The sequence below is a fragment of the Terrabacter aerolatus genome (assembly GCF_007991735.1).
Classification (GTDB): domain Bacteria; phylum Actinomycetota; class Actinomycetes; order Actinomycetales; family Dermatophilaceae; genus Terrabacter; species Terrabacter aerolatus.
The window spans coordinates 1-45,829 of record NZ_BJYX01000027.1; the positions used below are offsets into that span (position 1 = coordinate 1).

General features: G+C 72.8%; 31 protein-coding genes. 19 read left to right on the top strand and 12 right to left on the bottom strand.

The window, feature by feature from the left end; genetic code table 11:
- Nucleotides 1-47: 47 nt before the first annotated feature.
- Nucleotides 48-1,070 (bottom strand): glutathione S-transferase family protein, encoded by a 1,023-nt coding sequence (locus tag TAE01_RS17840; protein ID WP_147068165.1) that lies wholly within the window; start codon nt 1,068-1,070, stop codon nt 48-50.
- A 122-nt stretch (nt 1,071-1,192) separates the two neighbouring features.
- Here TAE01_RS17840 and TAE01_RS17845 point away from each other — a divergent pair, with 122 nt between their 5' ends.
- Nucleotides 1,193-1,873: an N-acetyltransferase gene (locus TAE01_RS17845; protein WP_147068166.1), complete on the top strand. Its 681-nt coding sequence runs from the start codon at nt 1,193-1,195 to the stop codon at nt 1,871-1,873.
- A gap of 50 nt (nt 1,874-1,923) precedes the next feature.
- On the opposite strand, the gene TAE01_RS17850 is transcribed toward TAE01_RS17845, so the two are convergent.
- The 8 genes from TAE01_RS17850 to TAE01_RS17885 form a co-directional block, all read right to left on the bottom strand.
- Complete coding sequence (locus TAE01_RS17850) at nt 1,924-3,141, bottom strand: N-acetylmuramoyl-L-alanine amidase (protein ID WP_147068167.1); 1,218 nt, start codon at nt 3,139-3,141, stop codon at nt 1,924-1,926.
- A gap of 153 nt (nt 3,142-3,294) precedes the next feature.
- Entirely contained in the window at nt 3,295-3,618 is a 324-nt protein-coding gene (trxA, locus tag TAE01_RS17855) for a thioredoxin (RefSeq protein ID WP_147068168.1), read from the bottom strand.
- A 75-nt stretch (nt 3,619-3,693) separates the two neighbouring features.
- The gene (gene trxB / locus TAE01_RS17860; RefSeq protein WP_147068169.1) at nt 3,694-4,749 is read right to left on the bottom strand and encodes a thioredoxin-disulfide reductase; all 1,056 of its coding nucleotides are present in this window, start codon (nt 4,747-4,749) and stop codon (nt 3,694-3,696) included.
- 155 nt (nt 4,750-4,904) lie between these two features.
- Nucleotides 4,905-5,801, bottom strand: a complete 897-nt coding sequence (locus TAE01_RS17865; RefSeq protein WP_147068170.1) for an RsmA family anti-sigma factor — start codon at nt 5,799-5,801, stop codon at nt 4,905-4,907.
- 169 nt (nt 5,802-5,970) lie between these two features.
- Nucleotides 5,971-6,543, bottom strand: a complete 573-nt coding sequence (gene sigM, locus TAE01_RS17870; RefSeq protein ID WP_147068171.1) for an RNA polymerase sigma factor SigM — start codon at nt 6,541-6,543, stop codon at nt 5,971-5,973.
- A 2-nt stretch (nt 6,544-6,545) separates the two neighbouring features.
- The gene (locus TAE01_RS17875) at nt 6,546-8,540 is read right to left on the bottom strand and encodes a protein kinase family protein (protein WP_147068172.1); all 1,995 of its coding nucleotides are present in this window, start codon (nt 8,538-8,540) and stop codon (nt 6,546-6,548) included.
- Between the two features lie 45 nt (nt 8,541-8,585).
- Nucleotides 8,586-11,051: a DUF6049 family protein gene (locus TAE01_RS17880; protein WP_371860858.1), complete on the bottom strand. Its 2,466-nt coding sequence runs from the start codon at nt 11,049-11,051 to the stop codon at nt 8,586-8,588.
- Nucleotides 10,955-11,440 (bottom strand): NUDIX hydrolase, encoded by a 486-nt coding sequence (locus TAE01_RS17885; RefSeq protein WP_147068173.1) that lies wholly within the window; start codon nt 11,438-11,440, stop codon nt 10,955-10,957. The genes TAE01_RS17880 and TAE01_RS17885 overlap by 97 nt, the downstream gene beginning before the upstream one ends.
- Before the next feature lie 197 nt (nt 11,441-11,637).
- Here TAE01_RS17885 and TAE01_RS17890 point away from each other — a divergent pair, with 197 nt between their 5' ends.
- The 16 genes from TAE01_RS17890 (at nt 11,638) to TAE01_RS17970 (ending at nt 41,012) form a co-directional block, all read left to right on the top strand.
- On the top strand, nt 11,638-13,134 hold the full coding sequence (locus TAE01_RS17890; RefSeq protein ID WP_147068174.1) for a CCA tRNA nucleotidyltransferase: 1,497 nt from the start codon (nt 11,638-11,640) through the stop codon (nt 13,132-13,134).
- 266 nt (nt 13,135-13,400) lie between these two features.
- Nucleotides 13,401-13,889: a hypothetical protein gene (locus TAE01_RS17900; protein ID WP_147068176.1), complete on the top strand. Its 489-nt coding sequence runs from the start codon at nt 13,401-13,403 to the stop codon at nt 13,887-13,889.
- Nucleotides 13,886-14,698 carry a PP2C family protein-serine/threonine phosphatase gene (locus TAE01_RS17905; RefSeq protein ID WP_147068177.1) on the top strand — a complete coding sequence of 271 codons (813 nt, stop codon included), beginning with the start codon at nt 13,886-13,888 and terminating at the stop codon, nt 14,696-14,698. The genes TAE01_RS17900 and TAE01_RS17905 overlap by 4 nt, the downstream gene beginning before the upstream one ends.
- 2 nt (nt 14,699-14,700) lie before the next feature.
- Nucleotides 14,701-17,430 (top strand): FHA domain-containing protein, encoded by a 2,730-nt coding sequence (locus tag TAE01_RS17910; RefSeq protein WP_147068178.1) that lies wholly within the window; start codon nt 14,701-14,703, stop codon nt 17,428-17,430.
- The gene (locus tag TAE01_RS17915; RefSeq protein WP_147068179.1) at nt 17,427-19,139 is read left to right on the top strand and encodes a serine/threonine-protein kinase; all 1,713 of its coding nucleotides are present in this window, start codon (nt 17,427-17,429) and stop codon (nt 19,137-19,139) included. Before TAE01_RS17910 ends, TAE01_RS17915 begins: the two co-directional genes overlap by 4 nt.
- A 231-nt stretch (nt 19,140-19,370) precedes the next feature.
- A complete protein-coding gene (locus tag TAE01_RS17920; RefSeq protein ID WP_147068180.1) occupies nt 19,371-20,156 on the top strand; it encodes a hypothetical protein in 786 nt (261 codons plus the stop codon).
- Nucleotides 20,153-26,470, top strand: a complete 6,318-nt coding sequence (locus TAE01_RS17925; protein WP_147068181.1) for an Ig-like domain-containing protein — start codon at nt 20,153-20,155, stop codon at nt 26,468-26,470. The genes TAE01_RS17920 and TAE01_RS17925 overlap by 4 nt, the downstream gene beginning before the upstream one ends.
- Before the next feature lie 85 nt (nt 26,471-26,555).
- Complete coding sequence (locus TAE01_RS17930) at nt 26,556-27,548, top strand: AAA family ATPase (RefSeq protein WP_147068182.1); 993 nt, start codon at nt 26,556-26,558, stop codon at nt 27,546-27,548.
- Between the two features lie 34 nt (nt 27,549-27,582).
- Nucleotides 27,583-29,088, top strand: a complete 1,506-nt coding sequence (locus TAE01_RS17935; RefSeq protein ID WP_147068183.1) for a DUF58 domain-containing protein — start codon at nt 27,583-27,585, stop codon at nt 29,086-29,088.
- Nucleotides 29,085-31,730 carry a transglutaminase domain-containing protein gene (locus TAE01_RS17940; RefSeq protein WP_147068184.1) on the top strand — a complete coding sequence of 882 codons (2,646 nt, stop codon included), beginning with the start codon at nt 29,085-29,087 and terminating at the stop codon, nt 31,728-31,730. The genes TAE01_RS17935 and TAE01_RS17940 overlap by 4 nt, the downstream gene beginning before the upstream one ends.
- Complete coding sequence (locus tag TAE01_RS17945; protein WP_147068185.1) at nt 31,727-36,136, top strand: type VII secretion EssC family protein; 4,410 nt, start codon at nt 31,727-31,729, stop codon at nt 36,134-36,136. The genes TAE01_RS17940 and TAE01_RS17945 overlap by 4 nt, the downstream gene beginning before the upstream one ends.
- 284 nt (nt 36,137-36,420) lie before the next feature.
- Nucleotides 36,421-36,696 carry a WXG100 family type VII secretion target gene (locus TAE01_RS17950; protein ID WP_147068186.1) on the top strand — a complete coding sequence of 92 codons (276 nt, stop codon included), beginning with the start codon at nt 36,421-36,423 and terminating at the stop codon, nt 36,694-36,696.
- A gap of 53 nt (nt 36,697-36,749) precedes the next feature.
- Complete coding sequence (locus tag TAE01_RS17955; protein ID WP_147068187.1) at nt 36,750-37,025, top strand: WXG100 family type VII secretion target; 276 nt, start codon at nt 36,750-36,752, stop codon at nt 37,023-37,025.
- Nucleotides 37,026-37,780: 755 nt separating this feature from the next.
- Nucleotides 37,781-39,160: a DUF6421 family protein gene (locus TAE01_RS17960; RefSeq protein ID WP_147068196.1), complete on the top strand. Its 1,380-nt coding sequence runs from the start codon at nt 37,781-37,783 to the stop codon at nt 39,158-39,160.
- A complete protein-coding gene (locus TAE01_RS17965) occupies nt 39,157-39,864 on the top strand; it encodes an SDR family NAD(P)-dependent oxidoreductase (protein ID WP_147068188.1) in 708 nt (235 codons plus the stop codon). Before TAE01_RS17960 ends, TAE01_RS17965 begins: the two co-directional genes overlap by 4 nt.
- An 83-nt stretch (nt 39,865-39,947) precedes the next feature.
- On the top strand, nt 39,948-41,012 hold the full coding sequence (locus tag TAE01_RS17970; protein WP_147068189.1) for a threonine aldolase family protein: 1,065 nt from the start codon (nt 39,948-39,950) through the stop codon (nt 41,010-41,012).
- Nucleotides 41,013-41,207: 195 nt separating this feature from the next.
- Here the strand turns inward: TAE01_RS17970 and TAE01_RS17975 are convergent, their stop codons facing one another.
- Nucleotides 41,208-41,846 carry a peroxiredoxin gene (locus TAE01_RS17975; RefSeq protein ID WP_147068190.1) on the bottom strand — a complete coding sequence of 213 codons (639 nt, stop codon included), beginning with the start codon at nt 41,844-41,846 and terminating at the stop codon, nt 41,208-41,210.
- Nucleotides 41,847-42,017: 171 nt separating this feature from the next.
- On the opposite strand from TAE01_RS17975, the gene TAE01_RS17980 reads away from it, so the two are divergent.
- Both TAE01_RS17980 and TAE01_RS17985 read left to right on the top strand, forming a co-directional pair.
- Nucleotides 42,018-42,722, top strand: a complete 705-nt coding sequence (locus TAE01_RS17980; protein ID WP_147068191.1) for a DedA family protein — start codon at nt 42,018-42,020, stop codon at nt 42,720-42,722.
- A 121-nt stretch (nt 42,723-42,843) separates the two neighbouring features.
- Entirely contained in the window at nt 42,844-43,731 is an 888-nt protein-coding gene (locus TAE01_RS17985) for a DUF4190 domain-containing protein (RefSeq protein ID WP_186815276.1), read from the top strand.
- A 131-nt stretch (nt 43,732-43,862) separates the two neighbouring features.
- Here the strand turns inward: TAE01_RS17985 and TAE01_RS17990 are convergent, their stop codons facing one another.
- Complete coding sequence (locus TAE01_RS17990; RefSeq protein ID WP_147068193.1) at nt 43,863-44,954, bottom strand: inositol-3-phosphate synthase; 1,092 nt, start codon at nt 44,952-44,954, stop codon at nt 43,863-43,865.
- A gap of 3 nt (nt 44,955-44,957) precedes the next feature.
- Complete coding sequence (locus TAE01_RS17995; RefSeq protein WP_147068194.1) at nt 44,958-45,596, bottom strand: PadR family transcriptional regulator; 639 nt, start codon at nt 45,594-45,596, stop codon at nt 44,958-44,960.
- Nucleotides 45,597-45,829 lie beyond the last annotated feature (233 nt).

The following is a 45,829-nucleotide window of genomic DNA, read 5'->3' on the forward strand; positions in this document are numbered from 1 at the left end:
TTGCCTTGTGCGACAAGGCAACCCGACGGCATACGCGAGCAGGAAGGTCAGCGCGCCAGAAGCGCCAGCACGGGGTTGTGCTCGGGCGGGACGACCTCTCGCGGCGGGCCGGGAGGCGTGCCGTCACCGAAGGGCGTGCCCCCGAGCGCCTCGCGTCCGTGCGGCGTCGCCCAGTTCTCGAGGGACGGGCCGAGCGGCACGACGCCGGTTGGGTTCACGTCGGTGTGCACGACGTAGTAGTGCCGCTTGATGTGGGTGAAGTCGACGGTGTCGCCGAAGCCGGGCGTCTGGAAGAGGTCGCGCGCGTAGCCCCAGAGTGCAGGCATCTCGATGAGCTTGCTGCGGTTGCACTTGAAGTGCCCGTGGTAGACGGGGTCGAAGCGCACGAGCGTCGTGAACAGGCGCACGTCGGCCTCGGTGATGTGGTCGCCGACGAGGTAGCGCCGCGTCGACAGGCGCTCCTCGAGCAGGTCGAGGTTCTCCCAGAGCCGACGGTAGGCCTTGTCGTAGGCGTCCTGCGTCCCGGCGAACCCGCACCGGTAGACGCCGTTGTTGACGTAGCGGTAGATCGGTTCGCTGACCGACTCGATCTCGTCGGCGAGGGCGTCGGGGTAGAGGTCGGGGGCGCCCTCGCGGTGGAAGTCGCGCCACTGCGTCTCGAGGTCGACGGTGATCTGCTTGAAGTCGTTGGTCACGACGGCACCCGTCGGCACGTCGACGATCGCGGGAACCGTGATGCCACGGGGGTATTCGGGGTCGCGCTTGAAGTAGGCGTCCTGGATGCGCGGGATCTTGAGGACCGGGTCGAGGCCGCCCGGGTCGAGGTCGAAGGTCCAGCTGCGCTTGTCGTGCGTCGGGCCGCAGATCCCCATCGACAGCGCGTCCTCGAGCCCGAGCAGCCGGCGCACGATGATGGCGCGGTTGGCCCACGGGCAGGCGCGCGCCACGACGAGGCGGTACCGGTCGGCCTCGACCGGGAAGCCGTCGCGGCCGTCGGCGGTGATGCGGGTGGTGATGTAGTTCGTGTCGCGCTTGAAGCTCTTCTCGACGTACGTTCCCGGCTCGCTCATGCGCCCACCCTAATTCGGTATGCCGCGTGGATCCTCGAGCGCCCTGCCGGTCGGTGCCGGGTCATGGTGTTCTGGGTCGGATCCGGGTGAGAATGGGCCCATGAGGCCTGCGAGCAGACGCGATGCGTGAGCTCCGGCCCCTGACACCCGACCGGGTGGGCGACCTCCTCGGCAGCTGCGCGCCGTGCACCTTCTGGCAGACGGTGCCGCGCAACGGCCACAGCGACCCGCGCGAGCCCGTCGAGCAGCTCATCGACTGGGTCGAGGCGGTGACGGCCGACTGGGGGCCCCCGGGACGGGTCGCCTACGTGGACGGGTCGCCGGCAGGGCACGTCATCGTGGCTCCGGCGCGTCACGTCCCGCGCCTGGCCGCGTTCCCGACGACGCCGGGCGACCCCTCGACGCTCATGCTCGTCACGGCGGTGATCGCGGCGGGGCAGCCCGACCGGGGGCTGCGCAAGGCGCTGGTGCAGGCGGCCGCCAAGGACGCCCTCCACCACCGGGTGCGCTCGCTCGAGGCGGTGGCGGCGCGCCCTCTGGCGGTCTCGCGCCACGCCTGCGTGCTCGACGCGGCGTTCCTCGAGAAGGTCGGCTTCCGGCTGGAACGTGACCACCCGGCATACCCGAGGCTCCGGATGGACCTGCGAACGGTGGTGACGTTGCGCGACGAGGCAGCGGCGGCCCTGGGGCGGGCCCTGGCCTGGGTGCCGGGGGCCACGTCGGTCCCGGAGACCCATCCGAACGGGCACAGCCACGCGCACGTCGCCGACCGGACCGAGCACCGGAGTCCCGACCGGTCCTGAGGCCTGGATGGTCCTGGGCCGGGACGGTCGGATGACAGGAGGGGCTCGGGTCAGCTCACCGTGCGGTCGGCGGACACGTGCTGCCCGCGCATCGTCTCGAGGTGGCGACGGAGGTCGTCGAGCCGGAGCACGCCGGTGCGGGAGGTGTCCGCCTCGCCGAGGTAGACGCGCTGGAGCGCCACGACGACGGCCTCGGCGACGTGGTCGAGGATCTGGGCGTTGGCGAGGGAGGCCGCGTCGCCCTCGTGGCTGAGGTAGCCGAAGTCGAGGCGCACCGCCGGCATGCGCGTGCGGCGCAGCAACGGCCACGTGCGGGCGTGGGAGCGGCAGTCCGTCAGGCCCGTGCGCGCCACGACCTCGCGCAGCAGCAGGTCGGCGAAGCTCTCGCCGATGACCGACCAGTCGCTGTGGGCCGCGCTGTCGGGGTGACCGTAGAAGTACGTCGAGGCTCCGTGGGCCGAGCCGGAGGCCGAGTGGTCGGTGTGCAGGGAGAGCACGAGGTCGGCGTCGCACGAGTTCGCGAAGGCCGCGCGCTCCTCGTCGGTGCCGCCGTCGGTGGCCTCGGTGCGGGTGAAGACGACGCTGACGCCGTGCGCCGAGAGCCGCCCCTCGATGCGGCGCGCGAGGTCGAGGGCGAGCCGGGCCTCGACGAGACCTCGGTGACCGTGGGCGCCGGCATCCCCGCCGCCGTGACCGGGGTCGAGGACGATGGTGCGTCCGCTCAGGCTGTAGCCGCCGCGGCGGATGTGCTCGCGCTCGCGCAGGGCGTTGGCCGAGCCACCGCTGACGGAGCGTCGCAGGCCCGCGAAGGCGCGCATCGTCTCGGGGCCGACGGTGCCGTCGGGAACGAGCCCCACGGCGGCCTGGAAGGCGCGGAGCGCCGAGTCGGTGCTGGGGCCGTGCAGACCGTCGACCTTGCCGGGGGTGAAGCCGAGCTCGGCGAGCCGGGACTGCAGGGCCACGACGTCGTCGCCCTCGATGAAGTGCTCGGGCACGTAGCGCAGCACCCGGTCACCGAGGGCCCAGCGGGCCCCGTCGAGGACGGCATACGTGGAGCGTCCGACGACGCCGTCGACGATGAGCCCGCGACGCTGCTGGAAGGACTTGACGGCCTGCTCGACCCGCTCGTCGTAGACGGCCTCGCCGAAGCGGTCGCTGTGGCCGGAGCCGCCGGGCAGGTCACCGGAGAGGGCCAGACGCTCGCACACGGCGGCCACGGCGGGACCGGAGTCACCGCGCCGGAGCACGACGGACTGCTGGGGTGTCATCTCGGCTCCTTTCCTCGGAGAGCTCCGAACGGGTCGCGGTGGGCTGTGCGTTCTGTCGGGAGTGGTCGGGCGCCGTGAGCAGCGTAGTACGCCGAAGGGGTGGCCCCGATACGGCAGGCCACCCCAACGTGCGCTTCGACCGTGCGCTGACGGTCAGCCGAGGAACTCTTCGAGCTCGCGGAGCAGCTTGGGCTTCGGGTGCGCGCCGACGATCGTCTTGACGACCTCGCCCTTGACGTAGACGTTGAGCGTGGGGATCGAGACGACGCCGTAGCGGGCGGCGGTGTCGACGTTGGCGTCGGTGTCGAGCTTGACGACCTCGATCTTGTCGCCGTACTGCTCGTTGATCTCCTCGAGGATCGGGGCGACCTTGCGGCACGGGCCGCACCACGTCGCCCAGAAGTCGACGAGGACGGGCTTGTCGCTCATGAGGACGTCGTCGGCGAAGGTGGCGTCGGTCGTGTTCTTCAGTGCCATGGAGATTCCTTCTCGTGGTTGGCGGGGTGCGGCTGGGGGTGCTGGTGCGGGCGGATCGGGCCGGTCGGCTCGAGGTTAGGCGTCGGCGCCGACGGTCTCGGCGGTGGCGCCCCGCGGGTCAGGGATCTCGCCCGCGTCCGTCTCGTCGATGACGGCGGCCTCGGCAGCGGCCTCGGCCGGGCTCGAGGTGTCCTCGAGCGCGGCGAGGTAGTGCTCGGCGTCGAGGGCGGCGGAGCAGCCGGAGCCGGCGGCGGTGATGGCCTGGCGGTAGGTGTGGTCGACGAGGTCGCCGCAGGCGAAGACGCCGGGCACGTTGGTGCGCGTGGAGCGGCCGTCGACGAGCACGTAGCCGGCGTCGTCGGTGTCGACGACGCCGGTGACCAGCTCGTTGCGCGGGTCGTGGCCGATGGCGACGAACAGGCCGGTGATCGCGAGGTCGCGCTCCTCGCCGGTGACGGTGTCGCGCAGGGTGACGCCCGAGAGCTTGCCCTCGCCGTGGATCTGCGCGACCTCGGAGTTCCAGGCGAAGCGGATCTTGTCGTTGCCGTGGGCGCGGTCGGCCATGATCTTGCTGGCGCGCAGCGCGTCGCGGCGGTGGATGATCGTCACGGTGCGGGCGAACTTCGTCAGGAAGGTCGCCTCCTCGATGGCGGAGTCGCCGCCGCCGACGACGGCGATGTCCTGGTCGCGGAAGAAGAAGCCGTCGCACGTGGCGCACCACGAGACGCCGTGGCCCGAGAGCTCCTTCTCGCGCGGCAGGCCGAGCTCGCGGTAGGCCGAGCCCATCGCGAGGACGACCGCGCGGGCCCGGTGGACGGTGCCCTCGCCGTCGGTGACGGTCTTGATCTCGCCCGTGAGGTCGACGGCGGTGACGTCGTCGGTGACGAGCTCGGCGCCGAAGCGCTCGGCCTGGGCGCGCATGCCGTCCATGAGATCAGGCCCCATGATGCCGTCCTTGAAGCCGGGGAAGTTCTCGACCTCGGTCGTGTTCATCAGCGCGCCACCTGCGGTGACGGCACCCTCGAAGACGAGGGGCGCGAGGTTCGCGCGGGCGGCGTAGACGGCTGCGGTGTAGCCCGCGGGGCCGGAGCCGATGATGATGACGTTGCGGACGGTGTCCGGACGGGACATGGGGGCTGCTCCTCGTGACGCTTCTCGTGTCGTGGCCGCTCGTCCCGCTCGTCGGCCGGCAGGGTGCCGGTGCTGCGGGAGCGGCGAGCCGCATAGGCCACAACCGATCCTAGGTGGTCGTTGTTCCCGCGGGCGGGAGCGGACGGCCGCCGGCCTCAGGGGACGGGGGTGGCTCCCTGGAGCAGGCCGGGGGCGCTGGTCGTGCAGCTGCGCTCGACGGCCCAGGCGGTGCTGGCACCGGCACGGGTCACGACGACGACGACCGCGGGGCGTCCCTCGAACGTCGCCACGTCGGCCGAGACGTGGTCGGGGGCCGGCCTCGTCCCGTCGACGGCGCCGATCTCCTCGAGGCACGCCTCGAGGCCGATGGGCGTGGCGATGGGACCGATTCCCGGTGACTCGGCGGCGAGGCCGCGGATCGGCTGGCCGGGGTGGTCGAGCAGGGTCCGGGCCTGCGCGGCGAACGAACCGCGGGCGTATGCCGTCGTGCTGAGCTGGATGTGGAGCCCCTCCGACGTCGGTGGCGGGCTCGCGGGCGTGGACGCGCCGGCAGCCGAGCTGTAGCGGTCGCCGACGACCGCGGCCCCGTTGGGGCGCTTCGTCAGGTGCAGGGCCGAGGCCCCCACGGCGACGACGGCTGCCGCCGCGGCGACCGCGGCGACGAGGTAGATCGGCCTGGGCCGCTCGGCGCGCGACGGCAGGGTGAGCACCGCTCCGCCGCCGGGGTGGCCGTCCGTCCCGGTGTCGGCGCCCGAGGCGAGCAGCGGACCGGGGTCGACGCGCAGCCGCGCGGCGTCGAGGAGCGCCCGCTCGATGCGCTCGGACACCGCGTCGGGCATCGGGCCGGGTGCCGGCGCGTGGGCGAGCAGGGCGCGGACCTCGGCCTCGATGCTCGGGTCGAGGTGGGGCTCGGGACCGTCGTCCTCGATCTCGTGCCCGAGCGCACCGTCGACGAACCGGCCGGGGTCCTGCGGGAGGGGCAGGACCGGGTGCGCGCGGCGGGGGACGCCGTCGTCCGGGTCGTGCTCAGGGGTGTTCGCGGACTCGTCCACCGGTGTGGTCCTTCGGGCAGAGTGCAGTGGTCGTACACGGGCAGGCAGGGGTATGCCGGTCGCCGAGGATTCGACGGCCCCCTGTGGCCGTCGGGTTCCACCGGATTCAACCATTGTTCGGTGCGGCCGCGATGCGGCCGGGGGTGCGGGTGCCGGGGTCGGACTCCGGTCAGTCGTGCTCGACCGGGCGCACGCCGGGCGTCAGGCCGAGGTGCTGGGCCAAGGCGGCCCGGCCGCGGGCGCAGCGGGACTTGATGGTGCCCTCGGCCACCCCGAGGATGACGGCGGCCTCGGCGACGGGCACCGCGTGCATGTCGACGAGGACGAGGGCCGCGCGCTGGCCCTCCGGCAGCCTCGCCAGGGCTTCGCGGATGTCGAGCCGGACCTCGGTCGAGGCGTGGTGGTCGTGCCGGTCGGCGAGCTCGTACTCCGGCAGCTCGGCCGTCGGCCTACGCCGGCGCAACCGGTCGAGGCAGGCGTTGACGACGATGCGGTGCAGCCACGTGGTGACGGCAGCCTCGCCCCGGAAGGAGTCGGCGCGCCGGAACGCCGCGATGAAGCCGTCCTGGACGCAGTCGGCGGCCAGCTCCGGGTCGCGGACGGTGCGCAGGGCGACCGCCCACATGCGGTCCTTGTGGCGTCGGAAGAGCTCGGCGAAGGCCTGGTCGTCACCGTCGACGTGCAGTGCCAGCAGCTCCCGGTCGCTCAGATCGGCGACCGGAGCGGCATCCCCCGGGCTCACGGTCAGCGCACCGTCACTTCACTGATCTGCGCGCGGTAGTGGTTGGCGGCCTCGGCGGGGGCCGCCTTGGTGACGAGGACGATGATCTTGCTCGCAGGCTTGAGGGTGGCCGGGGCGGTGATGACGACGGTGCCCGACGCGTTCTGCTTCGAGCCGATGGTCTGGGCGCCGGTGAGGGAGTCGGTCGAGGCGGAGTCGGTGGCGTAGACGGTGACGTCCTGGGGTGCGCCGAGGACGAGCTGGACCTGCTTGACCGTGGTGGGGGCGCTGAGGTCGAGGAGCACGCCGACGCCGTCCTTCTTGCCGTTGAAGGTGGGCGTGCCGTACCAGCGCGAGCGCCACTCGGTGCCGGGGTTGCCGTCGTAGGTGAGCTTGACGGTCTGGTCCGACTCGGTGCCGTCCTCGGGGTCGAAGCCGGTGCCGGCGACGACGGACACGGCTGCGGCCGGGGGCGCCTGGGTGGTGCTGGGCGGGGCCGTCGTCGTGGCGCTGGGCGCTCCGCTCGAGGTGGGGGTGCGGGTCTTGGTCACCGTCACCGCGGGCGCGGCCACGCCGTCGTGCTTGCCGATCTTCATGACGTTGCTGATGCCGATGACGAGGGCCACGACGACGAGGGCCCCGACGATGGCGAGGGCGATGCGTGACTGGGTGCCGCTCGGCGCCTCGGGTGCTTCTCGGCCGAACACCGGGACGGGCGGCTCGAGCCGCGTGGCGGGGGCCTCGTCGAGGGCGTCGACGAGGCCGATGCGCTCGCCGGCGAAGTCGTCGTCGTAGTCGTCGTCGCCCTCGCGGAACGCGCGACGCTCGGCGGCCCGTGCGGCTGCCTTGTCGGCCGCGGCGCGGGCGAACGAGCCGACGCGGTCTCCGATGGCACCGGCGACGCCCGCGGCCGCGGTGGCGGCAGCACTGGCCGCCGCGATCCCGCTCTGGAGTCGCTCCGAGGAGGCCGCGGACGATGCCGACGCAGCGGAGGTCGACGAGCCCACCGACCGGTCGGACCGGTCGTCGGGGAGCCGGTCGAAGAAGAGCGTGTCGGTGCCGTCACCGGCCGCACCACCAGCCACACCGGCGGCCCCGGCGGCCCCGGCGGCGGCCGCACCCGCTCCGGCGCCCAGGGAGGGCATGACCCGGGTGGTCTCGGCGGACCCGCGGTCGTCGCGCCCGCGCAGCCGCATGCCCGTGGCGCCGTCGGACGTCGCCATCTCGGAGGGCCACGGTGCGATCTGGAGCGCGAGGTCACCCGGGGAGACCGGGCCCCGGCGCCCGCTGCCGAGCGTCATGCGGCAGATGAGGTCGAGGTCGTTGGGCACGCCCACGGCGATCTCGGAGGGAGCAGCCACCCCACCGACGATGGTGGGGGCGGCCTCGAGGCCGACGGAGGAGCCGGCGGGGATGAGGCCGTTGTCGACGGCCACCATGGGCCAGCGGCCGGTCAGGGCGGCATACGCGATCTTGACGAGGCCGACGGCGTCGGCACGGGAGGCCCGCTCGTCGGAGAGCTGGTCGGCGTCGGTGAGGGCCGCCTCGGTGGCGAGCCCGCGCACCTTGACGGCGCCGTCGGGCATGCGCAGGACGGCGCTCGGGGTCAGCGCGAGGTGGTGCAGGCCCCGGTGGGTGGCCTTGTCGAGGGCCGTGGCGGCCTCGCCGGTGATCCGGCGGACCTCGTCGGGCGACAGGCCACCGCCCTGCAGCAGGTGCGAGAGGGGAGCGGCGCCGGTGAGCGGCTCCTCGACGATGAAGCCGACGCCCTGGTCGGTGCCGACGTCGAGGACCCGCACGAGACGGGGGTCCTCGATGCCGGCGGCGCGGCGCGCTGCGTCGAGGGCTGCGGCGGCGACGGACGCTCCCGCGGGGAAGCAGACGAGCACGACCTCGCGCTCGAGGGTGTGGTCGTTGGCGCGCCACCGCTCGTGGTGTGCGCCCTCGGAGGTACGAAGCGTGACGGCATAGCGGCCGCCCAGGACCGATCCGGGTCCGACTCCCTGCACGTGCGTCACCCTCCCCTCGTCCGGTCGTGCGTGGATGCGTGGCTCGAGCCCATCCTAGGCGGGTCGGCCGTGATCCCCGTCGTCCGCATCGCCGAGAGACTCGTGTGCCGCGGTGACCGCCTCGATGTCGGCGATCTCGTCGACGCGCGAGGTGCCCTTGACGACGGCACGCACCACGCCGGCCAGCAGGACGAGCCCCACGAGGACGCCGCCGACCCAGTAGATGGTGGCGTCGAGCGGGTTCGCGGAGACGGGGATCGAGGCGGGAGAGCCGATGAGGGTGCCGTCGGCCGTGGTCAGGTAGGCGCGGATCTCGGCCCGGCCCGCGGCGACGGCCGCGACCTCGACGGGCACGTTGGTGCGCGACGTCGGGCCGATCGTCACGGGGGCGGGCTGCGCGACGATCCGGATGCGTGGGTTGTCGGGCACGAGACGCAGCCGGATGTCCTGGACGGTGTAGTCGAGGCCGTTCTCGACGGTGATCCGCAGCGTGCCGTTCTCGGCGAGCAGGTTGATGGTGCTCGTGCGGGGCACGACGCGGATCGCGCTCGTCGCGGCCCGGATGTCGCTGGCGACGGAGTTGGACAGGGTGACCCACGAGGCCGGCTGGTAGCGCCACCGGGCGCTGCCGAGCTCGTCGAGGACCTCGCGGTAGGTGCGCTCGAACGCGGCCCCGTCGCGCAGCACCGACGAGACGCTGAGCAGGGTGTCGCGCTGCTCGGCCATCTGGGTCAGGCGGCGAGCGGTGAGGACGGGCGGTGGCGCGGCCGAGTCGACCGTGGTCGTCGGCTTCGTCGGGGGCAGGGCCTTGTCGGTGACGTGGTCGGACAGCAGCGACGCCGCGTCGACCGTCTCGAGCCACGGCGCCGATGCCGTGGCGGACAGGAACGTGGCGAGCGCGGCCGGGTCCGGGTCGTAGTTGCGCGGCGCCGTGACGAGGACCGAGCGTGGCGTCCCGGCCCGCTCACCGAGGAGCACGAGCGTCTCGGCGAGGTAGCGCTGCACCGACAGGACGGGGCTCGGGTCGCTGCGCCGGGGGAGGAGGGCGGAGAGCCGGGGGTCGTAGGCGAGCAGCCGGGTCCCGCCGGCCGCGACCCTGCGCGCACTGGGGGTGTATGCCGTCGGCTTCGTCACCGCGGCGGCGTTGACGACGATCCCGGCCGGCCTCTTGACCGAGGTACCCGCGAGCATCCTCCGCAGGCCCTGCTCCCGGCCGCTCGGCAGCAGTCCGTCGACGGGCCAGACGATGTCGGCGCGGGCGGGCTGTCCGAGGCGGGTCGTCAGGGCGGTGGCCCGGCTGACGAGGTCGCGCACGAGGGAGTTGGCGGGGTCGATGCCGACCGTGGCGGCCAGGTCGGCGTCCGCGTAGGGCAGGGCCCAGACGCTGCGACCGCGGAGCTGGGAGGCGAGGCCGTCCCCGAGCTGGGCGATCGTGGGGGAGGACGTGGGCGACGCGCCCGAAGGGGTCGCCGGGGTCGCCGGGGTCGTGGTCGGTGGGGCGGCCGGCGGCGTGGTGGTCGCGCTCCCCGAGGAGGGGCCGGGGCTGCCGGTGGTGGCGCTCGGGGTGGGGGTCGCCCCGCCCGAGGAGGCGTCGACTCCCGCGTCGGGTCCGAGCACCGCCGGGTCGACGGCGAGGTCGACCTGGCTCGCGCGGGTCCCCTGGACGATCCGCTCCACCCGTGACCCGGGACCGATCGCGCGCTGCCACGCGCTCCGGCGCGCGGCGTCGTCGCGGGAGAAGAGCTCGACGTCCGGGTCCAGCGTCACGGGCAGCACGGTGGCCACCTGGATGGGGACGTACTCCTTGCGGCCGTTCCAGGCGACGAAGGTCCGGGTCCGCCCCGTGGGCTCGGTCGCGCCCTGCTGGACGACCTCGACCGAGATCGGCACGGCCGCGAAGGCGGCCTCGCTGCGCAGCTCGCGCCACGGCACGGTCGCCGTGAAGGGCCGGCTCTGCCCGGCCGCCACGGTCGGCAGCGGTGTCACGTCGACGGTGCGCCCGGGTCCCTGGGTGCGACCGGAGGCCCAGTCGTCCAGGGCGGTGCGCTGGTCCACGCGCACCTCGCCGCGCACGACCCGCAGCTGCGGGCTCGACAGCGGACCCGTGAGCGGCGCCGTGACCGTGCCGGTGATGGTGACGTCCTTGCCGGGGCTGACGACCGCGGGCGTCAGGGTGCCGAGGACGATGACGGCGACGTCCTTGGCCGCCGTGACCGACGGCAGGTGCGTGGGCGAGCCCGCGGAGTCGACGGGGGTGACGGCATACGACGTCGGAAGGGCCGGTGCGGGCGCCGCGGCGGCGGCCAGCGTGCCCCCGACCGAGAGCCCCACGGCTGCGAGCGTCGACGCGGTGGCGGTCAGGCGGCGTCGGAGGCGGGTCGCGCGACGCCCGCTCGAGTCCGGACGCCGCGACCCTCGGAGGATCACGCCGTCCCCGCCAGCCGGTTCCACGCCGCCTGCGCGATGCGGCGTTCGTTGGGGAAGGTCAGCCGGCGGTGCACCTCGTCGAGCCGCATCCACGCGACGTCGATCGCCTCGTGGTCCGGGTCGTTCTCGATGGACAGCTCGCCGCCCGTGGCCTCGAGCAGGTAGTGGTGCACGAACTTGTGGACCCGCTTGTCGGTCGTCGCGAACCAGTAGTCGATGGTGCCGAGCTCGATGAGCACCCGGCCGACGATGCCGGTCTCCTCGGCCACCTCGCGCGCGGCGGTCTCGACCAGCGTCTCGCCGGGCTCGACATGACCCTTGGGCAGGCACCACTCGATGCGCCCCGCCCGGTTGCGCCGGGCGATGACGGCGATGAGCGCCAGGCCCTCTCGGACGTCCACGACGATGCCCCCCGCGGAGCGCTCCTCGACGGCGGGCAGACGCCTCCCCGGCACAGGGCTCGGGACGGGCAGCGCGCTCACATCGCCACCATAACGGGCGGGACCACGGGCCCTCCCGTCGTCACGGGGAGGGGCCCGGCGGGTCGCGGTCGACGCACGGTCCGCGGGCCGCGACGGGCGCCGGCCCGCGCCCGTCCGCTCCCGCTCGCGCGCGTGCTCCGGCCCGACGTGCCGCGCAGGCGGTCAGGACCACGGCGGGTCCTCACTAGGCTGGACCGGTGCCTGACCGACCCGACCCGTCCGCCCCCGACGGCCGACCCGCCGACGCCGGCCTGCCGCTCCTGCGCGCCGCCGTCGCCCGGCTCGCTCCCGTGCTGCCCATGCTCACCGAGCTCGGTGAGCGGTTCGCGGCGGCGGGCCACGAGCTGGCGCTCGTCGGCGGGCCGGTCCGCGACGCCTTCCTCGGCCGCGTCTCGCCCGACCTCGACCTCACGTCCGACGCGCGGCCCGACGACATCCTCGCCACGGTGCGCGGCTGGGCCGACGCCCACTGGGACATCGGCCGGGAGTTCGGCACCATCGGCCTGCGCAAGGGCGAGCACGTCATCGAGATCACGACCTACCGGGCCGACACCTACGACCGCACCTCCCGCAAGCCGGAGGTGATGTTCGGCGACACCCTCGAGGGCGACCTCGTCCGCCGCGACTTCACGGTCAACGCCATGGCCCTGCGCCTGCCCAGCCTCGAGTTCGTCGACGTCCACGGAGGGCTGCCCGACCTGGTGCAGCAGCGACTGGCGACACCGGCCGCCCCCGAGGAGTCCTTCGCCGACGACCCCCTGCGGATGATGCGGGCCGCGCGCTTCGCCTCCCAGCTCGGCTTCGACGTGGCGCCCGAGGTGCGGGCGGCCATGACCGAGCGCGCCGGCACCCTCTCGATCATCTCGGCCGAGCGGGTCCGCGACGAGTTCACCAAGTTGCTCCTGTCACCGCGACCGCGGCACGGGCTGACGCTGCTCGTCGACACGGGGCTCGCCGAGGTCTTCCTGCCCGAGCTGCCGGCGCTCCGCCTCGAGCTCGACGAGCACCATCGCCACAAGGACGTCTACGACCACTCGCTCATCGTGCTCGAGCAGGCCATCGACCTCGAGGGCCCTGCCGGCGGCTCGCCCGAGTCGGTGCCGGGGCCCGACCTCGTGCTGCGCCTCGCCGCGCTGCTCCACGACATCGGCAAGCCCGCGACCCGCCGTTTCGAGGACGGTGGCGGCGTCTCCTTCCACCACCACGAGCTCGTCGGGGCCAAGCTCGCGAGCAAGCGGCTCAAGGCGATGCGCTTCGACAAGGAGACGACCAAGCAGGTCGCCCGCCTCGTCGAGCTGCACCTGCGCTTCCACGGCTACGGCGACGGCCAGTGGACCGACTCCGCCGTGCGCCGCTACGTCAACGACGCCGGTCCGCTGCTCACCCGCCTGCACCGCCTCACCCGCTCGGACTGCACGACCCGCAACGCCCGCAAGGCCCAGCGGCTCTCGCGGGCCTACGACGACCTCGAGCAGCGCATCGAGCGCCTCGCGGCCGAGGAGGAGCTGGCCAGCGTGCGGCCCGAGCTCAACGGCAACGAGATCGCCGAGGCGCTCGCGATCCGTCCGGGACCGGTCCTCGGCGAGGCCTACGACTTCCTCCTGTCGGTCCGGCTCGACGACGGGCCCATCGGCAAGGACGCCGCGCGCGAGCGGCTCCGGGCCTGGTGGGCGGCGCGCGCGTCGACGGACTGAGCGGTGCCCGGCCGGGTCGGTCGGGCCGGTCGGGCCGGTCGGGCCGGTCGGACCGGTCGGGTCGGGTCGGCCGGGTCGGCCGGGTCGGGTGGGGAGTTCTCCCCATCGCGAGGAGGGGCCGGTCGCCGTACCCTCGGCAGCACCTCGTTCCGGCGCCGACACCGCTCCCGGACGGTGCGTCGGCCGATCTGACACGGCACCCCGTGAATGATTGACTGACCGCGCCGTCCCCGACCCCTGCGGGAACGACCGAAAGGAACGAGCCCATGACCACCCTCGCGTATCCGAGCGCCGACTTCCCGGGTCAGCCGTCGGTGGCCCTCGAGGTTCCGGACGGCTGGGAGCCCGCGCACGCGCCGGGGACGACGCTGGCGGCCCGGCTGCCGCGCGACGGTGGTTTCGCGCCCAACGTCGTCGTGACGATCGAGCCGTGCGGACCCGGGTTCCAGGTGTCCGACTCGCTCGATCAGATCGCCTCGCTCGCCACCTCGAACGCCGGCACCGTCTCCGAGCCGTATGCCGCCGACCTCGGGGGAGCGCAGTTCGTCGGGTGCGACGCGACGTGGCCCGACGCGCACGACGACACGGTCCTGCAGGCCAACCTCTTCCACCTCGTGGCCTCCGACACCCCTGGCGCGGGCGCCCACCTCGTCCAGCTGACCGGCGCGGTCGGCGGACCCGACGCCCTGGCCGACTACGAGCTCATCCGGCAGGTCCTCACCACGGTCCGCGTCACGCCCTGGAGCCAGGCATGAGCGCGGGCCTGCCGACCATCACCTCGGGTGTCGCGACCGACGTCGGCCGGGTCCGCCAGCACAACGAGGACGCCGCGCTCGCCGACGGGACCGTCTACGTCGTCGCCGACGGCATGGGCGGCCACGCCGCCGGCGAGGTGGCCAGCCGCATCGCCGCCGAGACGGTCGTCGAGCTCGCCGGGCGGCAGGTCGTCCAGGTGCGCGACATCGTCGCCCAGGTCGAGGAGGCCAACCGGCGCATCCTCGGCTCGGCCGCCCGTCACCCCGAGCAGACCGGGATGGGCACGACCGTCGCCGGCCTGGCGCTCGTCTCCGTCGGCGGCTCGCGCCACTGGGCCGTCTTCAACATCGGTGACTCGCGGGTCTACCGCTGCCTCGACGGCCGGTTGTCGCAGGTCACCGTCGACCACTCCGAGGTGTGGGAGCTCGTCGAGCGCGGGCTCATCACCCCGGAGGAGGCGCAGCGCCACCCGGGTCGCAACGTCGTCACCCGCTCGCTCGGCCGCGACCCCATGGGCGTCGTCGACACATGGGTCTTCCCGCCGTACCCGGGCGAGGTCTTCGTCATCTGCTCCGACGGCCTGTCCAACGAGCTGACCCGCGAGGAGATCGAGACCGTCCTCGCCGAGCAGCCCGACGCCGGGGAGGCCGCCGCCGAGCTCGTCCGTCGTGGTGTCGAAGCCGGTGGCCGCGACAACGTCACTGCTATCGTCGTCGCGGTACAGGGGCAGGACTCCGACTCCGACGTCGACGAGGACACGACCCCGCGTGAGAACGTGAACGGCTCATCAGGGGAGAGCAGGTCGTAGACGTGAGTGGCCCGTCGGTTGTCGTCGAACGGGCCCCCGACGGGTGGACGCACATCGGGGGCCCCGGCATGCACCTGCTCATCGGACTCGACGAGGACGACGAGCGCACCATCGCCGCGAGCGACGCCGCGGACGGCGGCGACATCGACGACGTCGTCGAGGTGCTGACGGCCGGCGGCATGCGCAAGGCCAAGCACTTCGTCGGCGTGCACTGGCAGCCGCAGACCCGGATCGTCGCCTTCGGCCCGGTCTCGGCGCTCGTCACCCTGGCCGACGGGACCGAGCACGACGTCCGCGCGACGAGCACCAGGGTCTGGACCGACCTCGAGCTGCCCGAGCACCCCGAGCGCATCACCCTGCGCGTGCTCGACGAGGCGGAGCGCTCCCAGCCGGCCCCGCCGCAGGAGCTCGCGGACGGTCCCCGGGCCGAGGCGGGAGCCCGGCCCGACGGCGAGGCGGTCGGTCCCGGCTCCGCCGACGGCACTGGTCGCCCCGGCGGTTCCGGTGACGCCGGTGGTTCCGCCGACTCAGCGCTCGACCGCGAGGGGGACGACCCGACCGGGACACGAGAGCCGCTCGACGAGCAGGCCGGGGATCCGGCAGGCACGTCACCGGCTGCGGATCCCAGCACCGCCGCGGAGCCCGGAGCACCGACCGGTGGCCTCCCGACCTTCGGCAGCGCACCCCGGCAGACGAGCCCCGGGGTCGTCCCGGGCCCGGGCGCCGAACCGAACGGTCGCGTGGGTGGTCCGGCCGACCCGAGCCGGTCGACGTGGGACCGCAGCTGGGCCCAGCGGGACGCCCCTGCGCCGGCCGACCCACCCGCCGCTGCCCCGGCGCTGCGCTCGTGGACCTCGGTCACGCCGCCGGCACCGGTCCGGGCGACGCCGCCGGACGCTCCGACCCCGCCGGACGCTCCGACCCCGTCCGTCGCTGCGACCCCGCCCGCGTCGGCGGCCGAGCCGGCCCCGGCGGCCGCGCTGCCCACGACACCACCCACGACACCAGCCACGACAACACCCACGACGCTGACACCCGAGCCGGCATCCGAACGGCTCCCGGAGCCGGTCACCGACGGGGCTGCGACGTCCGCGCCCGGTCAGGTGCCCCAGTCGGTCACGGAGCCGGTGTCGGAGGCCGTGACCGACTCCCTGACCGACTCCCTGACCGACTCCCTGACCGACTCCCTGACCGACACGGTGACCGACACCGTGACGTCGGCGCCCCTCGGTGGGGACCTCGAGGTCCTGCCCTCTCCGTCGTCGGCGCCGACCCCCTCGCCCGTGGCCGACGACCTGCCGGTGGTCGAGTCCCGGGACGTCGACTCGACGTGGGCCGCCCGGCCCGTGCTCGAGCCCGAGCCTGCTCCGGCCCCGACGTCGTCGCCGACGGTCCGGCCCGGCGCGGAGGCTCCCGGGTCGACGACGGTGGCCCGCACCGACTCTGCCGTGATCGGTGAGCCGGTCGAGCCCGACGAGGCGCAGCCGGCGCCGGTGCCGAGCTACGACTACCTCTTCGGTCACACGACCACCGCCGACGAGCACCGCAAGGCACTCGCCCAGCTGACCCAGCCGGACGAGGACGAGACGGGTGCCGACGACGAGCACGTCCCGGCCGTCGCCGACGTGCCCGACGTCCCGGTCACGAACGACCCGCCCGCGCCCGAGGTCCCCGAGCGCCCCCTTCCGTCCGCGCCCCGCCTGCCGGACGTGCCCGACGCGCCGGCCGGTGGCCTCATCTCCTCCGTGCCGTGGGCCAGCCCGGCCCCAGCCGCGCCGTCGGAGGCGGCGTCACCCGCGCCCACGTTCGCCGGCAGGCACACGCCGCCCCCGGCCCCCAGCCTGCTACCCCCGATGAACACCCCGCCGCCCGGCGTGCGCGCTCCGGAGGCCACCCCGCTCATCTCCACCGGGCCTCCGCCGGCCTCTGCCGCGCCGGCCGCGCCGGTTGCACCGGTCGCACCCACCGGGACCGGTGTCTCCGGTGCGCCCTCCACCGGACCCGGCGCCGCACCTGCCGCACCCTCCGTGCCCGGCCCGCACACGGCATACGCCCCCACGACCCCGCCCCCGGCGGAGCCGAGCTTCGACGTCCCCATCACGCTGCCGCCCGCGGTGCCGGCCCCCGTCGCCACCCCGGTGCCGACCGCGGGTCAACCGGCCGCCTTCGACGACGTCGACCTCGACGAGGACGACGAGGCGGCGCTCACCGTCGACCGCAGCGCGCTGCTCGAGGCCCGCAACGCCGCGCAGAACCAGGCCGTCTCGGGGCCCAGCGTCCTCGCCGTCCTCTGCGCGGCCGGACACCCGACGCCGCCGCACAGCGACCGCTGCCGCGTGTGCGGCTCGAGCATCCCGCCGCAGGAGCCCTTCACGATGTCGCGCCCGCCGCTCGGCGTGCTGCGCCTGTCGACCGGCGACGTCGTCACCCTCGACCGCAGCGTGCTGCTCGGTCGAGCGCCGCGGCTCGGCGACGGCCTCGCCGCCCACGACCGGCCGCACGTCGTCAAGGTGCCCAGCCCTGAGCGGGACGTCTCGCGCAACCACGTCGAGGTCATCCTCGAGGGCTGGCACGTCCTCATCCGCGACCTCGGCACGACCAACGGCACGACGGTCACGCTGCCCGGCGAGAGCCCGATCCGCCTGCGCGCCAACGACCAGCAGGTCCTCGAGCCGGGGTCGTTCGTGTCGATGGCCGACGAGGTCTCCTTCACCTTCGAGGCGGCCTCGTGAAGAAGGGCGCACCCCCGAAGATCCCGGGACTCGTCTTCGTCCAGCCGCTCGGCTCCGGCGGGTACGCCGACGTCTTCCTCTACGAGCAGCAGAGCCCGCGCATGCCGGTCGCGGTCAAGGTGCTCAAGTCGGACGGCCTGACCGACGCCCTGCGCCAGCAGTTCGTCGAGGAGGCCGACACCATGGCCGCCCTCGGCGACCACCCCTACATCGTGCAGGTCTTCCGGTCCGGCACCTCCGACGACGGCCGGCCCTACCTCGTCATGAAGTACTACCCGCCGCCCAACCTGGCCATGCGGGCGCGCGCCGAGCGCTTCTCCGTCGAGGACGTCCTGCGCACCGGCATCCAGCTCGCGAGCGCCGTCGAGACGGCCCACCGCGCGCACATCACCCACCGTGACATCAAGCCCGCCAACGTGCTCGTCAGCGCCTACGGCGCTCCGGGCCTCACCGACTTCGGCATCGCCGGTCGCGGTGCGCGCGAGGGTGACGCCCCGCCCGAGGCCACCGACGACGTCGGTGTCTCCGTGCCGTGGGCGCCGCCCGAGGTCCTCTACGGCCAGAGCAACGGTGACGAGCGCTCCGACGTCTACTCCCTCGCCGCCACGCTGTGGCAGCTGCTCGTGGGACGCTCCCCGTTAGAAGTGCCCGGTGGCGACAACTCGGCGTATGCGTTGATGCCGCGGATCCGCAGCACCGCGCCGCCGGCGACGGGCCGCCAGGACGTGCCGCCCGGCCTCGAGCGCCTGCTCGCCCAGGCCATGGCCAAGGACCCCGCGCACCGGCCGTCGTCGGCGCTGGAGTTCGCGCGGGCCCTGCAGGCCGTCGAGCAGCAGCAGCGGCTGGGCCGCACCCCGATCGTCGTGCTCGACGATGAGGGCCACACGACGCTCGTGAGCCAGACGCAGGGTTCGCCGACCGGTCGTGCCGCCGACGACGAGGACCGCACCCGGATCAAGGCGCCGCAGACGGTGGTGGCGCAGCCGCTCGGCCCCTCGCCCACCGCGCCGGACGGGGAGACCCGCCGTCGCCCCGACGGCGGCGCCGGTGCCCCGCGCTGGTCGCCGGCGCCGCTGCCGGGTGGAGCCCTCGCCGCGTCCGGGGCGCCGGTCCGTCCCGCTGCCACGACCGACCCGGTGACGAGCCAGACGGCGCCGCTCGGGTCGGACTCCTCCGACGAGGCGACGGTCCGACGGGCCGCGAGCACCGTTGGCGCACAGGCACTTCCGGCACCGGAACCCGTCCGGACCTCGCCGCTGTCCCGCCCTCCCGTGCTCTGGGGGCTGGCCGCCGGGGTCGTCGTGCTCGTGGGCCTGGTCGTCTTCCTCCTCCTGCGCCCGGCAGGCGACGGGGGTCAGGACGCCGCAGCCCCACCGACCCCGAGCGCGACGGTCTCGATGCCGGGCGACGACAGCGCCATCGGCGACGGTGTCTTCGACAAGCCGAGCGTCACCGCGAGGTCCGGAGCCGGCAGCGTCGGTTTCACGTGGAACTACCCCCAGCCGCAGAAGAAGGACACCTTCCGGCTGTCCTACGGTCCGACGCCCTCCGACGCGGGGAACCCCGACCGGTCGAGGACCGTCTCGGTCACGACCCCGACCTACACGGTCAAGGCGGCCAAGGGCATGAAGGTGTGCGCCACGGTGCGCGTGTCGCGTTCGGGCCAGATCTCACCGGGCTCCGACGTCCAGTGCGAGACGGCCCAGTGAGGCGGGGCGAGCCGACGGGTCGCCTTCTCGACGGTCAGGTCGCGCGGCCCCTCGACGGGCGCGGAGTCGGGCAGGGCCTGAGTATGCCGGCGGGTGGACACCGCGCGACCGGGACGGCAGCCTCGTCCCCGACACCACCAAACCACCACAAGCTTCCGTAACGCCGCACGGCTGGACATCGTTGAGCGTGTCAGCCCGAGGGCGTGTCGACAGGGATTAGGGGACCTGATCGTGATCCACAGCAAGGTGACCGTCGTGTTCTGCGGCGAGGAGTACTCCGTGTCACCCGAGACCGGTCTGACGATCGGGCGCACGGGGGACGTCGAGGTCGACGACAACCCGTACCTGCACCGCACCTTCCTCGTCGTCTCGTTCGAGAACGGCTTCTGGTGGATCAGCAACACCGGCTCGACGCTGACGGCCACGGTCGCCGACGAGCAGGGCCTCTTCCAGGCATGGCTCAACCCGGGCGCGAAGATCCCGCTCGCGATGAAGAAGCTCATCGTCTGGTTCACGGCAGGGCCCACGACCTACGACTTCGAGATCCACGTGGCGAGCCCGGCGTTCAAGTCCGTGACGTCCGAGCCGGCCGCCGACGAGGACGACGACGAGGTGGGGGCCGCCACGGTCGGCCGGGTGTCGTTCACCCCGGACCAGAAGCTGCTCGTCGTCGCGCTCTGCGAGCCGTTCCTGAGGCGCCGGGAAGCGGGTACGAGTCAGATACCCTCCTCGGCCGTCGCCGCAGATCGGCTCGGCTGGACCCTGACACGTTTCAACCGCAAGCTCGACAACGTCTGCCAGAAGCTCGCCGATGCCGGCACCCGCGGGCTGCACGGTGGCGTCGGCAAGCTCGCGACCAACCGGAAGGCGCGGCTCGTCGAGCACGCCCTCTCGACCAAGCTCGTCACCGAGGGTGACCTCGCCCTCCTCGACGAGCCGGTCACCACCGACAGCACGCCCGAGGTAGAGAACAGGGTCGACGCCCGCACGGCCGTCGCCGAACAGGGGAACGCATGAGCACCGCCGTCACCAAGCGACGCATCGGGGTCGTCTCGACCGTCGTCGTCGCCCTCGTCGCCAGCCTGCTCGTCTGGCTCGCGACCCGCAGCGAGGGGGAGGTGGCCCGCAAGGCCGACCTCAACGACGGCGGGGTCTGGGTCACCAACTCGGAGCAGTCCCGTTTCGGTCGCATCAACAAGGCCGCGGGTCAGCTCGACGCCGGGGTCTACGCCGACGTGAGCGCCAGCTCCGGGCTCGACACGTACCAGGACGGCGCCGCCGTCGTCGGCTACACCAAGGCGAGCAACCAGGTCATCCCGATCAACCCCGCCGAGGGCACGCTCCGCTCCGAGCAGGCCGTCCTGCTGCCCAAGGCGAGCACGGCGACGGGCAACCGCGTCTTCACCGCCTCGCCGATCGACCTGCGGGGCGGCAGCATCGCGATGATCGACCCGGCCACCGGAGACCTGCGCGTCCAGCGGGTCGACGACCGGGGTGGGGTCACCGGCCTCGAGTCCCTCCAGCCGCAGGCCAAGCCCGTGGCCAAGGTCGGTGGCAACGCGGCCGTCGCCGTCGGGGTCGACGGCACCGTCTACGCGCTGTCGGCCGAGAAGGGCACGGTCACCGTGCTCCGTCCCCGGGGTGACGCCTTCGACAAGCCCGTCACGACCGACCTCAAGTTCTCCTCGAAGTCGGCACAGGTCACGGCCGTCGGCGGGCACTGGGTGGTGTGGGACTCCGGCACCGACAAGCTCTACTCCGACGCCCTGGCCCAGCCGCAGCAGCTGTCGGTCGGCAACGCCGAGCCCGGCAACCCCGCCTTCGCCGCGCTGCAGCAGCCCGGGCCCGACGCCTCGACGGTCCTCATCCAGGACGAGACGCAGCTCTCGCAGGTGTCCCTGACGGGTGACAGCCCGACCACCGGTGGGGTCAAGCTGAGCCAGGGGGCCCCGGGCCAGCAGCTCCTCCTCTCCGCCCCCGTCCGCCTCGCGAGCTGCATCCACGCGGCGTGGGCCGGGCCCTCCAACGTCTACTACGGCCGCAACTGCGGCTCGCCCAACGACGCCGACACGGTCGACCTCGGCGCGATGAAGAAGGGCGTGCGCGCCGACGGCGTCAAGCTGCGCGTCAACCGAGGGCTCATCGTCCTCAACGACCTCGACTCCGGCGACGTCTGGGACATCGACCGCGACAAGGTCAAGATCGACAACTGGAACTCGGTCATCCCGCCGCCGCAGAACGACAACAAGAACACGAAGAAGGACCAGAACCTCCTCGACGACCAGCAGACGCGGACGCCGCCCAAGGCGCAGCCCGACACGATGCAGGTGCGTCCCGGTCGCACGTCGACGTTGCACGTCCTCGACAACGACTCCGACAGCCAGGGCTCGATCCTGGCCATCGCGCCGGGCGACGTGACCGCCCCCGACGTCGCCGGGATCGCGGCGACCCCGTCGGTCGACGGGCAGACCGTCCAGGTGACGGTGCCCCAGGAGCCGTCCGCGTCGACGTTCTCGTTCAGCTACACCGTCAACAACGGCACGTCTGCGGCGAACGGCCGCGCCACGGCCAAGGTGACGGTGCGCATCGTCGGCCCCGACGTCAACACCCCGCCGCGCCTGCGCGCGGGTCAGTCACGGCTCGCCTCCAGCGCCTATCCCGTCGTCGCGGGCGGCACGGCCAAGATCGGCGTCATCGCCGACTGGCGTGACGCGGAGAACGACCCCCTCCAGGTCACCGCGGGCGACCCCACCGTCGGGGTCGACGGTGCCGGGGCGCTGACCGTCCACGCGCAGGACCGGTCCGGTCAGCAGGTCGTCAGCTACCAGATCGACGACGGGCGCGGCGGCACGACGCCCTCGACGGTCGCCCTGCGCGTGCTCGGGGACAACGACCGCGCCGTGGCGCCGCGCACCCAGCCGGACGTCCTGCGGGCCGTGGTGGGCAAGCCGGTCCAGCTGCAGCCGCTCGGCAACGACATCCCCGGCGCCGATCCCAGCGACCCCGAGGCGCAGATGCACCTCGCGCAGCAGGTCCGGGGCCCCGGGCAGCTGACCATCGACACGAACCTCGACACCAACGTGCTCACGGTGACCGGGCAGACGCCCGGCACCTCGACGATCACGTATGCCGCGCAGGTCGGCGCCGCGGTCAGCGTCGGTCGCGTGCGCGTCGACATCCTGCCCGACCCGTCCAAGGACCTGCCGCCGGTGGCCTCGCCCGACGCGGCCGTCGTCCGGGGCCAGGCGCCGGTCATCGCCGACGTCCTGTCCAACGACTACAGCCCGCGCAGCGACGTGCTCGTCGTGCAGCGCGTCGTGTCGGACGGCCAGTGGCTTCGCGCCTCGATCGTCCAGGGGCGCTGGGTCCGCGTCCAGGCCACCGGGCCGCTGACCGACGGCCAGCCGCGCCGCGGCATCGTCAGCTACACCATCTCCGACGGCACGAGGACGGCCGTCGGCCAGCTCTCCGTCGTGCAGAAGCCGGAGCTCAAGGCGCAGGTGCTGCCGACCGTCGTCAACGACACCGCGGTGGTGCGCGTCGGTGACGCGGTCACCGTGCCGGTGCTCGACAACGACTCGATGACCGAGGGGATCCCGCTCGTGCTCGACCCCGGTGGCGTGCGGGTCCTCTCCGGCGGGGGCCAGGCCTTCGCGTCCGGTTCGGTCGTGCGCTACGTCCCCGACACGGCGCCCATCACCGGCCCACGCACCGCGATCCTGGAGTACACCGCCTACCCCGAGGGGCTGCGGCCGCGCTCGGCGACCGGGCGCGTCACGGTGACGGTCATGCCCCTGCCCGACGCGACGAAGAACCCCGACCAGCCCCCGACGGCACGCTCCTTCTCGGCGAGCGTCACGGCCGGCGACACGCTCTCGATCACCGTCCCGACGAGCGGCGTCGACCCCGACGGCGACCTGACCTTCGTCAGCGGCATCGTCGGTGAGGACGGCGGACCGGTCAACCTCAAGCTCGGGCGCGTCGACGGTTTCGGCGCCGCGACGATCCGGTACGAGGCCTACCCGCGCAGCTCGGGCACCGAGGTCATCCGCTACCAGCTGCGCGACCGCTTCGGCCTCTCGAGCGAGGGGCTGATCCGGGTCGGCGTCGTGCAACCCGGCGACCCCCAGCCGCCGATCGCGGTCGAGGACGACATCGTCGCCGCCCCGGGGCGCACCGTGCACGCCGACGTGCTGTCCAACGACCTCATCGGTGCGGGTGACTCGGTGCAGTTCGAGGACCTCACCAAGCTCAACGACGCCGACGTGCTCAAGGACTTCAAGCGCCAGAAGGACAACACCTTCGACGTCGTGACCCCGGAGGAGGGCCCCGCCAAGGTGCTCGCCTACGGCATCACGGACGGCCTCTTCGACCCTTCGCGCTCGACGCTGACCGTGCGCGGGCAGAAGGGCTTCAACAACCCGCCCGTCGCCGTCGACGACACCGCGGTGCTCAAGCCGGGCCAGACGACCGTCCTCGTCGACGCGCTCGCCAACGACCGGGACCTCGACGGGCCCCAGAGCTCGCTGCACATCACGAAGGTCGTCGGCACCGGCGTGACGCTCGAGGGCCGCAAGGTCCACATCCAGGTGCGTCCCGAAGCAAGGGTCGTGCCCTACGTCATCGAGGACGCCGACGGCGCCCCCGCGATGGCCCTCATCTACGTTCCCGCCGGCAACAACGGCATGCCCTACGTCGTCGACGGCAAGACCATCATGATGGGCGCCAACTCGACGACGAAGATCAAGCTGTCCGACTACGTCACCGACCCGCGCGGCGGCTCCGTGACGCTGACCTCCCCGGACACCGTCTCGACGAGCCCCAAGGAGAACCTCCAGCAGACGGTCGACTCCTCGACCGCGCTGACCCTCAGCTCCACGAACGGCTACGTCGGTCCGGCCGCGCTCATGCTCGAGGTGACCAACGCCAAGAGCCCGCAGGACAAGACGGCGCAGAAGGCCTACGTGACGATCCCCGTGCAGATCGGTCCGGCCGTGCCCGTGCTGCGCTGCCCGGACCACGAGGTCCAGCTCGTCGCGGACGGCCCGGCCCGCACCGTCGACATCCCCCGCCTGTGCCACGCCTGGCTCCCGACGGGCATGTCCGACAGCCAGGCCCAGTACGAGGCGAAGTGGGACCAGGCCGTGGACCGGGTCGACCTGGCCCAGAGCGGGGCCGGTGGTCGTGACGTCGTGCTCAAGGCCGAGCCTGCCGCTCAGGCGGGTGCCACCGGGTCGTTCACGGTCAACGCCAAGGGCAGCACCGACTCGTTCAAGGTGCGGGTCCGGGTCGTCAGCTCGCCGCCCATCGCGACGCTGCGCCCGGCTCACATCGAGGGCCTCATCGCCGGCACGAGCCGGACGCTCAACCTCGCGCAGTACCTCGACAGTCCGCTCGGGGCGCCGCAGTGCGCGATCCAGTCGGTGCGGGTCGTCTCCGGGACCGGGCTCACGTCCAGCCAGAGCGGCTGCCAGCTCACCGTCTCGGCGAGCAGCACGGCCCGCGGTGACGGTCGGGTCCAGGTCCAGGTCGTCGACGCCCCGGGCCGGTCTTTCGCCGTCGGCGAGGTCACGGTCAGCGTGCGCAGCAAGCCCGACCCGACCGGCGCCCCGGTCGCCGTCGCCGACCGGATCCTCGGCAGCACGGCCCGGGTCGAGTGGCAGCCCCCGGCCTACGACGGCGGCCTGCCGATCCTCGAGTACGAGGTCAGTGCCGTCGGCGGTCCGACGCAGAAGTGCACCGCGTCGCCGTGCACCATCACGGGCCTGACGAACGGGCAGGACTACCGCTTCACGGTGCGCTCGCGCAACGCCGTCGACTGGTCGCTCCCGAGCCCCGAGAGCAACACGGTGCGCCCCGACACCAAGCCCGAGGCCACGTCGATCACGACGATCGTCGCCGGCGACCACACCCTGAACACGTCGTGGTCGGCCCCCGTCAACAAGGGCAGCGCCATCGACCAGTACCGGGTGCAGTGGGTCAACATCGGCTCGGGCGCCGGACAGAGCGGGTCCAAGCCGGTCCCCGCGCCGCAGCTGTCGACCGTGATCTCGGGCCTCGTCAACGACGACGCCTACCAGGTGCGGGTGCAGGCGCACAACGGTGCCGGCTGGGGTCCGTACGGCCCGCAGGTCAAGGGCCAGTCGTTCGGCACCCCTCCGCCGGTGCCGGCGCCGACCCTGACGCCGCGCACCCCGTCGCCCGGCGACGCGAACGCCCAGGTGACGATCCGGTGGCCCGCCACCGACCCCAACGGTCCGCCGATCACGAAGTACGACGTCTTCCGCCGCACCGGTGGCGGGGCGTGGACCGGCATCGCCTCCGTCTCCGGCGGCGACCCGCGCGTCGTCAGCGACACCGTCCCGTACCAGGGCCAGACGGTCGAGTACACCGTCACGGCGACCAACGGCGGCCCGGCCACGTCGACGAAGTCGAACTTCTCGGGCTACAAGGCCGACGGCATCCCGCAGACGCCGACCCTCAATGCCGTGAGCACCCCGAACGCCGACTACAGGGGCGTCGCGTCGTTCACGCTCGGCGACTCCCGGTCCACCGGCTACGGCACCGTGAACTGGCAGACGTCCGAGGGGCGGAGCGGTTCGTGGGCCTGCTCGGGCGGCTGCTCGGGCGGCACGGCCGGCAACCTGGGCACGAACGCCCAGTCGATGCAGGTCCAGGCCTGCAACGTCGCCGGCAAGTGCTCGCCCTGGTCGAACTCGGTCAGCTACCACCCCTACGGTCCGACCCAGGCCGTGAGCGGCCTCCGGGCCAGCTCGGTCGGCGACCACGACATCACCTTCTCGTGGGGTGCGGCGCCCGACAACGGCAACGCCATCGACTACTACTCGGTCTCGAGCAGTGGAGGTGGCAGCGGCTGCGACGGTCGCACCGGCGCGACGTCGTGCACCGTCTCGGGACTCGGCTACTCCAGCAGCGTCACCGTGACCGTCACCGCGCACGCGCCCCGCTCGGGCAACGGTCCCTCACGGTCGGCATCCGCGACGACGAACGCGGCGCCGAAGCCGCAGGTGACCTTCATCGGTCACGGGTCGCTCTGCGGCGCTGAGTGCAAGACGGGCAGCGACCCCTGCACGACGACCTGCTACCACATCGGCTACACGCTGCAGAACTACCAGGGGTCGATCAGCTGCACCTTCGACAGCGACAAGGGCGGCTGGGCCCTCCCGGACAACGGCGGCAGCGGCACCCACCGGCCGACGAACGGCTCGAACAACTCGGGCAAGTACTACGGCTACCCCGGCGGCTGGGTGTCGATCACCTGCAGCGGTTCCAACGGCAGCGACTCCGCGAGGCGAAGTCCGTGGGGCTGACGCCGCTGCCTCAGCGGCGCCCTCCCCACCCGGCCACACGGCATACCCCCACTTCGATGAAACACCCGACAGGAGAACGACACCCATGACGGCCACGCCCACCACCGGTCGCATCACCCAGGAGCAGGTCACCTGGTTCGCGCACACCTTCGACCAGCTCGTCGGCAACATCGAGAAGGCGGTCCTCGGCAAGCAGCACGTGACGCGCCTCGCGCTGACCTGCCTGCTCTCCGAGGGCCACATGCTCCTCGAGGACTTCCCCGGCACCGGCAAGACCCAGCTCGCCCGCGCGCTCTCCGCGACGGTGCAGGGAACGCACAGCCGCATCCAGTTCACGCCCGACCTGCTGCCGAGCGACGTCACGGGCGTCACGATCTACGAGCCGACGAAGCAGAGCTTCGAGTTCCACCCCGGCCCGATCTTCGCGACGATCGTGCTCGCCGACGAGATCAACCGCGCCTCGCCCAAGACGCAGTCGGCGCTCCTCGAGGTCATGGAGGAGGGCCGCGTCACGGTCGACGGCAAGCCGCACTCCGTCGGTGAGCCGTTCATGGTCATCGCGACGCAGAACCCCATCGAGCAGGCCGGAACCTACCGCCTCCCCGAGGCCCAGCTCGACCGCTTCCTCATGAAGGCGAGCGTCGGCTACCCCGACCACGAGGCGACGATCGCCGTGCTCGCCGACGCCAAGACGCGTGACCGCGCCAAGACGCTGAGCCCGCTCATCGCGAGCAACGTCATCGTCGAGATGAGCAAGCTCGCCGACGAGGTGCACGTCGACCCGGCGATCCTCGGCTACGTCAGCCGCATCGCCGAGGAGTCGCGCCGCCACCCCAACCTCAAGCTCGGCCTGTCGGTGCGCGGCTGCCTCGCCTACGTGCGGTGCGCGAAGACGTGGGCGGCCAGCCAGGGCCGCACCTACGTCGTGCCCGACGACATCAAGGTGCTCGCCGAGCCGGTGCTGAGCCACCGCCTCCTGCTCAACGCGGAGGCGCAGTTCGCCGGCATCACGGTCGAGCAGTGCGTCGACCAGATCCTCGGCGACATCGCGCCGCCGGCCGAGCGCGCCTCGGCCTGACCGCGCCGTTCGCAGAAGCAAGCAAGGGGACCGCATGACCCAGCAGGACCAGGGGGCCGCGTCGTCACGTCGCGGCGGCCGCTTCCGTATGCCGTCACTCCGGGGAGCGTCGGCCGGTGCCGTCGCGCCCGCGGCGGGGGCGACGGGTGGCTCGTCCGGCGCCGCGACCGGCAGCGTCCCCGCGAGCCCGACGGGTGGCCGGGCGCGAGCCGTCAGCGGGACGACGAGCCGCGGCATCCGCCAGATCACCCAGCCGATCACCCGCTCCATCGAGCAGGTGGCCGGCCAGACCGAGGGTGTCTGGCGTCCCGTCGCCGGGGTGCTGCGGTGGGTCTCGCCACTGGGCTGGACGATCCTCGCCCTGGGTGTCGTCTGCTGGTTCGTCGGTGCGCGCTGGGGCTGGACCGAGCTGCTCATGGTCGCCGGCGCCGCCCTCGTGCTGTTCCTCGTCTGCTTCGTCCTCGCGCTGGGTCGCACCAAGGTGCGCATCCTCGCCGAGGTCGACCCCCGTCGTGTCGTCGTCGGGGAGCCTGCGACGGGCCGCATCGTCGTCACCAACGAGGCGCGCACGCCGATGCTGCCGATCCTCGTCGAGCTCCCCGTCGGGCTGTCGGCCGCGCGCTTCGTCCTGCCGGCGCTGACGCCGGGCACCGCGCACGAGGAGCTCTTCGTCGTGCCGACCTCGCGCCGTGGCGTCATCCGGGTGGGTCCGGCCACGACGGTGCAGGGCGACCCGCTCGGCCTCATGCGGCGGACCCTGACGTGGACCGAGCGCACCGAGCTCTTCGTGCACCCGCGCACCGTGGCGCTCGAGTCGCTCGGCGCGGGCCTGCTGCGCGACCTCGAGGGCAGCACGACCGAGGACGTCTCGATGAGCGACCTCGCCTTCCACGCCCTGCGCGAGTACCAGCCGGGTGACGACCGCCGCTACATCCACTGGCGCAGCTCGGCCAAGGCCGGACGCCTGCTCGTGCGCCAGTTCCTCGACACGCGCCGCTCGCACGTGACGGTCATCGTCGACCCGGACCCGGAGCAGTACCGCTCGGGTCACGGCAAGACCGGGCGCACCGACCGGGACGTCGAGCGCGACGTCATGGCGGCCAACGCGCCGACGGCGATCGAGGCCGACGTCGAGACCGCGATCTCCGTCGGCTCCTCGATCATGGTGCGCGTCATGCTCGACGAGCAGGACGCCACCATGGTCTGCGGCAGCGAGAAGGTGTCCCGGACGGTGCCGCAGGTCGGCCTCGACGCCATGTCACGGGTCGAGCCCGGTCCGATCGACCTCTTCGCGGTGAGCCTCGACGCCACCGAGCTCGCCCCCGACACCTCGACGGTCTTCATCGTCACCGGCCCGCACCGGCCGTTCATCGAGCTGCAGCGCGCCGCCGGCCAGTTCCCGCCCGAGGTGACGCGCGTCATCATCGTCATCGACCCGCAGGCCGAGCACGGCATCCGTCGCGGTGGTGGCCTGTCGATCCTCACGCTGAGCGCGCTCGAGGACCTCCGTCCCCTCCTGTTCACCGGAGTCGCCCGATGAGCCACAACGCCATCCCCGCCCCGCCGCCGAGCGCCCTGGTGCAGCCGCCGAGCGCGCGCGAGCGCCTCGCTGCCCAGCTGGCCAGGCTGCGCCCGAGCGCCCCGCAGCTCGTCGACGCCGGCTTCACGGTCGCGCTCGTGGGCATCGCCCTCGTCGGCTTCCGCACCACCTTCTTCGGTCTCGGCTGGCTGTGGGTGGGCCTGGCCGGGCTGCTCGTCGGTCTGCTCGTGAGCCACGCCGGTGCGGCGTTCCGCGCGCTGGGCGTCGTGGCCATGCTCGGCGCGGCTGCCGCCTACCTCCTGCTCGGCGGTCCCCTCGCCGTGCGCGAGGACCTCGTCGCCGGGTTCCTCCCGTCCGGGTCGACCTTCGCGACCCTCGTGCACATGGCGGTCCCCGGCTGGAAGGAGCTGCTCACGGCGCTGCCGCCGGTCGACTCCCGCGGCCCGTACATGGCGCTGCCGTTCCTCTTCGGCCTCGTCGGGGCCGCCCTGACCTACGGTGTGGCCCGGCGCTGGCCGGGCGCCGTGCTCGCGCTCGTGTCACCGGTCGCGCTGCTCGTCGCCTCGATCGTGCTCGGCACGCAGACGCCCGCGGCGGTGCTCGTGCAGGGTGCCGTCTTCGCACTCGTGGCCATCGGCTGGACCGCCCTGCGCAGCAACCGCAACCGGCCGGCGCTGCAGAACGGCGCGGGCCGCACGACGCGCGCCGTGACGACCGCGGGCCTGCTCGCCGTCGCCACGGTCGGGGGCTTCTTCGTCGGACCGATGCTGCCCGGCGCCGACCCGACCCGCACGGTCTTCCGCTCCTCGCTGACCCCGCCGTACGACGTCAGCCAGTACGCGTCGCCGCTCGCCGGCTTCCGCCAGTACACCGAGCCCAACAGCGCCAAGCTCTTCGACAAGACGCTGCTCACCGTCAAGGGACTGCCGGCGAGCGTGCCGCTGCGGTTCGCCGCACTCGACTCCTACGACGGGTACGTCTGGGGCGCAGGCAACGTCGCCAACCGCGGCGACGGTCCGGACCCCCAGGGCACGAGCTTCCGCAAGGTCGGGACCCACATCGCGGCCGAGGGGCCCGGACAGCAGGTCACGGCCACCGTGGCGGTGCCGGCCGGCGGGTACAGCGACGTGTGGCTGCCGACCTTCGGCACGGTCACGGGGCTCGACTTCGGCGGCGGACGGCGCGACCAGCTCTCCGACGACCTCCGCTTCAACATCGACACCAACACCGGGGTCCTGCCCGAGAAGCTCGCCGCGGGCGACCAGTACATCGTCACGGCCTACGTCCAGACCCCGCCGACCAGCCTGCCGAAGTCGGTCGACCTCGCCGACGGCTCGACCGTCGACGCCTCGGCCCTGACGTTCCTCGACGACAAGGTGACGCCGTGGACCGACCGCGTCGACGGCCAGTGGGAGAAGGTCGCAGCCGTGGCCAAGGCCCTCCAGGACGGCGCCTACACCGACGGCGGCACGCCCGGCGACTACCAGAACGTCTTCCTCCCCGGGCACAGCCTGCTGCGGATGAGCCAGTTCATGAAGTCGACACAGCTCGCCGGCAACGACGAGCAGTACGCCGCCGCCTACGCGCTCGTCGCCAACCGGCTCGGCGTCCCGGCGCGGGTCGTGCTCGGTGCGATCCCCGAGGCGGGCGGCGTCGTCAAGGGCAAGGACGTCCGCGCGTGGGTCGAGGTCAAGCTCGCCGACGACTCGTGGATGCCGATCCTCGCCACGCAGTTCGTGCCCGATCGGAACAAGAAGCCGCAACAGCTCATCCGCAAGTCCGAGGAGAAGAAGACGGGGGCCCAGGTGCCGCCCCCCGCGGCCAACAACCCGCCGAGCGTCCTCCAGGGCCCGGACCAGGCGCAGAACGCGACGCAGCTGCGCAACCCGGCCAAGGACGACAACCCCCTCAACCCCGACAACTGGCCCGACTGGCTGCGCTGGCTCATCTTCTACGTGCTGCTGCCGCTGACGGTCCTGCTCGCCGTCTACGGGGCGATCCGCGGGGCCAAGTGGCTGCGCCGACGCAGGCGACGCACGACAGGCGGCACGTCGGCCCGAGTCACCGGTGGCTGGCGCGAGATCGTCGACACGGCCCGCGACCTGCGGATGCCGTTGCCTGCCAGGGGAACCCGCATCGAGCAGGCGAAGGCGCTCGAGCTGCACGTCGACGGTCCGCCACCGGTGAAGCCCAGCGTCGTCGTCGACGGTGCGCTCATGGGCGCGCCGGTCCGGGCTGCTGGTCCCGGCGTCCCCAGCGGCGACACCGAGCCGGTCCCGGCCGACGGCGGCCGCGTGAGCGAGCATTCCGGGCTGGCCCTCGTGCCCCTCGCCGTCACCGCCAACGGGCACGTCTTCGACGTCGACGAGCCCTCCCCCGAGGAGGTCGACGCCTTCTGGGCCGACGTCGAGACGGCGCGCCGACGGATCCGCGGCGAGCAGACCTTCTGGCAGAAGCTGCGGGGCGACGTGTCGCTGCGCACCTTCCGCGACCAGCTTCCCACCGGCGCCGGTCTCGGTCCCGCCCGGACGCGGACCTCGCGTGCACAGGGCTCGACCGGCACGAGCCGCACCGGTCGCCCGAGCCGCACCAGCAAGGCCGGCGTCGGCACCACCGCACCCACGAAGAAGGGCAAGGCGTGAAGCTGAAGTTCGTCCTCCGGTCCGGCGACCGCGAGACCGACCTCGTCGCCACGACGGACTCCGCCACGACCGTGGGTGACCTCGCGGGCTTCCTCGCGGCGGCGGACCCGAACCGCTCGACGGTGCTCGGCGCCGACGCCACGATGACGCTCGCGCTCGTCGACCAGGACCTGCGCGGCCTCGACCCGCGCGCGACGGTCGCCGAGAGCGGCCTCCAGTCCGGCATGCGCGTGTCGGTGACCCGGGCCGGTGAGGGTTTCGTGGACCGCGGACGCCCGGCGGCGGTCGTCTACATCCGCTCCGGACCCGACGCGGGCCAGGAGTTCCCGCTCGCCCGCGGGACGGCATACGTCGGCCGCGGCCGCGGCTGCGAGGTCCAGCTCTCCGACGAGTCGGTGTCGCGCAAGCACGCCAAGCTCGTCGTCCAGGAGGTCGTCGAGGTCGTCGACCTCGGCTCGGCCAACGGCATCACCGCCGGCGGCCAGCAGGTGACCCGGGCGCACCTCAAGAGCGGCGACGTCGTCCGCGTCGGCGACACCGAGCTCGAGGTGCACCTGCAGGGCGACGGCGTCGTCAGCCGGCCCGGGAGTGGTGTCCTGTCGGGTGACGCCGGCACCGTCGCCTTCTCGCGCTCGCCCCGCGTGGCGCCCCTCTTCGCCGGCCAGGAGTGGCAGGTGCCCGACCTCCCCGAGCGCGGCAAGCTCAGTCCGATGCCGCTCGTGGCCATGGTCGTGCCGCTGCTCATGGGCGCGGTCCTCTTCGCGATCACGAAGAACGCCTTCTCGATCGTCTTCATGCTGATGATGCCGGTGATGATGGCCGGCACGTACTACGAGGCCCGCCGCCAGCAGAAGAAGGAGTACGCCCAGGCGATGGCCGACTTCCGCGAGGACCTCGAGCTGCTCTCCCAGCGCATCCGCAGGTCGCTCGAGGTCGAGGGCCGCACCCGCCGCGGTGAGCACCCGAGCGGCGTCGACTGCCTCACCGCCGTGCGCGACCGAAGCGCCCTGCTGTGGACCCGCCGTCGCGACGGCAACGGCTTCGGCGAGCTGCGCCTCGGCCTCGGCACGCGCCCCTCCCGGTCCGCGATCAAGATGCCCGCCGTCGGCCGCTCCAAGGCCGAGGCGTGGCTCGCGGTCTCGGAGGAGCTCCAGGGTCTCGAGGTCGTCCACGACGTGCCGGTCGTCGCGACACCCCTGGCCGACGGCGCCGTCGGCATCGCCGGGCAGCGCGCCTCGGCCCTCGGCGCCGCCCGGTCGTTCGTGCTGCAGAGCGCCGCGCTGCACTCGCCCGCGGAGCTCGCCGTGTGCTCCTTCGCCTCCGGCAGCTCGGCGCGCGACTGGGACTTCCTCAAGTGGCTCCCGCACACGACCTCGCCCCACAGCCCCGTCGCCGTCGACCACCTCGCTGCCAGCGCGCCCGGGTGCTCGGCGCTCGCCGACGCCCTCGAGGACATCGTCGAGGCCAAGAGCTCCGGCAGCGGCGGCCCGGAGTCGGAGCAGGCCACCGCCGGGCGCCCCACCGTCCTCGTCCTGGTCGAGAGCGACGCCCCCATCGACCGCAGCCGCCTCGTCGCGATCGCCGAGCGTGGCCACCGGCACGGCATCGTCGTGCTCTGGGTCGCCGAGACCCAGCAGCTGCTCCCGGCCGCGTGCCAGACCTTCCTCGTCGTCTCCGACGACCAGAGCTCGCTCGCCGGCTACGTCCACGCGGGCGAGGAGGTGCAGCCCGTCGCCGTCGACCGCGTCACCTACGACGAGGCGATGGCCGGGGCCCGCCAGCTCGCGCCCGTCGTCGACGCCGGCGTGCCCGTCGACGACGCGAGCGACCTGCCGCGGGCCGTCTCGCTGCTCACCCTGGCCGGCACCGACCTCGCGAGCTCCGAGGAGGCGGTCATCGAGAAGTGGGGCGAGTCGCGCTCCATCCTCACCGGGCCGTACGCGCCGGCGGTCCTGCCGCGCAAGCCCGGCAACCTGCGCGCCATCGTCGGCCAGTCGAGCCAGGGCACCTTCTCGGTCGACATCCGCAGCGACGGCCCCCACGCCCTCGTCGGCGGCACGACCGGCGCCGGCAAGTCCGAGCTGCTCCAGGCGTGGATCCTCGGCATGGCGGCGGCGCACTCGCCGCAGCGGGTCACCTTCCTGCTCGTCGACTACAAGGGTGGCTCGGCCTTCCGCGACTGCGTCAAGCTGCCGCACACCGTCGGCCTCGTCACCGACCTGTCGCCGCACCTCGTGCGTCGCGCGCTCGCCTCGCTCGCCGCCGAGCTGCACTACCGCGAGCACCTGCTCGCCCGGCACAAGGCCAAGGACCTGCTCGAGCTCGAGCGCCGCGGCGAGGTCGACGCACCGCCGTCGCTCATCCTCGTCGTCGACGAGTTCGCCGCGCTCGTCCAGGAGGTGCCCGAGTTCGTCGACGGCGTCGTCAACGTCGCCCAGCGCGGGCGCTCGCTCGGCCTGCACCTCATCCTCGCGACGCAGCGCCCGGCCGGCGTCATCAAGGACAACCTCCGCGCCAACACCAACCTGCGCATGGCGCTGCGCATGGCCGACGAGAACGACTCCGACGACGTCCTCGGCTCCAAGGAGGCGGCCTTCTTCGACCCCGCCCTCCCCGGCCGTGCCGTCTCCAAGACCGGCCCGGGTCGGCTCGTCCCCTTCCAGACGGGGTATGCCGGTGGGTGGACCTCCGACGTCCCTCCGCCCCCCGACATGAAGGTCGAGACGCTGACCTTCGGGCGCGGCACCGAGTGGGAGCCGCCGCGCGTCGAGGGTGCCGACGACTCGGCCGACCTCGGCCCCACCGACATCCAGCGCCTCGTCTCGACGCTCGGTCGCGCGGCGCAGGTCGCCGAGCTGCCCAAGCCACGCAAGCCGTGGCTGCCCGACATGCGGCCCGTCTACGACCTCGCGACGCTGCCGACCCAGCGGCGCGACGACGAGCTCGTCTTCGGCATCGCCGACGACCCCGACAACCAGGCCCAGCCGGAGATCGCGTTCCGCCCCGACAAGGAGGGCAACATCGCGATCTACGGCACGTCCGGCTCCGGCAAGTCCGTCTTCCTCCGCTCGATGGCGGTCGCGGCCGGCTACACGGTCCGCGGCGGCCCCTGCCACGTCTACGGGCTCGACTTCGGCAACCGCGGGCTCGCGATGCTCGAGACCCTCCCGCACGTCGGCTCGATCGTGCCCGGCGGCGACCACGAGCGCGTGACCCGCCTGCTCCGCATGCTGCGCGCGACCATCGACGAGCGGGCCTCGCGCTACTCGTCCGTGAGCGCCGCGACGATCACGGACTACCGGCGCCTCGCCGGTCGCCCCGACGAGCCGCGCGTCATCGTGCTCATCGACAACATGACGGCGTTCCGCCAGGCCTACGAGGTCGGCGGGCGCTTCCACTGGCTCGACCTGCTCGCCGGTCTCGCGGCCGACGGTCGCCCGGTCGGCGTCCACTTCATCATCGCCTCGGACCAGCGCACCGGCCTGCCGACCAACCTCGCGGCCGCCGTGCAGGGCCGGATCATCCTGCGCATGAGCAACGTCGACGACTACTCCGTCTTCGGGGTGCCCGGCGACGTCCTGACGATGGCCTCGCCCCCCGGCCGTGGCCTCATGGCCGGGTCCGAGGTGCAGGTCGCGGTACTCGGCGGCTCGTCCGACGTCACGGTCCAGGCCGCCGCCATCGAGGCGTTCGCCGACGCGACCCGCAAGGCCGGCGTCAGCCAGGCGCCCCCCATCGAGAGCCTCGCCGAGGTCATCCCGCTCGGTGACCTGCCGTCGGAGTTCGGTGGGCGCCCCGTCGTCGGGGTCGCCTCCTCGAGCCTCGAGCCGCACGGCTTCGACCCGAAGGGCACCTTCATCGTCACGGGCCCGTCCGGCTCGGGACGCACGACGGCGGTCGCCGCCACGGCCGCCGGGCTCTACCGGTTCAGCTCGGCGTCCGCGCTCTACCTCATGACGCCCCGTCGCACCTCCGAGCTGCTCGACCTCGGCATCTGGGCCGAGACGGCCGTCGGCAGCGGCCCGGCGTCGGCGCTCGCCAGCCGGCTCGCCGCCGACATCGAGGAGGGCCGGCTCACGAGGCCGGTCGCCGTCTTCGTCGAGCGCATCGACGACCTCGCTCCGGCGGGCGCCGAGAACGCCCTGACGACGCTGGCCAAGGCCTGCGTCGACAACGACCAGCTCGTCGTCGCCGAGGGTGAGGCGGCCTTCTTCAGCAGCAACTTCGGGCTCCAGGCGCTGCTCAAGACCTCCCGCTCGGGCCTGGCCCTGCACCCCGACGGGAACGAGGGCCTGTCGGTCTTCAAGGCGAACCTCCCCGCGCTCAACCGGGCCGAACTCCCCCCGGGACGCGGCTTCCTCATCGAGAAGGGCAAGTTCGAGCTCGTCCAGGTGGCCCTGCCATGAGGTCGGTGACTCAGCCGAAAAGCGTTGGCGCACAAGGCAGTCGGACGCTGCACACGGCATACGGCGGGGGCGACCGGAGGGGTGGGGAGTCATGGGGAGTGCTCCCCATCGACACCCCTCGAACGCTGACATAGGTTTCTGCATGTCGACGAAAGCCGCCCATCGGGACGAAAGCCCCGCACGCCGGCAGACGTCGAGGAGATTCGCACCAGAGCGGGCCTGCACGGTTGGTCCGGAGGAGACGTCCCGAATCAGTCGGGGGAACACAGGCAAAGGAGAAGGTCATGGCTTGGCTCGGAATGAACGACGATGAGGTCAACGCCCAGGGCAACGTCCTGCAGCAGCAGGCGGAGGCCATCCAGAAGCTCATCACCAAGGTCGACCAGGAGGTCGAGTCCCTGAAGCAGAACTGGCAGGGTGACGACTCCCGCCAGTTCGAGCAGGAGTGGACCGGCACGCACCGTCCCGAGCTCCAGAAGGCCCACAAGCTGCTCACCGAGATGAAGTCGACGATCGACCACGAGGTCCAGCAGCAGCGCAGCACCTCGTCGCAGTACTGATCACCTCATCTCGCACCGACCTACACACGCTTGACTTCTGAAGGGGAACTGACATGGCTGTTTACAAGAAGGGTATGAACGCCGACGCGGTGTCCGCGTCCGGTGACAAGCTCGTCGGCTACAAGGGCGAGCTCGACGGCATCGTCGAGGCCGTCAACGGCGCCGTCTCCACGATCAAGGGCAACTGGGGCGGCACGGACGCCGAGCAGTTCCAGAGCGACTGGAACGGCCAGCGCCAGGTCGTGACCGCCGCCGGCGACAAGCTCGACGCCATGGGCAAGAAGTGCAAGACGAACGCCGAGTCGCAGAAGCAGACGTCGTCGAAGTGAGCCCGACTGCTGCGTGAGCCCGGCTCCGCGGCATCCGGCAGCGCGGAGGGTGGTCGTTCCTTCAGGGGAGGAGCGGCCACCCTTTCGTGTGTCCCGAGGTGCGTCGCCGAGGTGCGTCGCCGAGTGGTCGGCTGTGGCCCGGCTCACCCCTGCGAGACTAATTGGCCTTCGACCCTCTCCAGCCCGTAGATTCTTCGTCAACAAGGCATCAAAGCCGAAGTATCTTCCGGACTGGAGGCCTCACTGTGAGCCTGTTCCCCCTCGTGGCCGTCGTCGCCGACCGACCCGGTCTGACCGACGCCCTGGCCCGGCGCGGCTGCGTGCCCACCCCGGCCGAGACGGCCGACGTCCTCGTCGTCGACGCCGCATCGGCCGACGCCGCAGCCGTGCGTGCGGCCCTGACCGGTGGTCGTGGCGTCGTCGTCCTCGGCGCGCCCGCCGGCGAGCTGGGCGGCGAGCTGGCCGGGGTCGTCGCCGGCGTGCAGCGGGGCGCGGACACCGCCTCCGGCAGCCTGCGGCCCGCCGTCCGCGTCGAGCGCGACACGGAGATCGGCGAGGACCTCCTCGCGCGCGTCGACCTCGGCGCGCTGCGCACCTGTGCCTCGCTCGACCTGCAGCACCCTGCTCGTCCGGTGCTCGCGGCCGGTGGGCTCACGGTGGCGGCGACCACCGGCTCGGCCGTGGTGCTGGCCGTCGAGCCCGACGCGGCGGCGCCCGCCGGCGAGCAGTCGTTCGCCGAGCTCGTGCACAACGCCGTGTGCTCCGTCGCCCCCCGCGGCGGTCGCCGCCTCGACGTCGTCGCCGCCCACCCGCTCGTCGCGTCCGACGCCTGGCTCGGGCTCAAGGCGGCCGTCACGGACCTGCGTGAGCTCCAGGCCGCCGACGGGTCCGTCCCCGAGGCCACCGACCACGCGGACGCGGCCAGGCACGTCGCTCGTCTCGTCGCCGGCATCCAGGCCATGGCGCCGGAGCTGCCCCACGACGCCGACTACCTCGAGGCCCTCGTCAAGGACTTCGGCCGCTGGGCCGAGAGTGGCTTCGGCGTGCCGGACTTCTACGACTCCCTCGTCGCCTTCGCGCCGGCGCAGCACCGCGTCGACGGGCAGATGCACCTCGTCGTCTTCCCGATGTACACCCAGAACGGCAACCCGAACCGCCAGGTCGAGGCCGTGCTGCTCGAGGTCATCTGGCCCGACTTCGTCGCCGAGCTCGAGGGCGGGGACTACTCCAACAAGCTCTTCCTGCCGATCCGCTTCCTCGACTTCACGGCCGGCTACGACACGAACTCCGCCGTGCTCTTCCCCGAGACCGTCGCCATGCGCGAGGTCCCGGCCTTCACGTGGGGCGGCATCTTCGCCGACCGCGAGGCCGCGCGCTTCCGCCGCGTCGTGTCCGAGGCTGCGGCGGTGACGCGCCTGTCCCTGCCGCCGGACGCGGCCCGCCTCGTCGCCGACCAGGAGCTCGCCGAGCGCGCCTTCGTCATGTGGGACCTCATCCACGACCGCACCCACATGCACGGTGACCTGCCGTTCGACCCCTTCATGATCAAGCAGCGCATGCCGTACTTCCTCTACTCGCTGGAGGAGCTGCGCTGCGACCTCACGGCCTTCCGTGAGGCCGTCGCGCTCGAGGCCGAGGGCCACCCGTACGCCCGGTCGGTGCAGTATGCCGTCCTCTTCGACCGCATCTTCCGCTTCGCCATCACCGGTGACCGCACTCGCAACTACGACGGCCTCGGTGGCCAGCTGCTCTTCGCCTGGCTCCACCAGAAGGGCGTCCTGCACTGGACCGACAACCGCCTCACCATCGAGTGGGAGCGGGTCGCCGAGCCGGTGCTCGAGCTCGGTCGCGCGGTCGAGGACCTCTACTGGCGCTCGATCGACCGGCCCAAGACGGCGCACTGGCTCGCGGCCTACCACCTCGTCGCCTCCGTGCTGACGCCGCACCCGCTCTCGGCGTGGGCCCGGCACCGCGACGGCGACCTCGCGGCGCTGCCCCTCGACGGCCCGCCCAAGGGGCTGACCGACGCCGTGCTGCCCGACGAGTTCCCGCTCTCGATGTTCTACGAAGCCCTGTCCAAGAAGATGAAGGACGTCATCGAGTCGACGTCCGGCATCACCGGGGCCAGCGCGTGACCGTGACGGACGCCCAACCGGCCGGGAGCGACCCGCAGGTCGTTGTCGTCACCGGCGCCACCGGGGCCACAGGGCGCGCGACCTGCGCGGCCCTGCTCGCACGCGGGGAGCACGTCGTCGCCGTCGGCCGCGACGCCGCCTCGCTCGAGTCGCTCCGGGTCGAGCTCGACGCCCCGCACTGGGCCTTGCTCGACACGCGGGTCTGCGACCTGCTCGACGGGGACGCTGTCCAGTCCCTGGCCGCGGAGGTCGTGTCCGAGCACGGGCACGTCGACGCCCTCTTCCACCTCGTCGGCGGCTGGCGGGGCGGCACGTCCTTCACCGAGTCGACCGACGACGACTGGCGCTGGCTCTCGGGCAACCTCGTCGACACGTTGCGCCACACGACCCTCGCCTTGCACGACCACCTCCTCGCCACGGGGCGAGGGCGGGTGGCCATCGTCAGCGCAGCCGCAGCGCAGGCCCCCACGGCCGGCAACGCGGCATACGCCAGCGCCAAGGCGGCCGCCGAGACGTGGCTCGGCGCCCTGGCCGACTCGTTCGGCTCCGACGACGCGACCCCCGGCTCGGCGGCGGTCGTCGGTGTGGTGAAGTGGATCGGGACGGGTCGTACGGCGACCGCCCCGGCCCGTGTCGCCGAGTGGCTCACCGGCCTGCTCGACGAGGACGCCGCCGCTCTCAACGGCGCCCGGGTCGAGCTGTAGGCGGCCGCCCGGACGCCCGTCGAGGCGGCCAACCCGTCCCCGTGAGTCACCGAACGTCTCCCGCACGACCGAGTGAGGATCCCGTGAGCACCCTGCACGACCGCGACCGGCGCGGCTTCGCGTCCGACAACTACGCCGGCCTGCACCCCGAGGTGCTGGCCGCTCTCGCCGACGCCAACGGCGGGCACGAGATCGCCTACGGCGAGGACGCCTACACCGCCCGGCTGCAGGAGGTGGTCGCCGGCCACGTCGGCGCCGGCGCCGTCACCTGGCCGGTCTTCAACGGCACCGGCGCCAACGTCGTCGCGCTGCAGGCGCTGCTCCCGCGGTGGGGCGCCGTCATCTGCGCCGAGACGGCCCACATCAACACCGACGAGGGCGGGGCCCCCGAGCGGATGGGCAGCATCAAGCTGCTCACCGTCCCGACGCCCGACGGCAAGCTGACCCCCGAGCTCGTCGACCGGCAGGCCTGGGGCTTCGGCGACGAGCACCGCGCCCAGCCGCTCGTCGTCTCGATCACCCAGACCACCGAGCTCGGCACCTGCTACACGCCCGAGGAGGTGCGCGCCATCACCGAGCACGCCCATTCGCTCGGCATGCGGGTCCACCTCGACGGCGCCCGCATCTCCAACGCGGCGGCCACCCTCGGCACCGACCTGTCCGCGTTCACCGGCGCGGCTGGCGTCGACGTCCTCAGCCTCGGTGGCACGAAGAACGGCGCCCTGGCGGCCGAGGCGGTCGTCGTCGTCGACCCGGAGCTGGCCGCCGACCCGTCGCTCGGCCTCGTCCACGTGCGCAAGCTCTCGATGCAGCTGGCCTCCAAGATGCGCTTCGTCTCGGCCCAGCTCATCGCGCTCTACGGCAGCGACCTCTGGCTCCGGTCGGCGTCGCACGCCAACGCGATGGCCGCACGCCTGGCAGCCGGCGTCGAGCCGCTCGAGGGCGTGCGGCTCCAGCGGCCGGTGCAGGCCAACGCCGTCTTCGCCGTGCTCGACCGTGGTGTGGCCGACGCCCTGCGCGAGCGGTTCCGCTTCTACGACTGGGACCCGGCCACCGGCGAGGTGCGCTGGATGTGCTCGTGGGACACGACCGAGGCCGACGTCGACGCGTTCCTCGCCGAGCTGCGGCGCCTCCTCGGCACCTCCTGAGACGAGCACGCCCGGGCCCCGGGATCAGACCGCGGTCCGTCCGGGAGTGCCCGCTCGTCCTCGCGGTGCGGAGTGCGACGCGCACCGTCAGGACGGACCGCCACACGTGAGAGGACCCCGCACCCCTGGCCGGGGTGCGGGGTCCTCGTCGCACTGTCGTGCTGTCGCACTGTCGGCGTCCGGGCCGGCAGGCCCTCAGGCGGGGGCGGAGGTGTAGCGCAGGTAGGGCTTGACCTCGTCGACCGCGTCGGCGCCGAAGCGCTCCCGGGCGTCGGCCGTCGAGACGGTGGGGGCCACGATGACCTTCTGGCCCTCGCGCCAGTCCGCCGGCGTCGAGAACGGGCCGCGGTCGGTCAGCTGCAGGGCGTCGACGGCGCGCAGGATCTCGTCGAAGTTGCGCCCGACGCTCTTGGGGTAGGTCAGCGAGAGGCGGACCTTGTTGGACGGGTCGATGACGAAGACCGAGCGGACGCCCGAGGTGTCGCCCTCGCCCGGGTGGATCATGTCGTAGAGCTCGGAGACCTGGCGCGAGTCGTCGGCGATGATCGGGTAGCCGACCGTGGCGCCGCTGACCTCCTCGATGTCGCTCTTCCACTCCTCGTGCTGCTCGATCGGGTCGACCGACACCGCGAGCACCTTGACGTCTCGCTTGGCCCACTCGTCCTCGAGTGCGGCGACCCGGCCCAGCTCGGTCGTGCAGACCGGCGTGAAGTCGGCCGGGTGGCTGAAGAGGACCGCCCAGCTGGCGTCCTTCCAGTCGTGGAAACGGATCGGGCCCTCGGTGGTCGTGGCCTCGAAGTCGGGGGCGATCTCGCCCAGTCGCGGTGTTGCCATTGGCTCGTCCTCTCGCGGTCGGGCGCACGGCGCGCCCCGGTCTGCGCACCATTGTCACCACAAGACCATGCTTGACGTTATGGGTGTCCAAATGTTGTGACGCACACTCAGCGAACACTCAGACTCGACACGAAGACTGGAGGACCAGTCGCCGTTCTCCGAGGAGCCGCCGTGAGCGCCCTGCTCGCCACCATCACGAACCAGGTCCTGCATGCGCCGGTGTGGCTCGTGCTCCTCGTGGTCGGCGGTGTCGTCTTCGTCGAGGACGCCCTCTTCGTCGGGTTCATCGTGCCCGGCGAGACGGTCGCGATCCTCGGTGGAGTGGCGGCCTCCCTCGGTCACGTCCCCCTTGCTGCCGTCCTCATCGTCGTCGTGCTCGCCGCGATCATCGGCGACACCGTCGGTTTCGAGGTCGGTCGCCACCTCGGTGGCCGCGTCGTGCAGATGAAGGTCTTCGACCGCCACCGCGACCGCATCGGCCAGGCGCAGGACTTCCTGGGTCGCCGTGGCGGGGCCGCCGTCTTCCTCGCCCGCTGGACGGCGTTCCTGCGAGCCGTCATGCCGGCGCTCGCCGGGATGTCGAAGATGCACTACCCGACCTTCCTCATCTGGAACGCAGCCGGGGGCATCGCCTGGGGCAGTGTCGTCGTCACCGCCGGCTACCTCGCCGGCCAGTCCTACGCCCGCGTCGAGACGTGGCTCGGTCGCGGAGCCGCCGTCGTCGTCGGGATCATCGTCGTCGTCGCGCTCGTCGTGTGGCAGGTCCGCCGCCACCGCAGCGAAGGTGGGTCGGGTGACGCGTCCGCCGAGCGGTCCGGGCACTCCGAGGCGTCCGAGGGTGCCGACAACCCGTCGCGTATGCCGTCTGCCGGCTGAGCGGGTCAGCCTCCTCCCGGCCGGGGCGGCCGGTGTCCCGGAATGACGTGGTGTGTCACGATCCGGGCTCGGGCCTGCCGTTCGATGCCGGGCGGTCCTCCTGCGTGCCATGATCCACGCCGTGACCGACCACCTGCCGCCGTCGACCGGCGCGACCATGCCTCCGCCGGCCGGCGACCTGCCGCCCGAGCCGGCGCCCGGCGACCAGACCGTGCCCGTCCCGCAGCCCACGCCTCCGATGCTGCCGCCGCCCGGGCCGCCCCCCGGCTACGCGTCCGCACCCTCGTACGGGTCCGCCGCGCCCACCCCTGCTGCTCCGGGATCGCCCTTCGCCGCCCCGGCGCCCGGGTCGCCGTTCATGGCACCTCCTGGCTCGCCGTACCCGCCGTCGGCTCCCGTGCCCGTGTCCGGGAGGAACGGCCTGGCGATCGCCGCGCTCTGCTGCGGCATCGCGGGCATCATCCCCGTAGCGGCCGTCGTCGGCATCGTCCTCGGCGCCGTCGCCCTCGGCCAGCTGCGCCGCCGGGTGCAGAAGGGCAAGGTCATGGCGGTCGTCGGCATCGTCCTCGGGGTGCTGTGGCTCGCCGGGTGGGTCGCCCTCATCGTCTCCGCCGCCAACGACGCCCCCCCGCGCACCGCCTCGGGGTCGGTGACCGCGTCGACCGACGCCTACGTCGAGGACCTCAAGGCCGGCGACTGCTTCAGCGGCGCGGGGCGCGAGGAGGTGGACAGCCTGACGATCGTGCCGTGCACGTCCGCCCACGAGAGCCAGGTCGTCACGACCTTCACGCTGCCCGCCGGCGCGTGGCCCGGCAAGGACAAGGTCGTCGCGGACGCCGAGAAGGGCTGCACCGACAAGGGTGACCCGCTCGTCACGGACCGGGCCTTTGCCACCCAGCGCCCGTCCTTCATCTACCCGCAGGACGCGTACTCGTGGCGCTCGAGCCGCGAGATCATCTGCCTCGTCGAGCCGGAGAAGGGCACGACGACCGGCAGCGCCCTGAAGTAGCTCCGCCCTGAAGCAGCTCCACCTCGGAGCTTCGGGCCCCAGGAGCCGCTCGGCCCTGGGGCCCGAAAGACGCGTGTGGCCCCCTTCCTGCTGGAAGGGGGCCACACGGCATACACGATCCGACCGAGAGGTCAGCGCTCCTCGGTGCCCGCGATGAAGGCCTCGAGCTTCGCGCGACCGAGGTCGTCCGGACGCTGCTCCGGCGGGGACTTCATGAGGTAGGACGAGGCGGACAGCAGGGCGCCGCCGATGCCGCGGTCCTTGGCGATCTTCGCCGCGCGGATGGCGTCGATGATGATGCCGGCCGAGTTGGGGGAGTCCCAGACCTCGAGCTTGTACTCGAGGTTCAGTGGCACGTCACCGAAGGCGCGACCCTCGAGGCGGACGTAGGCCCACTTGCGGTCGTCGAGCCACGCGACGTAGTCGGACGGGCCGATGTGGACGTTCTTGCTGTCGACGAGACCCGAGAGCGAGCCGGTCAGGTTGGACGTCACGGCCTGGGTCTTGGAGACCTTCTTGGACTCGAGACGCTCGCGCTCGAGCATGTTCTTGAAGTCCATGTTGCCGCCGACGTTGAGCTGGTACGTCCGGTCGAGGGCGACACCGCGGTCCTCGAAGAGCTTGGCCATGACGCGGTGCGTGATGGTGGCGCCGACCTGGCTCTTGATGTCGTCACCGATGATCGGCACGCCGGCGGCCTCGAACTTCGCGGCCCACTCGGGGTCGGAGGCGATGAAGACCGGGAGGGCGTTGACGAAGGCGACCTTCGCGTCGATGGCGCACTGGGCGTAGAACTTGTCGGCCTGCTCGGAGCCCACAGGGAGGTAGGAGACGAGGACGTCGACCTTGCGGTCCTTGAGGACCTGGACGACGTCGACCGGCTCGGCGCCCGACTCGTCGATCGTCTGGCGGTAGTACTTGCCGAGACCGTCGAGCGTGTGGCCGCGCTGGACCTCGACGCCCGTGGTGGGGACGTCGGCGATCTTGATGGTGTTGTTCTCCGAGGCGTTGATGGCCTCGGACAGGTCCTTGCCGACCTTCTTGTCGTCGACGTCGAACGCGGCGACGAACTCCACGTCACCGACGTGGTAGTCGCCGAACTCGACGTGCATGAGGCCGGGGACGCCGGCGGAGGCGTCAGCGTCCTTGTAGTACTCGACGCCCTGCACGAGCGAGCTCGCGCAGTTGCCGACGCCGACGATGGCGACGCGTACGGATCCCATGGATCACTCCTTGTTGTTGGTGGTCGTGCTCTGGGGGGTGGTGATGTCTGTGGTGTCGTATGCCGCCGGGCCCGGGTCGAGGGCCGCGCGGCGTTCGGCGACGATGAGCTCCTCGAGCCAGCGGACCTCGCGCTCGGCGCGCTCCTCGCCGTGCTGCTGAAGCGCCAGGGTGTAGCTGTCCATGCGCTCGCGCCGGGCCTGGGAGGCGTCGCGGATGTTGGCGAGGCGCTCCTCGAGGCGGGAGCGCCGGCCTTCGAGGATGCGCAGCCGGACCTGGGCCTCGGTGCGGGAGAAGAAGGCGAAGCGGACGTCGAAGTCGTCGTCGTCCCAGGCGTCGGGACCGCTGGCGGCGACGAGGTCCTGGAAGTGCTCCTTGCCGTCGGCGGTCAGCTCGTAGGTGATCCGGGGGCGCTTGCTGCTGCCCGTCGCCGGCTCGGTGGTCTCGTGGATCCAGCCCGAGTCGACGAGGTGCCTGAGGGCCGGGTAGAGCGAGCCGTAGCTGAGCGCCCGGAAGATGCCGAGGGCCGTGGTGAGCCGCTTGCGCAGCTCGTAGCCGTGCAGCGGACCGTCGTGGAGCAGACCGAGCACCGCGAACTCGAGCAGCGCGGCGCGGCGGCTCTGGGGGCGGTCGGACGAGGGCACGGGTTCACCGTACACCCTGATATATCGCTGCGATACATCTGGGTGTCAGTTGCGGGGGACGACCGACGCACCGTCACGCATCCGGCCCGCGGCGTCACGCACGCAGCGGGCCGGGTCGACGGCGAAGGGGAGTCAGTCGTCCCGAGCAACCCACCCGGCAGCGGCTAGGGCTCCGGGGTGTAGACGACGATGAACGCCGTGCCGTGGACGGGGCGGGCGCCGTCCGCGACGAG

Excerpts from the sequence above, each read along its gene's own strand:
- TAE01_RS17840 (WP_147068165.1), bottom strand. The coding sequence starts at position 1,070 with ATGAGCGAGCCGGGAACGTACGTCGAGAAGAGCTTCAAGCGCGACACG.
- TAE01_RS17845 (WP_147068166.1), top strand. The coding sequence starts at position 1,193 with ATGCGTGAGCTCCGGCCCCTGACACCCGACCGGGTGGGCGACCTCCTC.
- TAE01_RS17850 (WP_147068167.1), bottom strand. The coding sequence starts at position 3,141 with ATGACACCCCAGCAGTCCGTCGTGCTCCGGCGCGGTGACTCCGGTCCC.
- trxA (WP_147068168.1), bottom strand. The coding sequence starts at position 3,618 with ATGGCACTGAAGAACACGACCGACGCCACCTTCGCCGACGACGTCCTC.
- trxB (WP_147068169.1), bottom strand. The coding sequence starts at position 4,749 with ATGTCCCGTCCGGACACCGTCCGCAACGTCATCATCATCGGCTCCGGC.
- TAE01_RS17900 (WP_147068176.1), top strand. The coding sequence starts at position 13,401 with ATGACCACCCTCGCGTATCCGAGCGCCGACTTCCCGGGTCAGCCGTCG.
- TAE01_RS17905 (WP_147068177.1), top strand. The coding sequence starts at position 13,886 with ATGAGCGCGGGCCTGCCGACCATCACCTCGGGTGTCGCGACCGACGTC.
- TAE01_RS17925 (WP_147068181.1), top strand. The coding sequence starts at position 20,153 with ATGAGCACCGCCGTCACCAAGCGACGCATCGGGGTCGTCTCGACCGTC.
- TAE01_RS17930 (WP_147068182.1), top strand. The coding sequence starts at position 26,556 with ATGACGGCCACGCCCACCACCGGTCGCATCACCCAGGAGCAGGTCACC.
- TAE01_RS17935 (WP_147068183.1), top strand. The coding sequence starts at position 27,583 with ATGACCCAGCAGGACCAGGGGGCCGCGTCGTCACGTCGCGGCGGCCGC.
- TAE01_RS17940 (WP_147068184.1), top strand. The coding sequence starts at position 29,085 with ATGAGCCACAACGCCATCCCCGCCCCGCCGCCGAGCGCCCTGGTGCAG.
- TAE01_RS17950 (WP_147068186.1), top strand. The coding sequence starts at position 36,421 with ATGGCTTGGCTCGGAATGAACGACGATGAGGTCAACGCCCAGGGCAAC.
- TAE01_RS17955 (WP_147068187.1), top strand. The coding sequence starts at position 36,750 with ATGGCTGTTTACAAGAAGGGTATGAACGCCGACGCGGTGTCCGCGTCC.
- TAE01_RS17975 (WP_147068190.1), bottom strand. The coding sequence starts at position 41,846 with ATGGCAACACCGCGACTGGGCGAGATCGCCCCCGACTTCGAGGCCACG.
- TAE01_RS17990 (WP_147068193.1), bottom strand. The coding sequence starts at position 44,954 with ATGGGATCCGTACGCGTCGCCATCGTCGGCGTCGGCAACTGCGCGAGC.